At 63.3% G+C, this 46030-nt stretch carries 36 protein-coding genes; 8 read left to right on the top strand and 28 right to left on the bottom strand.

Annotation, left to right across the window (positions count from 1 at the left end; all coding sequences use genetic code 11):
• Positions 1-147 precede the first annotated feature (147 nt).
• The 6 genes from maiA to LG30_RS0110945 all read right to left on the bottom strand — a co-directional run bounded on the left by maiA (position 148) and on the right by LG30_RS0110945 (position 5856).
• Positions 148-786 carry a maleylacetoacetate isomerase gene (maiA, locus tag LG30_RS0110970; protein WP_033130750.1) on the bottom strand — a complete coding sequence of 213 codons (639 nt, stop codon included), beginning with the start codon at positions 784-786 and terminating at the stop codon, positions 148-150.
• Between the two features lie 216 nt (positions 787-1002).
• Positions 1003-2001, bottom strand: coding sequence for a fumarylacetoacetate hydrolase family protein (locus LG30_RS0110965; RefSeq protein WP_033130749.1), 999 nt, complete (start codon positions 1999-2001; stop codon positions 1003-1005).
• A gap of 9 nt (positions 2002-2010) precedes the next feature.
• Positions 2011-3171, bottom strand: coding sequence for a homogentisate 1,2-dioxygenase (locus LG30_RS0110960; RefSeq protein WP_033130748.1), 1161 nt, complete (start codon positions 3169-3171; stop codon positions 2011-2013).
• Entirely contained in the window at positions 3164-4297 is a 1134-nt protein-coding gene (gene hppD / locus LG30_RS0110955; RefSeq protein ID WP_152599204.1) for a 4-hydroxyphenylpyruvate dioxygenase, read from the bottom strand. Before hppD ends, LG30_RS0110960 begins: the two co-directional genes overlap by 8 nt.
• Positions 4298-4549: 252 nt before the next feature.
• Positions 4550-5215 carry an HAD family hydrolase gene (locus LG30_RS0110950; protein ID WP_033130746.1) on the bottom strand — a complete coding sequence of 222 codons (666 nt, stop codon included), beginning with the start codon at positions 5213-5215 and terminating at the stop codon, positions 4550-4552.
• Positions 5212-5856, bottom strand: a complete 645-nt coding sequence (locus LG30_RS0110945) for a TIGR01621 family pseudouridine synthase (protein ID WP_033130745.1) — start codon at positions 5854-5856, stop codon at positions 5212-5214. Before LG30_RS0110945 ends, LG30_RS0110950 begins: the two co-directional genes overlap by 4 nt.
• Positions 5857-5945: 89 nt before the next feature.
• On the opposite strand from LG30_RS0110945, the gene LG30_RS0110940 reads away from it, so the two are divergent.
• Positions 5946-7538, top strand: coding sequence for a GGDEF domain-containing protein (locus LG30_RS0110940; protein ID WP_033130744.1), 1593 nt, complete (start codon positions 5946-5948; stop codon positions 7536-7538).
• A 144-nt stretch (positions 7539-7682) separates the two neighbouring features.
• Here LG30_RS0110940 and LG30_RS0110935 read toward each other — a convergent pair whose 3' ends face one another.
• The 3 genes from LG30_RS0110935 to LG30_RS0110925 form a co-directional block, all read right to left on the bottom strand.
• Complete coding sequence (locus LG30_RS0110935; protein ID WP_033130743.1) at positions 7683-9236, bottom strand: methyl-accepting chemotaxis protein; 1554 nt, start codon at positions 9234-9236, stop codon at positions 7683-7685.
• Between the two features lie 120 nt (positions 9237-9356).
• Positions 9357-11015, bottom strand: a complete 1659-nt coding sequence (locus tag LG30_RS0110930) for a fatty acid--CoA ligase (RefSeq protein ID WP_033130742.1) — start codon at positions 11013-11015, stop codon at positions 9357-9359.
• A gap of 75 nt (positions 11016-11090) precedes the next feature.
• Entirely contained in the window at positions 11091-11657 is a 567-nt protein-coding gene (locus LG30_RS0110925) for an RBBP9/YdeN family alpha/beta hydrolase (RefSeq protein WP_033130741.1), read from the bottom strand.
• 374 nt (positions 11658-12031) lie between these two features.
• Between LG30_RS0110925 and LG30_RS0110920 the strand changes: the two genes are divergently transcribed.
• Complete coding sequence (locus tag LG30_RS0110920) at positions 12032-13084, top strand: AraC family transcriptional regulator (RefSeq protein WP_033130740.1); 1053 nt, start codon at positions 12032-12034, stop codon at positions 13082-13084.
• 233 nt (positions 13085-13317) lie between these two features.
• Here the strand turns inward: LG30_RS0110920 and LG30_RS0110915 are convergent, their stop codons facing one another.
• The 12 genes from LG30_RS0110915 to LG30_RS0110860 form a co-directional block, all read right to left on the bottom strand.
• Complete coding sequence (locus LG30_RS0110915) at positions 13318-15846, bottom strand: efflux RND transporter permease subunit (protein WP_033130739.1); 2529 nt, start codon at positions 15844-15846, stop codon at positions 13318-13320.
• 53 nt (positions 15847-15899) lie between these two features.
• A complete protein-coding gene (locus tag LG30_RS0110910; RefSeq protein ID WP_033130738.1) occupies positions 15900-16976 on the bottom strand; it encodes a WD40/YVTN/BNR-like repeat-containing protein in 1077 nt (358 codons plus the stop codon).
• A gap of 102 nt (positions 16977-17078) precedes the next feature.
• Positions 17079-18440, bottom strand: a complete 1362-nt coding sequence (locus LG30_RS0110905) for a DUF1329 domain-containing protein (protein WP_238566422.1) — start codon at positions 18438-18440, stop codon at positions 17079-17081.
• 26 nt (positions 18441-18466) lie between these two features.
• A complete protein-coding gene (locus LG30_RS0110900) occupies positions 18467-20389 on the bottom strand; it encodes a DUF1302 domain-containing protein (RefSeq protein WP_052100991.1) in 1923 nt (640 codons plus the stop codon).
• Positions 20390-20859: 470 nt separating this feature from the next.
• Positions 20860-21489 (bottom strand): CoA transferase subunit B, encoded by a 630-nt coding sequence (locus LG30_RS0110895; RefSeq protein ID WP_033130737.1) that lies wholly within the window; start codon positions 21487-21489, stop codon positions 20860-20862.
• A 101-nt stretch (positions 21490-21590) separates the two neighbouring features.
• Positions 21591-22286, bottom strand: a complete 696-nt coding sequence (locus LG30_RS0110890) for a CoA transferase subunit A (protein WP_033130736.1) — start codon at positions 22284-22286, stop codon at positions 21591-21593.
• A 355-nt stretch (positions 22287-22641) separates the two neighbouring features.
• Positions 22642-23661: a YeiH family protein gene (locus tag LG30_RS0110885; RefSeq protein ID WP_033130735.1), complete on the bottom strand. Its 1020-nt coding sequence runs from the start codon at positions 23659-23661 to the stop codon at positions 22642-22644.
• Positions 23643-24650 carry a DsbA family protein gene (locus LG30_RS21580; RefSeq protein ID WP_081966155.1) on the bottom strand — a complete coding sequence of 336 codons (1008 nt, stop codon included), beginning with the start codon at positions 24648-24650 and terminating at the stop codon, positions 23643-23645. Before LG30_RS21580 ends, LG30_RS0110885 begins: the two co-directional genes overlap by 19 nt.
• Positions 24651-24731: 81 nt before the next feature.
• A complete protein-coding gene (locus LG30_RS0110875; protein ID WP_033130734.1) occupies positions 24732-26063 on the bottom strand; it encodes an MFS transporter in 1332 nt (443 codons plus the stop codon).
• Between the two features lie 189 nt (positions 26064-26252).
• Positions 26253-27305, bottom strand: a complete 1053-nt coding sequence (locus LG30_RS0110870) for a beta-keto acid cleavage family enzyme (protein ID WP_033130733.1) — start codon at positions 27303-27305, stop codon at positions 26253-26255.
• Between the two features lie 88 nt (positions 27306-27393).
• Positions 27394-28242 (bottom strand): TauD/TfdA dioxygenase family protein, encoded by an 849-nt coding sequence (locus LG30_RS0110865; RefSeq protein WP_033130732.1) that lies wholly within the window; start codon positions 28240-28242, stop codon positions 27394-27396.
• Between the two features lie 79 nt (positions 28243-28321).
• Positions 28322-29302 carry a quinone oxidoreductase family protein gene (locus LG30_RS0110860; protein WP_033130731.1) on the bottom strand — a complete coding sequence of 327 codons (981 nt, stop codon included), beginning with the start codon at positions 29300-29302 and terminating at the stop codon, positions 28322-28324.
• Positions 29303-29668: 366 nt separating this feature from the next.
• Here LG30_RS0110860 and prpB point away from each other — a divergent pair, with 366 nt between their 5' ends.
• The 5 genes from prpB to prpF all read left to right on the top strand — a co-directional run bounded on the left by prpB (position 29669) and on the right by prpF (position 35810).
• Positions 29669-30553, top strand: coding sequence for a methylisocitrate lyase (prpB, locus tag LG30_RS0110855; RefSeq protein WP_033130730.1), 885 nt, complete (start codon positions 29669-29671; stop codon positions 30551-30553).
• Positions 30554-30617: 64 nt separating this feature from the next.
• Complete coding sequence (prpC, locus tag LG30_RS0110850) at positions 30618-31778, top strand: bifunctional 2-methylcitrate synthase/citrate synthase (RefSeq protein WP_033130729.1); 1161 nt, start codon at positions 30618-30620, stop codon at positions 31776-31778.
• Positions 31778-31936: a hypothetical protein gene (locus LG30_RS22390; RefSeq protein ID WP_161785828.1), complete on the top strand. Its 159-nt coding sequence runs from the start codon at positions 31778-31780 to the stop codon at positions 31934-31936. The genes prpC and LG30_RS22390 overlap by 1 nt, the downstream gene beginning before the upstream one ends.
• Positions 31936-34551 (top strand): Fe/S-dependent 2-methylisocitrate dehydratase AcnD, encoded by a 2616-nt coding sequence (gene acnD / locus LG30_RS0110845; RefSeq protein ID WP_033130728.1) that lies wholly within the window; start codon positions 31936-31938, stop codon positions 34549-34551. The genes LG30_RS22390 and acnD overlap by 1 nt, the downstream gene beginning before the upstream one ends.
• A 71-nt stretch (positions 34552-34622) precedes the next feature.
• Positions 34623-35810 (top strand): 2-methylaconitate cis-trans isomerase PrpF, encoded by a 1188-nt coding sequence (gene prpF / locus LG30_RS0110840; RefSeq protein WP_033130727.1) that lies wholly within the window; start codon positions 34623-34625, stop codon positions 35808-35810.
• Between the two features lie 90 nt (positions 35811-35900).
• Here the strand turns inward: prpF and LG30_RS0110835 are convergent, their stop codons facing one another.
• The 3 genes from LG30_RS0110835 to LG30_RS0110825 form a co-directional block, all read right to left on the bottom strand.
• Positions 35901-36155 carry a DUF6719 family protein gene (locus tag LG30_RS0110835; RefSeq protein ID WP_152599198.1) on the bottom strand — a complete coding sequence of 85 codons (255 nt, stop codon included), beginning with the start codon at positions 36153-36155 and terminating at the stop codon, positions 35901-35903.
• Positions 36156-36369: 214 nt separating this feature from the next.
• Positions 36370-37410, bottom strand: a complete 1041-nt coding sequence (locus tag LG30_RS0110830) for an alpha/beta hydrolase (protein ID WP_033130726.1) — start codon at positions 37408-37410, stop codon at positions 36370-36372.
• Between the two features lie 67 nt (positions 37411-37477).
• Positions 37478-39634 carry a TonB-dependent siderophore receptor gene (locus tag LG30_RS0110825; RefSeq protein WP_033130725.1) on the bottom strand — a complete coding sequence of 719 codons (2157 nt, stop codon included), beginning with the start codon at positions 39632-39634 and terminating at the stop codon, positions 37478-37480.
• Positions 39635-39761: 127 nt separating this feature from the next.
• Here LG30_RS0110825 and LG30_RS0110820 point away from each other — a divergent pair, with 127 nt between their 5' ends.
• Positions 39762-40685, top strand: coding sequence for a helix-turn-helix transcriptional regulator (locus LG30_RS0110820; RefSeq protein WP_033130724.1), 924 nt, complete (start codon positions 39762-39764; stop codon positions 40683-40685).
• Positions 40686-40741: 56 nt separating this feature from the next.
• Here LG30_RS0110820 and LG30_RS0110815 read toward each other — a convergent pair whose 3' ends face one another.
• The 4 genes from LG30_RS0110815 to LG30_RS0110800 all read right to left on the bottom strand — a co-directional run.
• Entirely contained in the window at positions 40742-40996 is a 255-nt protein-coding gene (locus LG30_RS0110815) for a DUF6719 family protein (protein ID WP_152599196.1), read from the bottom strand.
• Between the two features lie 372 nt (positions 40997-41368).
• The gene (locus LG30_RS0110810; protein ID WP_033130722.1) at positions 41369-44608 is read right to left on the bottom strand and encodes an Ig-like domain-containing protein; all 3240 of its coding nucleotides are present in this window, start codon (positions 44606-44608) and stop codon (positions 41369-41371) included.
• 442 nt (positions 44609-45050) lie between these two features.
• Positions 45051-45575, bottom strand: a complete 525-nt coding sequence (locus tag LG30_RS0110805; RefSeq protein ID WP_033130721.1) for a fimbrial protein — start codon at positions 45573-45575, stop codon at positions 45051-45053.
• Positions 45576-45581: 6 nt separating this feature from the next.
• Positions 45582-46030, bottom strand: a 449-nt coding sequence (locus LG30_RS0110800; RefSeq protein WP_033130720.1) for a fimbrial protein, incomplete at its 5' end; no start/stop codon positions are given.

The following is a 46030-nucleotide window of genomic DNA, read 5'->3' as shown; positions in this document are numbered from 1 at the left end:
GGATGATTAGACCACTACATTCGTTCTACACTGCATATTTAAAGTGTCATCCAAAAGTACACCCACTGGCTGACTAAAACTTGCCAATTTTTTAAAAATGCCCCGACCAGAACGGGGCATTTCTTTAGCAAAGCATAAGTGGGGAAATCACCCCTGCGCATCCGGCTGATTGGCGGGGGCGGCCTTGATAAAGGCCTGCAACTGCTCGCAGTTGGCGACGATGCGGGCGATGGTGGGGTAGTCGTCCAGGGTCATATTGAAACGGTGGGCGTTGTAGACCTGAGGCACCAGCATGCAGTCGGCCAGGGTCACCTCGTTGCCGACGCTGTAGACACCGGCGGTGGTCATCAGCAACTGCTCGAGGGCGGTGAAGGTCTCGTCAATCCAGTGGCGATACCAGATGTCCCGCGTCGTCTTGCCCTGCCCCAGCTCCTGCTCCAGGTAATTGAGCACCCGCAGGTTGTTCAGGGGATGGGTGTCGCAGGCAATCATGTTGACTATCTGGCGCACCCTGGCCCGATCGATGGGGGCCGAGGGCATCAGGGGATAGGCGGGATAGGTCTCGTCGAGGTATTCCATGATGGCCACGGACTGGCCAATCTGCACCTCGCCGTCGATGAGGAAAGGTACCAGCCCCTGAGGATTGAGCCGGCGATAGGCTTTCTCTTTCTGTTCGCCCTTGCCCAGATGCACCGGGTGCTGCTCATAACCGAGTCCCTTGAGTTGCAACACCAGACGCACCCGATAGCTTGCCGATGAACGCCAATATCCAAACAACTGCAGCATATTCTGTCCCTGTGATGGCAGGTGTCCGCCACCTGCCGTGTCGCCTGCCGGCCTTGTACCGGCCCAGGCTTCCTTAGAACCTGCTCACGATCTTACTGCGAGGCCGTGATCAAGGCTCATGTGCTGCTCGGAATCCTCATTTATATCTATAAACTCCGGTTCCTGCGCTGCTCTTTACCTTGCTGACGACCTCTCGTGACAGAACGTGACAGGTTCTTAGCTTGTCTGACTGGCCTCCATTTGCGTGACCCGCTGAAAAATGGTGCCAAACAGACTCATCCCGTTGCGATCCTGCATCGCGATGGACACTGTATCACCAAAGCGCAGGAAGGGTGTAGTGGCTTGACCTGACTCGATAATTTCCAGCATGCGCAGCTCGGCGAGGCAGGAAGAACCCCTGCTTCTGTCGTAGTTGGAAACGGTGCCGGAGCCGATGATGCAGCCCGCCCCGAGGGGGCGGGTTTTGGCGGCGTGGGCAACCAACTCGAAGAAGTTGAAGGTCATGTCGAGCCCCGCATCCGGGGCACCAAACAGGGCGCCGTTGAGGTGGGTCAGGAGCGGCAGGTGCACCTTGCCTTCGCGCCAATCCTGGCCGAGCTCGTCCGGGGTGATGGCCACCGGCGAGAAGCCGCTGGACGGCTTGGACTGGAAGAAGCCAAAGCCCTTGGCGAGCTCGCCGGGGATGAGGTTGCGCAGGCTGACGTCGTTCACCAGCATCAGCAGCTTGATGTGCTGAGCGGCGGCTTCCGGGTTGGTCCCCATGGGAACGTCGTCGGTGATGATGGCCACCTCGGATTCAAAATCGATGCCCCACTCCTCGGATCCCATGAGGATGGGGCCCCGGGGGGCGAGGAAGCTGTCGGAGCCCCCCTGATACATCAGGGGATCGTGCCAGAAGCTGTCCGGCAGCTCGGCGCCACGCGCCTTGCGCACCAGCTCCACGTGATTGACGTAGGCGCTGCCATCGGCCCACTGGTAGGCCCGGGGCAGCGGCGAGAGGCAGGCTGCCTCATCGAACGCAAAAGCATCGGCGCAGGCGCCGTCATTGAGTGCCTGATAGACAGCCGCAAGCTCTAGGGCCAGCTCGGCCCAGTCATCGAGGGCCGCCTGCAGGGTCGGGGCTATCTGGGTCACGCGCACCGCAAGGCTCAGATCGCGACTCACCACCACCAGGGCGCCGTCGCGCTTGCCGTTGTTCAAGGTTGCCAGTTTCATAGAGGATCCTTATTTGCCGCTTGGCGCTGTGGAGGGGCCGGGACGCAGCCAGCTGTTGACGTAGCGGGGGTTCTCCACCCCCTCGCACAGACCGCCCACACTCAGGGCATCGCGGGTGTCGAGCATCACCGCCACCTCGTCGGTGAAGGTCTTGGCGTGGGCGCGACCGGCCGCAAACGCCTTGGGATGGGGGCCATGGGTAAAACCTGCGGGGTGGAAGGTCACCATGCCCCGCTCTATGTTGTCCCGGCTGAAGAAGTCCCCGGCGTGGTAGAAGAGCACCTCGTCGAAGTCGTCGTTGCTGTGGTAGAAGGGCACCCGCAGGGCGCCGGGGTCGCTCTCGATGGGGCGCGGCACGAAGGTGCAGACCACGAAGCGGCTCGCCACGAAGGTGGAGTGGGCCGAAGGAGGCAGGTGATAGCGGTGGCTCATCAGCGGACGGATGTCGCGCCAGTTGAGGCGCACTACACACAAGTCCCCGTGCCAGCCCTGGGCATCGAGCGGGTTGAAGGGCCAGGTGACGACCGAGACCTGGTTGTGGCGTTTGATCTGCAGGGACCAGGGATTTTCATCCTGCTGGGCCAGGAAGGCCGGGTCTATGGCGGGCACGTCCAGCGCCGCCGGATCGAAGATGGCATGATTTCCCACCAGACCCTTGTCCGGCAGCTGATAGCTGTCGTCGGTCGCCTCGATCATTAGAATAAACATCGGCTCTGCTGGCTCTATGCGCCACATTGTGCCACGGGGGATCACCACATAGTCCCCCTCTTTCAGCGTGAGATGGCCGTAGTCGCAATAGAACTCGCCGCTCCCCTCGTGGATGAACAGCAGCTCGTCGCCGTCGGCGTTGCGCACCAGAAACGGCATGGCATCGGCCAAGCGCCAGACCCGGTAGCGGCAGTGGGCATTGTGCAGTATGTCCGGCATCACCCAGGGGGAGAGGGAGCTTATCTCTTCCTGCAGGCCGTTGAGATCGAAGGCTCTGGGCCGCAGCGGCCCCTCCCAACCCACCCAGTCGGTGGGAGGGTGCTTGTGGTGCATGTGAGTGGCGGGGCCGAAGAAGCCGGCACGCCCGAGCTCGCGCTCGTAGATGGCCTGCTCGGGCAGGTCGGCGTGGGCCTGACGGGAGTGGGTCCCCTCCCGGTGGGGGAAACTGATCCAGTTACGCATCGTTCAGTTCTCCGTTCTTCTCGCCATGCCCCTCTCCAGTCAGCACGCCACGGCGAATTTGGTCCAGCTCGATGGATTCGAACAGTGCCTGGAAGTTGCCCTCACCGAAGCCTTCGTTGCCCTTGCGCTGGATAATCTCGAAGAACACGGGGCCGATGACGGTGTCGGTGAAGATCTGCAGCAGGATGCCATCTTTGGTCGGCGAGCCATCGATCAGGATCCGCAGCGCCTTGAGCGCTTCCAGATCTTCCTGATGGCCCTCCACCCGGCGGTTCACCCCCTCGTAATAGGTATCCGGTGTTGGCATAAAGCCGGTGCCCCGCCCGCGCAGGGTGCGGATGGTCTGGTAGATGTCGCTGGACGCGAGGGCGATGTGCTGGATCCCCTCCCCCTTGTACTGGCGCAGGTACTCCTCGATCTGGGACTTGTCGTCGGAGGACTCGTTGATGGGGATGCGAATTTTGCCGCAGGGGGCCGTCATGGCGCGGGAATGCAGGCCGGTCAGCTTGCCCTCGATGTCGAAGTAGCGGATCTCCCGGAAGTTGCCGATCCGCTCGTAGAACTGGGACCAGAGATCCATGTTGCCGCGCTGCACGTTGTGGGTCAGGTGATCGATCTCGATCAACCCGGCATCCACCGCCCCCATGCGCGCCTGCCAGTCGGGGTAGAAGACGAAGTCCACCTCATAGATGGAGCCCTTGTCGCCATAACGGTCGACAAAGGAGAGGGTGCTCTCGCCGATGCCGTAGATGGCGGGGATGTTGAGCTCCATGGGCCCTATCTTGCCGACGAAGGGCTTGGCCCCCTTGGCGATGGCGTACTGCTGGGCACGGCCCGCATCGCTCACCCGAAACGCCATACCGCAGACGCTCGGCCCGTGCGCGCTGGCGAACTGCTCCGCCTGGGAGTGGGGCTCGGCGTTGACCACAAAGTTGATGTCCCCCTGACGATAGAGCCAGCACTGCTTGTGCTTGTGCTGCGCCACCTCGGCAAACCCCAGGGAGACGAACAGCGCCTTGAGGGCGGCAATGCCTTTGGCCGTCGGCGCCGTGTATTCGACGAACTCGAAGCCGTCCGTGCCAAGGGGGTTGATGGTGTGGGAAGAGGAAGAAGAGGGGGTCATGATGCGCTCCTTGCGGCTGGCCTGGGAATAAAATCGGGTAACACCGGATTGACGGAGCGGGCCAGGGCCAGGATGCTCGCCAATCCAGGTTGTTAACAACTTGTTTCATTAGAGGCGTGGGAACGGCAGAAGAGAAGAGGCGGGATCCAGATAGTCTTGCGGACTTGCCCTCTCAAAAATGTAAATGGATTGTGACATTGAGGTGGAGGCCTTGCGGGCAGCCTCCTCAGGATCCGGGAGGCTGTCAGCTTTGCCTTACAGTGACCAGCGTTTGGGCAGGATCCGGGGCAATTGCGCCTGTATTTTTTGCAGGCGCGCAGGGCTCGGGTTAATGAGCCAGGCCTGCTCACCCAGCGCCAACAGCGGCAGATCGTGCGGGCTGTCGCTCAGGCTCAGCACGGGGGCGAGGGCGCGGATCTCCGGCAGCAGCTTGTGTTGGCCGTGGCAATAAAAACGCGGCACCAGGCCACCGAGGCGATAGCCCATCCGCGAGCCTGTGATGCGATGGGGAAGCCGTGGCAGTTGTCGATGGAGCTGGGCTCGGACCAAAGCCCGGGGGCTGGCGGAGATGACCCAGCAGCGCGCCCTTTCGGCCATCAGCAGGGCGCGGGCCTCCCGAAACAGCCCGGGCCGGGTGCGGCAATAGGCGCGCACCAGTTTGCGCCAACCAAGGGGCGAGAGCCCGAGGGTGATGGCCCACCAGATGAGGGAGATGCCCAGGCGTCGCTGGCTTGGCAACAATCGGCTCGGCAACAGATAGACGAGGCCACCCAGGGCGATGACCGGCAGCAGCAACAGCGGCCAGAGGCGGCGGCGCAAGATGAACCTCAGCAGGCCGGCGTGGCTGTCGTCCGGTGCCAGAGTGTCGTCAAAGTCCGCCAGGATCCAGCCCTTGGGCGGCACTGCCTCCAGCCGGCTCATTCACCCAACCCGGCGATCACCCCGTGCAGCTCGGGCAGGAGGAACAACTGTCCCTCGTCGGGGGGGCAAACGAAATCGAACCCCTCCTCCCCCAGAGAGAACGAAAGACGCCAAGCGTGCAGGTAGCCGCGATCCGCCGCGGTGCCGCCGTAGCGCTCGTCCCCGAGGATGGGGGCGCCGATGCTCTTCAGCGCGACCCGGATCTGGTGGGTCTTGCCGGTCTGGGGTTTGATGCGATAGAGCCGCAGGCCCTCGCGCACCGGCGCCGAGTCGAACCAGCTGATGGCGGGATTGTCCAGGCTGCGGGCCAGCATCCAGCTGCCGCCGCGCCCCTTTTGCATATCCCCCTTGATCCAGCCCTGCTTCTTCTTGGGCTTGCTGTCGGAGAGCGCCAGGTACTGTTTGCTCACCCGCCGCTCGGCAAACCCCATGCTGAGCGCCCGGTTCGCCTCCGGCGTGCGGGCCAGCAGCAGCAGCCCCGAGGTCATCTTGTCGAGCCGATGGACGGGATAGAGCTCCAGTCCAGTCTCGGCGCGCACCAGATTCACCAGGCCGGGTTCACCCGCTTCATCGTGCATGCCAAGGCCCGGGCCCTTGTTGATCACCATGAAATCTTTATGCTGCGACAGTATCCGGTACATCTAGAACCCTTTAGAATGTCATTTATTAATAAAATGTGAATGGGCCTTCAGGCCATACCCCATGGACCCTCAGCACAAGAATCGCACGGATGAAGAGATACTTGTTTTGGCTGCTATTGCTTGGCGCCAGTTACGCTTCCCCTGTCCTGGCAAGTGACCGTCCCCATGAGCGTCCGGATCGGGTCGTCTTGCAGTTGCGCTGGCTGCATCAACCCCAGTTTGTGGGTTACCACATGGCCAAGGCGAAGGGATTCTATGCCGACGCCGGACTGGACGTCGAGATAAGACCCGGTGGCAAGGGGATAAGCCCGGTGCAGGAGGTGCTGGCCGGGCGCGCCGACTTTGGGGTCGGCAACACCGAGGTGCTGACCAGCTACGCCAGTGGCAAACCCCTGCTGGCGCTCGCCAGCGTCTATCAGCATTCGCCATCCATCTTCCTGGCCCGACGCGACAGCGGCATTCTCACCGTTGCGGACATGCGTGGCAAACGGATCATGATGTTTCCCGGCCACCAGGACGCCGAGCTGCTCGCCACCCTCTACTATCAGGGGCTGCACGAGCGTGAGCTCACCCCCGTTCCCACCTCGGTCAATATCGACGATCTGATCGCGGGCAAGATCGATATTTTCAACGCCTATCTGAGCAATGAGCCCTTTTATCTGGAAGAGCGCGGCGTCCCGATCTCCATCATCAATCCCCGCAACTACGGCGTCGATTTTTACAGTGACATCCTGTTCACCACCCAGGCCGAGGAGCAGGCCAACCCGGAGCGGGTTGAACGTTTTCGGGCCGCCAGCCTGAAGGGGTGGCGCTACGCCCTCTCCCACCCGGCCGAGGCCATCAGCCTGCTGCGCCGGGAGTATGGCGTCCAGCGCTCTCAGGCTCATCTGGAGTACGAGCTGCAGATGAGCAAGGAGATGATCCAGCCGCTCTATGTGGAGATCGGGTATATGAACCCGGATCGCTTCGCCCACATCATGCAGCAGCTGACGGAGATAGGCCTCATTTCAGGGCCCATACCGCTGGCGGATTTCCTCTATCAGGCCCCCTCGGAGCAGTGGACATTCTGGCGCCCCTGGTTCTTGTTGAGCCTGGGGGTGGGCACCCTCATCTTGCTGCTGGCCATCTATCTGTTCGTCAGCAACAAGCGGCTCAATCGGGAGGTCGCCCTGCGCAAGCAACGGGAAGAAGAGATACTGCAACTGGCCCGCCATGATCCCCTCACCGGCCTGCCCAATCGCCTCAGTCTGATGGAGCAGCTGGAGCGGCAGGTCCAGAGCCCCAATCCCGGCTGCCTGCTGTTTTGCGATCTCGATGACTTCAAACGCATCAATGACAACTTTGGCCACAGCCAGGGAGATGCCCTGCTCTGCCAGCTGGCCAGGCGGATCGACGATGCCATCGATCATCGCTGCTTCTTTGCCCGGCTGGCGGGGGACGAATTCATCCTGCTGCTGCCCGACTACAGCTGCCGTCAGGCGCAGGATGTGACCGAGGTGATCCGGCTTGCCATGCAGTCGCCGTTCGAGGTGGATGGCCAGCTCATGTACATCGGGATCAGCATAGGCGTAAGTCACTACCAGAGCGGCTGGAGCGCAGAGCAGTGGCTCATCCAGGCGGACAGGGCCATGTATGATGACAAAAGCGGCAGCTTCGCGGCGTTGGCGGAACAATCCGGCTGACCCCACAGCGCGAGCGCGGCACAGGCGCTGGCAGCGCCCGAGCCAGCTCAATACCGCCTCTGCCCATAAGCGCCAATCCACACTCCCAAAGAAACAACGAGGCCACCCTGGGGTGGCCTCGTTGCATGCGCGTCTTCATGGTGATTAACCGAAGGTCTGCCCCAGGGATTTGAGCTGCCGCGCCTTGGTGAGCAGGATGTCGCTCGACGCATCCATGTCCTGCATCTTGCTGCTGTTGGTGTGGGAGTGCAGGGAGATGGCGTTGACGTTCTGGCTGATGTCTTCGACCACCGCCTGCTGCTGCTCGGCCGCCGCCGAGATCTGGGTCGAGAGATCGACCACCTGCTCTATCTCCGCCAACACCTGATGCAGGCTCGCGGAACCCTGCCGGGTCAGGCTCACACAGGACTGGGTCTGATCCAGATTCTGCTGCATCATGCCCTTCCAGCCGTTCAGGGTGCGCTGGATCTGCCCTATGCTGCCCTGGATCTGCTCCGTCGCCTTGTGGGTGCGAGTGGAAAGGGTGCGCACCTCGTCGGCCACCACCGCGAAACCGCGCCCCTGCTCGCCGGCGCGCGCCGCCTCGATGGCCGCGTTGAGCGCCAGCAGGTTAGTCTGATCCGCGATCCCCTGGATCTCGCTCATCAATACCCCGATGCGATCCGACTCCTCCGCCAGCGCCACCGCCGCGCTGAAGGCCTGCTCGGCCTGGGTGGCCAGTTCGGTGACCCTGTGCTGGGTGTCCTCCAGCTGCTGGTTGGTGTGCTGGCAGTGCACCTTGGCCTGGGCTATCTGGTTGTCCGTCTCCTGGATGTTACGGGCTATCTCGTGGGCGGTCGCCGCCATCTCGGTGATGGCGGTCGCCACCTGCTGGGTCTGGATATCCTGCTCGGCGATGTCGGCACTCGCCTCGCTGGACGCCGTCTTGAGGTGCACGGCCAGCTCCTGCAGGGAGAGCGTCGCATCGTCGACCCGCCCGAGCACGGTCCGGATCCTGGCCTGCAGCAGCTTGATGTGGAAATCGGCGATGGCGCTGGGCTCGTCCCCCGAGTAGATGAGCCGGGTCAGGCTGTCATACTCGCGGGTCAGCTGCCCCAGATAGCGGGGGGTGGTGATGATCTCGTGCCGATAGATGAGGCCAAGCCACAACAGTGGCAGCAACATCAGCAAGGATTCCCAGCCCCCCATCCAATAGGCGCCCCCCACCAGCATCAGCACCAGCCCGACGATGGCCAGCCCATGGCGCATAGGACCGAGGGAGAAACCGGCCTTGCGCTCCCCTCGCTCCACCGCCTTCAACCTGGCGTAGGTGCGGGCGGCGATGGCCTTCATCTCGGGCTCGGCGCGGTTGCGCACCGACTGGTAGCCGTTGATCCGGCCCTGCTCGAAGATGGGGGTGACATAGGCATCTACCCAGTAGTAGCGGCCATCCTTGCAGCGATTCTTCACCATGCCGCGCCAGGGCTTGCCCTGTTTCAGCTTGCCCCAGAGATCGGCGAAGGCCGCCTTGGGCATATCGGAATGGCGCACCATGTTGTGGTGCTGGCCTATCATCTCGGCCCGGCTGTATCCCGCGACCCGGCAGAAGTGATCATTGGCATAGGTGATGACTCCCTGCAGATCCGTGGTGGAGACAAGTTGTTCATTTGCTGGAAAATCCACCTCTTCATCCACGAGATGAGTCTGGGTTTTATTCATGACGCACGCCTCTTGTGTGATAACTCAACTAGCGTAGTCAAGCCCATGGGGCCAAGCAACGCGGCCCCTCAGACAATGAGGATGCCTGAGGGGCCGCTGTGGGATTTTATGATGCTGCGCTCAGTTTTTGCTCGGCGTACTCAGCTCCTGCTCACGAATAAGCTTCTTGTTCACCTTGCCGACGCTGGTCTTGGGGATCTCCTGGACGATGCGGATCTGGCGCGGAATGGCCCAGCGGTTGATGCGGCCGCTGTCGACAAACCCTTGCAGATGCGTCTTGATGGCCTGACTGTCCAGGCTCTCCCCCTCCTTGCCAACCACCAGCGCCAGCGGGCGCTCTCCCCACTGCTCGTCAGGTACCCCCACCACGGCCACCGAATGCACCCCGCCGTGCGCGCTGATGAGATTCTCCAACGCCAGCGAGCTGATCCATTCGCCCCCGGTCTTGATCACATCCTTGATGCGGTCCTTGATCTCCACAGTGCCATTCGGCGTGATGGAGGCCATGTCCCCGGTGTGCAACCAGCCACCCTGCCAGAGTTCGGCCCCCTTGTCCGGCTCCTTCAGATAGCCCTGAGCCAGCCAGGGTGCGCGCACCACTATCTCCCCCATGGTCTCCCCATCGTGCACCACCTCGCGGCCCTGCTCGTCGATGATGCGCAGATCCACCAGCCCGATGGGCTTGCCGGTGCGGATCCGCAAGGGCAGTTGCTCGTCCATGGGCAGCGCCAGCTCGGCCTCGCCGAGGTGCACCACGCACAGCAGCGGGCAAGTCTCCGACATGCCGTAGCCCGCGTGCACCAGAATGCCCTTGTTGCTTGCCTGAGTGGCGAGGCCAAGTGGCAGCGCACTGCCCCCGAGCAGCATCTTCCAGCCGTCGAAGGAACCCTGTCTGGCCTCGTCGCAATCGAGGATCATCTGCAATATGGTCGGCACGCAGTGGGAGAAGGTCACCCCCTCTTCCCGATAGAGCCGCACCAGCTTGTTGGGCTCGTAGCGCCCCGGATAGACCTGCTTCACCCCCAGCATGGTCGCCACGTAGGGGACACCCCAGGCGTGCACGTGGAACATGGGGGTGATGGGCATGTAGACATCGTGTGATTGCAGCAGCGACTGCCCCGCATGGGCCGCCAGGGTGCCCAGTTCATTCAGGGTGTGCAGCACCAGCTGACGGTGGCTGAAGTAAACCCCCTTGGGATCCCCCGTGGTGCCCGTGGTGTAAAACAGGGTCGCCACCGAGTTTTCATCAAAGTCGGGAAAATCGAAGTGACCATCCGCCCCGGCCAGCAGCGTCTCATACTCCCCCAGCACCGGCAGGCGGGTCGCCGCCGCGTGCTCGTCGGTCAGCTGGACATAGCCTCGCACCGTGGGCAGCTGATCCGCGATGGACTCCAGCATCGGCACGAAATCGTCGTGCACCAGCACCAGGTGATCCTCGGCGTGGTGCATGGTGTAGGCAATCTGCTCCGGCGAGAAGCGCACGTTCACCGTGTGCAGCACGGCGCCGATCATAGGTACCGCGAAGAAGCATTCGAGGGAGCGGTGGCTGTCCCAGTCCAGCAGCGCCACGGTATCGCCGGGACCCACCCCCGCCGCCGTCAACAGGTTGGCCAGCCGGTGGATCCGCTGATTGAGGGTGCGATAGTCATAGCGCAACTTGTCTGCGTAGACGATCTCCTGATCGGGATAGTAACGCCCCCCCGACAACAGCAGGCTCTTGATCAGCAGCGGATAGGCATGGGCTCCCTGCGCTGGCGGTATGACCCTGGTCTTCACCATATGGACTCCTTTCGATTCATGCTCACAGAGCTGTGGACTGCCGGGGAAACTCCGTCCCCTTGAAGAAATAGATATTCAGCTATCGAGGCGCGCCAGCAGCGCCTGGGCCTGGGGCCAGGGACCGAAGCCACTGGCCGGGTTGAGATGACCCACGGCCCCCGCATCGACCAGCTCGCTCCCCCAGTCGAAGGCCATGGCCTGCACCGCCTCACGGCTTGCCAGGGGATCGTTGTGGCTCATCACCACCAGGCTCGGGAACGGCAGCCGGGTATGCGGCAGCGGATGCCAGCCACCAGCCTGCATGGCGTCTGCACTCGGGTACTGGGCTGGCCAGGTGGCGCCGAGATCCGGCGGCGTCACCAGCAGGGCGCCCTTGATCTGGCGCTGGCTCTGCGCGGCCCAGTGCACCGTCATCAACACGCCGGCGCTGTGGGCCACCAGGATCACCGGCCCCTCGATGGAGGCAAGCGCCTGCTCGATGGCCTCGACCCTGGCCCGACAATTGAGCTTGTCCGAGGTTAAAGGCGACACAATGACCACCTTGTCCAGCTCGGCGGCGAGCAGCGTCTGCCAGTGCTCCGCCACATGCTCACGCAAACCAGGCACTATCAGCACCGTGGCCTTGGGCTGCCATTGCTTCATCTCACTCCCCTCTCCAGATGACCCGACGACGACCGGGTGATATGGGCATCACAGTAAGATGCCCTGCGCCCGGCTGCTTTACCTTGGGTGCCATGGACTTGTCTTTTTGTGACAGAGGCGCAGCCGCCTTATGACGGAGGCGCAGCCGCTTTGTGATGGCGCCGTAGCCGCCGAATGACAAAAATGCAACCCTATGATGACAAAGAAGAAGCGGCGAACGGCTCGGCGAAAGGGCCTGAAACACAGGGTTATCCAGTGATACCGGTGAGCATCTTAGACTAATAGACCTATTAATAAGCCTTTTCATGATGTAAACAAGATGATAAAAAACAGTTAACAACCAGCAGATGAGCTGTCGCCATGGGAACCGCATTATGACCCTCCTTGCCAGAGCCGCCACCCTCACCAATTATCTCGACGTCGCCCGCCAACTGGGCCTGAACACCCCCAACCTGTTGTCCCAAGCCGGACTCAGCGCCTCCATTCTGGATGTCCCCAATCAGCGCATCCCGGTCGCCACCATCGTCAACCTGCTCGAACTCTCGGCCCGCACCGGTGGCTGCCAGAGCCTGGGGCTGCGCATGGCGGAGCATCGCCAGCTGTCGGATTTTGGCGAGGTCAGCCTGCTGCTCGGCTATCAGCCCAACCTGCGCGAAGCCTTGCAGGTGATGGTGCAATACATCCACCTGTTCAACAATGCGCTGGCCATCTTCATCGAAGAGGCGGGCAAGGCGGTCATCATCCGTGAGGAGATCATAACGGACGCGCCCATGCCGTCGCGCCAGGCCACTGAGCTCGCGGTCGGCGTCATGTTCCGCTTCTGCGCATCCCAGGTCGGGGTGGGGGCTAACTGGCATCCCATCAGCGTCAACTTCACCCATGATGCCCCGGCGGATCTCTCCATCCACAAGCGCCTGTTCGGCTGCAAGCTGGAGTTTGGCAGCGAGTTCAACGGCATCGTCTGCCACTCCGCCGACCTGGACATCCCCAACCCCCTGGCCAACCAGGCCATGGCCCGCCACGCGCGCCAGTATCTCGACACCCTGCTGGTGGAGACCCAGCAATCCTTGCTGACCGACGTGCGCAAGGCCATTTACCTGCTGCTGCCCATGGGGCGCGCTACCATAGAGCAGATCGCCCGCACCCTGGGAATGAACGTGCGCACCCTGCAGCGCCATCTCGAGGAAAGCGGTGCCACCTTCAGCGAGCTCATCAACGAGGTGCGCCGGGATCTGGTGATGCGCTACCTGCAAAACTCCGGTTACTCCCTCGGCCACATCGCCGACATGCTGGGCTACTCCATGCCAAGCTCCTTTACCCGCTGGTTCAACGCCCAGTTCGGCATGCCGCCCGCCACCTGGCGCACCCGCCACAAGATAGTGCCCCGAGTGGCCCAGAGCGCGCGCACCAGCCTGGCCTACGGCTAGACATCACATCTTGCGCCAGACGCAAAGAGGGAGGCTTAGGCCTCCCTCTTTGTATTTCCCTCTCCCATCCCCCGTGAGTCACTCGTCCTCGGCACCGGAGCTAAGGGGGCATCGCGACTCCTCCTATCTCCTATCCCCTTTCCTGCTCCCCCCGACCTTGCACTATCAACCCTAAAAGAAGAGGGAGGCACAGTGCCTCCCTCCTTGCATTCCCGTTAGCGAACCCTCAGTCATCAGCGGGCATCCGCCGACAGCGGTTTCGCCACCACGCTTTCCTGAGGTGCGCTGTGCTCCCCGTTGGTGTGCGGCGCCTCTGCCTTCGTCTTCGCCACAACCTGCTTGGGATCCCGGAGCAGGAAATAGGAGAGCGCAGGCACCCCGATCAGCGCCCCCAGCATGTTCCACAGGAACATGAAGGTGAGCAGTATCCCCATATCTGCCTGGAACTTGATCGGTGACCAGGCCCAGCCCACCACACCGGCGGCCAGGGTGATCCCCACCAACCCCACCACCCGGCCGGTAAAGGCCACGGCGTTGCGGTAGGACTCCACCAGCGAGAGGCCCTGGCGCTGGTAGTGCAGTTGCACGCTCAGCAGATAGAGCGCGTAGTCCACACCGATACCGACCCCGAGTGCGATCACCGGCAGGGTCGCCACCTTGACGCCTATTCCCATGAAGACCATCAACGCCTCGCACAACACAGAGGTGAGCATCAGGGGCACCAGGGCCACCACGGTCGCCCGCCAGCTGCGGAAGGTGATGAGGCAGAAGACGGTCACCGCCAGATAGACGTAGAGCAGCATGGTGCGGTTCGCCTCGTGCACCACCAGGTTGGTGGCGGCCTCGATGCCCGCCGAGCCTGCGGCCAGCAGGAACTGGCGATCCGCCGTGCTGTTGTCACGGGCAAACTGCTCGGCGATGGCGACCACGCCACTCAGGGTCTCGGCCTTGTGATCTTTCAAGTAGGCAATCACCGGCATCAGGGAGCAGTCAGTGTTGAACAGCTCGGGGCTGTTGACCGAGGCCTGTTGGGCGGCGTAGTTCAGCACGTTCTGGTTGCGCTGGATGCTGGCGAGCTTGGGGTTGCCCTCATAGGTGCCGGCGGTGATCTGGCGCACCGCATTGACCAGCGAGGTGGTGGCCTGCACCCCGGGATGCTGCTGCAGCTCCCAGCCAAGGCGATCCGCCAGGATCAGGGTCTTGTAGTCGAGACAGCCTTCCGGCGCCGTCTTGATCATCACCGCAAACAGGTCGCTCGAGAGCGCATAGTGGCTGGTGATGTAGCCGTTGTCCTTGTTGTAGCGGGAATCGGCGCGCAGCTCCGGCGCCCCGCTGTCCAGATCGCCGACCTTGAGGTTCAGGCTCATCAGGTAGCCGCCTATCCCCATGGCCAGCCCCAGCGCCACCACCAGGGTGGCCCACTTGCGCTCGGTGCAGCGATCGAGCAGATCCCAGAGTCTGCCAAAACCCTTGTGGGCGGCGGCGTTGTTCTCCATCCGCAGGGCCCGCTCGGCCGCCTTGCGACCGACCCCCACATAGGAGAGGGCTACCGGCATCAGCAAGAGGGAGGTGAAGATGAGCACGGCCACCCCGATGCTGGCGGTGATGGCGAGATCCTGGATGACGGGAATATCGATCAGCATCAGCACGGCGAAGCCCACCGCATCGGCGAGCAGCGCAGTGACGCCGGCCAGGAACAGGCGGCGGAAGGTGTAGCGGGCCGCGATCTGGCGATGGGTGCCGCGGGCGATATCCTGCATGATGCCGTTCATCTTCTGGGCCGCGTGGGAGACCCCGATGGCAAAGATCAGGAAGGGCACCAGCACAGAGTAGGGATCGATGGCGTAGCCGAGCCAGGCGACGATGCCGAGCTGCCAGATCACCGCGATCAGGGAGCATCCCACGACCAGCAAGGTGCTGCGCACGCAGCGGGTGTAGAGGAAGATGATGAGGAGGGAGGTCACCACCGCCAGGGCGAAGAACATGATCACCTGAATGAGGCCATCGATCAGATCCCCCACCAGCTTGGCAAAGCCGATGACCCGGATTTTGTACTTGCCGGTTCCCTCCTCTCCCACCTGGTGGGGATGGCCGTCAAACTCGATTGTGCTGCGCAGTTGCTCGATACGCTGGGAAAACTCGTGATAATTGAGGGGCTTGCCGGTGGCGGATGCCTTGTCCAGCAGGGGCACTATCAACATGGTGGACTTGAAGTCGCTCGCCACCAGGCTGCCGACGATGCCGGCTCGGTTGATGTTCTGGCGCAGCTGTTCGATGTCGGCAGGCTTGCCCTGATAGGCATCCGGCATCACGGGCCCGCCCTGGAAGCCCTCTTCGGTCACCTCGGTCCAGCGCACCGCCGGACTCCAGAGGGATTTCATCCAGGCCCGATCGACCCCTTCGGTGAGAAACAGCTCGTCATTGACCTGCTTGAGCACGCCGAGGTAGTCGGGGTCGAAGATGTCCCCTTGGGTGTTCTCCACCACCACCCGCACCGAGTTGCCGAGACCGCGCAAGGAGCTGCGGTTCTCCAGGAAGTTTTTGATGTAGGGCTGGCTCTGGGGGATCATCTTCTCGAAGCTGGGTGCCAGCGCCAGGCGAGTCGTCGCCATATAGCCAAACACCAGGGTCGCCAGCGTCATCAACAGCATAAACAGGGGTCTATGGTTGAACACCAGCCGCTCCAGCAGGTTGCCGGAGCGCCGATCGAACTGTGCCAACTCGTGGATCACCGGCATCGAATCTTGCTTCACATGGCCCATGTCTGGATCCTCATTCTCTTGTTATCGTTATCGGCCGTCATTCCATGACGGCTTTATTTGACGGTCAGGGTACGCACACCGCGACTGCCGACCAGCGCCAGAACCCCATCCGGGGTCAGCACGGCGCCCGCCACCGGTGAGGGCTCTGCCTCTGCCACCAGCTGCAGCGGATCGTTGCCACGCTGGCGCAACATATGTCCTGCCTGGGTAAAGAGGCGGAAATGACCCTCGGCATCCTGCACCGCCGCACTGATGCTGATGGGTACCTGGCTCAGGAGCCGGGTCCAGTTTTCGCCCCCGTCCGTGCTGCGATAGACGTGACCGCGCAGGCCATAGACCAGCAGTTCGCCGGGTTGGCCGATGAGGCCGAAATAACTGCCCTCGTAGGGCGTCGGCAGGGCAACGAAGCGTTGCGCCGCCTCATCCCACTTGCGCAGCAGACCCTGCTCGCCGGCGAGGTAGAGCCCCTCCCCCGTCGAGTTGATAGCATTGAGGTGGAGCCCATCCGGGTTGTCGGTACGATCCTGCATCGGCGTCCAGTGCTGGCCGCCATCCTCGGTGCGCAGAATGAGGTTGAAGACTCCGACTACGTAGCCCACCTTGTCGTCTTGGAACCAGACGTCGAGCAGCGGCTTGTCGGCCCCCTCCTCCACCAGCCGCTGGCCCTCTTCCACCAGCGCGGCCCACTGTTCGTTGTCCGGCTCGATCTCAGCCTTGGCGGCATAGAATGTGCGCACCAGCTCGCCAATCTGGCGGCCGTCCAGCTGCTTCTGCCAGCTGGCGCCACCGTCCTGGCTGTGCAGAACAACCCCATCCCCCCCCACGGCCCAGCCCTGCTCGGCCGTGGGGAAGGCGACGGCGGTGAGATCCGAGCTGACCGGCACCTTAGCCTGTTGCCAGTGCTGCCCCTCGTCGTCGGAATAGAGGATGTGACCCCGATGCCCCACCGCCACCAGCCGGCTGCCGGCACGGGCCAGATCCAGCAAGGGGCTGCGCTGGGCCAGCGCGCTCGGTTTGGCCGGCAAGTCCAGCACGTCCACATACTCGGTCGCCTGCCCCGCAGTCACCCCTGTGCTCTGCATCAGCAGGGCGCAGCAGATCAATGGCGCCAACGTCTTGAATGAACCCATACCACGTCCTTGTCTCACTGTGCGGCGGGACGCCAGAGGGCGGCCCGACGCCAACATCGAGGAGCCTGGTTCGCCAATGACGAACCAGGCTCCCGTGACGGCTTAGCGGATCCCGGCGCCAGCCAGGGACTCCGGTGACCACTTCGCCTTCGACAGGGAGGCGCCGTACTTGATACCGCCGTAAGGCCCCACCACGCCGTTGATGTTGTAGGTCCCCGCCACCAGGTCATAGATCATGAAGGGGGTGGCATCCGGGGTCTGCTTGTCGTAGCTCTGGCTCAGGAAGGCGAAGGAGCCGCGATAGAGCTGACCACGGGCGTCGTACTGATCGGAGGCCAGGGCCACCCAGCTGTCTTCGTCCAGATAGAAGCGGCGCTTGGCATAGATGTGGCGCTCGCCTGCCTTGAGGTTGCCCTCCACCACCCAGACCCGGTGTTTCTCCCAGCGCACGTGATCCGGCGACAGGAAGTTCGGGGTGGTCAGCGCCTTGGCATCCTGCTCATAGGTCAGCTTGTAAGTGTTGTAGGGCACGATCATTTCCTGCTTGCCCACCAGCTTCCAATCGAAGCGGTCCAGCGCGCCGTTGAAAACGAAGACGTCGTCATAGGTACCGGCGCCCGAGGTGCCCGGGTTCGGGGTGTCGTAGGCCAGGTTCGGCGCCAGCTTGACCCGGCGCTGCCCCGGCAGGTACTGCCAGGCCTTGCGCGGCTGCTCCAGGGGGTTGGCGGCATCGCGCAGCATGATGGCTTCACCGGCCCGGCGGGCGGGCCCGGTGTAGTACAACTTCATCTGGTAGTAGGTGTCCTTGGCCGAGATGGGCTTGGCCATGTCCTCGTAGATGGCGTAGTTGATGAACGCCTGCCCCGTGGTGGAGAGCGCCGCCACCCCGGCGGCATCGACGTTCCAGGAGTCGTATTTGGTGGCGATGTTCACCCCCTGGTAGCGCAGCAGGAAGTTCCACATCGCCTCGGCCCCTGTCTTGGGGATCGGGAAGGGAATGCCCGGCAGCACCTGATCCACCGCCATGCCCCCTTCAAGGGTCTTGGCGTTCAGGGCGTTCTGTTTGGTGTTGTCCAGCACCGCCTTGGGCAGCGCCACGCTGCGGTGAGTCGGGTAGACATCGACTCTGAAGTCCGGGAAACGGCTCAGCAGCTCGGCGGTGGTGGCGGTCAGCTCGCCCTTGTACTTGGCCGCGTTCTTGCCGTCGATCACCAGCAGCGGCTTGTCGCCCGCATAAGGATCCGGGCGCATGCTGTCACCGGCCTTGAAGCCGGCAGGCGCGGTGGTCAGGCCGCCGTTATAGGCGGGGATGGAGCCGTCGGCGTTGGCCGCGGCATCGGCGCCGACCTGGGTCAGGCTGGTGCCAAGTGCTTGTGCCTCGCTGCTGGAGACAGCCGCCTGGGCCTGACTGGTGAAAGCCAGGGCGAGGGACAGGGCCAGCATGGTCTGTTTATGTTTCATCATCTTGTTCTCCGACTCGGTCGCTTGACTCAATAAGTGGTCTTCAGGGTCAGGTAGACGGCGCCTCTGTCTTCCGTGGTGGCGCCGCCACCGGAGAAGGAGGAATAACCACCGGCATAACAGGTGTTGCGCTGGGTCGCATCCAGGGCGTTGGGGGTGGAGCCATCGGTGGCGCCATCGTTACAGTCGGCAGACTTGCCGAAGGAGTCCACGTACTTCAGATCGACGAAATACTGGTTGTAGATGGTGGCACCGAGGCCGACCGCGTAGTTGCCGGTGTCTTTGGCGCCGCCGCCCTGCACGGGGGATACCCCCGCCAGGCCGAGGTTGACCGACAGCGGCATGCTCATATCGACACCGGGGAATACCTGATACCAGATCGGGGTGAAGTTGACCGCCAGACCCCAGTTGTCCGTGGTCGACTTGTCGAGACCCTGATAGCTGTCCTCACCCTTGTAGAGCGCCTTGTTGTGATCGTTGAGGCTCAACAGATTGCTGTAATAGAACTCGGCCAGCAGGGCGGCGCCGTCAAACAGCGGAGAGTCGGCCATGGTCATCAGGCCGTTGATAGTCCAGTGCAGGGTCTCGCCGGTGGCGCTGTAGCCATCGGTGTCATCGGTGATCACCCCGGTGTTGGCGTTGCGCGGTGGCAAGGCACCGAAGCCACTGGCCAGGCTGTCAGATCCGGCGGCACTCAGCAGGGCCGGGATGCTGGAGAGCGGCATGTTGTGGCGATAGTTCAGATCGCTGCCAACGCTGACCCCGGCGATGTCCTTGGACAGGCTCAGCCCCAGGATGTCGATGTTCTCACCGTAGGCGAAGCTGTAGCTCGCCGTGTCCACCGAGTTGCGCAGCAGCGGCACCCCGGCCAGCCCTCTGCCACCGGTGTTCAGGCCACGAGCGTCCAGTACCGCCTGGGGCAGGATGTCGGCGGTGCGGCGATAGTAGGCACCCAGGGTGGCATCCAGCGACTCGGGGGACCACTTGGTCATGATGCCCCAGTCACCGTGCTTGCCCGGCTCAATGTCTTCGCCGCGGCGAATGTTGCTCAGGGTACCGCTCGGGCCGGCCAGGCCGGGGCCGCCGGTGTGGCCCAGCAGGAAGGCGCGGGCACCGAAGCCCACCAGATCGGAACCACCGTAGAAGGTGCCGGCCTCCGGCAGGCGGGCTGCGTCCCAGTCGAAGAAGTACTGCGCGGCAAAGGTCCACTCCGGATTCAGGGTGAAAGAAGCGGAGATCTGCTTGCGGGGCATGAACAGCTCTTTCGCCTCGGTGCCCGGGGACGCCGCGAGTTTGGCGAGATCCAGGCCAGACTGACCGTAGCTGATGGAGTGCACCGGGTTGAGCAGGGTCTCGCCCCAGAAGATGTTGTGCTGGCCAATCTTGACGCCGAGCAGCGACTCGTCACCGATCTCCATGTTGTGGAACACGAAGGCGTCGAGGATCTCGCCGGAGGGGCCGTTGTAGTAGCGATCGGCATAATCGCTCAGCCCCGGCTGGCCAAACATGGCGGGAGCGCCCGGGCGACCGGCCCAGCCGGCGATGCCAGAGCGGTCACCGTTGTTGTTGAGGAAGGGGTTGTCACTCGCGCCGACGTCGTCATAGGCATAGTCATACCAGCTCGCCGCACTGATGCGAAAACCGGTGTTGCCCTTGTTCACCACGTCCAGCTCGGTCAGCAGATCGAAGCGGGTGGTGACGGTGTCGCCAGAATCCTTGAAGTTGTAGTCACCGTCGTTGTTGTTCGGGGTGGCGAGCATGCGGGAGTCCGCGCTCTCGGTGCGTACGCCGTAGTTGAACTTGCCGGTGTTGTCGAAACGTACGGACCAGTCTTCACTGTCCGTGTCGATCTCCACCGCCTGAACGGTTGGCAGGAGAACGGCCGCGATGGCCGTCGCCAGCAGGCTGAGGCGCAGGGCACCGCAACCATGACTCGTGTGCTTGTAATCCATTACAGTCTCTCCGAGTATCGTCATCTGTTATTTGTTATTTGTTGTTCTGTGTTTAATCGCCGTTTCCGTTGGCTTTTTCTTCATGCAAGTGGAGATGACCTTCCTCATGGCGCACCACCTTGTTTGGCTCTCGAGGATGCAGCTCTGTTTTGCATCGGCCCCGGGGTGTCGCTCACTGTGATGAGACAGTCTTTCTCTCTTGTGTGCCGACTGTAAGGCCTAGCTTCAGGGCCGCGCTTGCCATTGAACGTCAGCCACTTTTCATTTGATGACAGGGGATGCAAGCGCTGACAAAGGCCCCTGAAAGCGGTGCCAGACAGCCCCTATTCAGGTCGTCAGCCGGTAAAGAAGGAGGAGATCTTGTCTCAAGGGAGGATCATCTGCTGCCACTACCAGGGAAAATTCGAGGGGACTGACGCAAAAACGGTGGGGAAGGCCCAGGCCCCCTTCCCCACCGAAAACTCACGGCACTAGCGTGCTATGGTGCAGCCGGTCGCGGCCTGCAACTGCTCGAACTCGATGCCGGGGGCCATCTCCACCAGCTTGAGACCGGTCGGCGTCACATCCAGCACGGCGAGATCGCTGATGATGCGATCCACCACCCCGACCCCGGTCAGCGGCAGCTTGCACCACTCCAGTATCTTGTGCTCACCGCCCTTGGCGCAGTGCTCCATCAGCACCACCACCCGCTTGACCCCGGCCACCAGATCCATGGCACCGCCCATGCCCTTGACCATCTTGCCCGGGATCATCCAGTTCGCGAGATCCCCGCGCTCGGAGACCTGCATGGCCCCGAGTAGCGCCAGGTTGATGTGCCCGCCGCGGATCATGCCGAAACTCTCGGCGCTGTCGAAGAAGCTGCTGCCAGGCAGGGTGGTGATGGTCTGCTTGCCGGCGTTGATGAGATCCGGGTCCAGCTCTTCCTCACTCGGGAAGGGGCCGATGCCGAGCAGGCCATTCTCGCTCTGCAGCCAGACCTCCATGCCGTTCGGGATGTAGTTCGCGACCAGGGTCGGCAGGCCGATCCCCAGATTGACGTAGAAGCCGTCTTGCAGCTCCAGGGCGGCGCGTTGCGCCATCTCTTCACGGGTCCAGGCCATGTGATAAGTCCTTTCTCACTGTGCGCAGGTCGCTGCGCTGTTCAAAATGGGGGGGAATCGAGTGCCCGTCGCGGCACCTCAATGCCGGTATGAGCGCTCGATCAGCTCCTCAGGGTGCGCACCTCGATGCGCTTCTCGGGATGGGGATTGAGCACCAGCCGCTGCACATAGATGCCGGGCAGGTGGATCTCGTCCGGGGCCAGCTCCCCCACCTCGACTATCTCCTCCACCTCGGCGACGCAGACGCGCCCCGCCTTGGCACAGAGCGGGTTGAAGTTGCGCGCCGTCTTGTTGAACATCAGGTTGCCCGCCTTGTCGGCCTTGGCACCCTTGATCAGCGCGATGTCGGCGGTCAAGGCGTGCTCCATCACGAACCACTCGCCGTCGAACTGGCGGGTCTCCTTGCCCTCGGCAATGAGCGTGCCGTAGCCGGTGCGAGTGAAGAAGGCGGGGATGCCGGCACCGCCGGCCCGCAGCTTCTCGGCGAGCGTCCCCTGGGGGGTGAACTCCAGCTCCAGTTCGCCCGCGAGATACTGGCGCTCGAACTCCTTGTTGCCCCCCACGTAGGAGGAGATCATCTTCCTGATCTGGCGGCTGTAGAGCAGCGGCCCCAGGCCGAACTCATCCACCCCGCAGTTGTTGCTGATGATGGTGAAGCCGCGCTTGCCGGTCTCCTGCAGCGCCTCGATAAGTTGCTCCGGGATGCCGCACAGGCCAAACCCGCCGGAGGCGATGGTGATGTCGTCCTGCACCAGATCGCCAAGAGCGGCCTGGGCGCTGGGATAGATCTTATTCATAAATACCTCTCTAGGGTCTACTGACGTTTCGGCGCAAGCCGCGTTGCCGCGTCAAAGGACGCCAGGCTAGGCGCGGGGTGCAGGTAATGGTTATTCCCTTGGCAAGCCCCGCAACAACGCATGGCGTCTTTTGCCGCACAACCCGCAGGGACGGGCCAGTTTTTCCGCGTAACGTTGTTACTCGGCGGCTCGTTTGGACTACCAAACTTCACGCCTCGCGCCTAGTTTCGCGAAAAAACTGACGCCGTCGCGGTCGTGACGGAACGTCAATAGACCCTCATCCATTGGCCACGGGGGCGCTGTCGTTGTTACTACGATTCTTCTTTATTTGGCGTGGTGCCGCGAACGTCCGTCATCATGGCTTGATGCCCCAATGCATCAGCGTCAGCACCAGGGCGATAAGGAACAGGGTCTCCCCCACCATCAGCAGGATGGGTTTGATGCCCACCGCCGCCAACTCCTTGAGCTGGGTCTTCATGCCGATGGCGGCGATGGCGATCACCAGACACCAGCGCGACAGATCGTTGACCCCGCTCTGGATGACGGGGGGCACCCAGCCTGTGCTGTTGATGCAGGCCAGCACCAGGAAACCCACCGCAAACAGGGGCAACAGGGGCGGACGCTTGCCGGAGGCGGGATCCGCCCCCTGCATCCGGGTGATCATGGCGGCGACGACGATCACCGGTAGCAGCATGGCGACCCGCATCAGCTTGACCACGGTCGCCACGTCCCCGGTCTCGGTGGACATGCTGTAGCCGGCGCCGACCACCTGGGCCACGTCGTGAATGGTGGCGCCGAGGAAGACCCCCGCCTCCACCGGCGTCAGCTCGAAATAGCGGGCGATCATGGGATAGGTGATCATCGCGATCGTCGAGAGCACCGAGACCCCGATCACGGTGAACAGGGTGGCGCGCTCTTTTTGCGGGTGATTGGGCAGGGCGGCGGCCAGCGCCAGGGCGGCGGAGGCCCCGCAGATCGCGGTGGCACCACCGGTCAGCATGCCGAACAAACGCTGGAAGCCCATCAGCTTGGCCGCGACCACGGAGAGGCTGATGGTCGCCACCACCAGAGTCACCACCAGGATCACAGGCATCCAGCCGAGCTCGGCGATCTGGCCGAGGGTGATGCGCATGCCGAGCAGGGCGACGCCGATGCGCAGCACGCTGCGTGCCGTGAACTCGATCCCCTTCTTGCAGGTCCCCTCGGCGCTGAGGAAGTTCAGCGCCATGCCGAGCAGCAGGGCAAACAGCAGCACGGGGGCGCCATAATGTTCGGCCAGGAAGGTGGCGGCGGCGGCCACCACCAGACTCACTGCCATACCGGGGGCGAGCTCGCGCACCCGCGAGAAACGGGCCGTCAGAGCGAGGGCGTGCATGGGAGGCTCTCCTGTGAGGCGATGACGATGAAGAGACTGTCCCCCTCCTGCTCGACCGGGTAGCGGCCGACCTTGAGCTGGTTCGATCCCAGCAGATAACCGGTGCGCAGGTTGAAGCGCAGGCCGTGGGAGCGGCACTGGACCACCTCCCCCTCCAGCTTGCCGCCACACAGGGAGGCGCCCTGATGGGGACAGCTGTCATCAATGGCATGAAAAGCGCCGTCGACGTTGAACAGCACCAGGCTCTTGCCCTGCTCTTCGATGAGGACGCGCTGGCCGGGGAGCGGTATCCGGCTGGCGGGCACCTCGATGCGGGTCTGCGCCGCCCCAAGCTGGGTGGCCACGGCCTGGCGCAGGCTGGCGAGCAGTCGCTCCACCGGCTGGGCGCCGGAGAGGGTCAGCGCGCCGTCGATCACGAAGCTGGGGACGCCCTGACCGGCGGGCCCCAGGGCGATCCCCTGGAAGGGGCTACCATCCCCGTGCAGGCCGCTCACCAGCGTCTCCAGCGCGAAACCGGCCTCTTCGGCGAGCCTCAGCAGGGTGCTGCCGTCACCCAGATCCCCTCCTTGCTGGAAGTGGCAGGCGAACAGCCGCTCCAGCAAGGCCTCTTGCTGAGCCGGCGAGCCTGACTGGCTGGCCTGCTGCCACAGGCGATGTGCATCGGCGGTGTTCGGCATCAGGGGGATAGTGGTGAAGTCCAGACTCAGGCCGACGCTGGCCGCGGCCTGCTGCACCTGGGCCTGGCGCAGGCGCACCGCCTGCTCGCCCCCGAGTCTGCGCAGATAGAAGGCGTGGAAATCCTCCCCCTGTGCCGGCAGGTAGGGCAGCAGTTGCACCCCGTGCCAGCGCAACTCCACCCGCAATTCAGGCCGCTCAGCCCGCAGCAGGGCCAGGGCCTGATCCAGCTGGCGTTTGCCAATCAGGCACCAGGGGCAGATGAAATCGAAATAAATCTCTATTTTCAGCGTCTTTTGCAGGGTACTGCTCATGCCCTTCTCTCCGTGTTATCAACTTCAGTCCGGCGAGTCGCCGCCGGACAGATAAAACTCACTGTGCTCCAGCGGGCGTCGTCAGGCCCTCGCCTCCGTGGGCGCCGGGTCGATGAGGGGGGCATCGGCGGCCTGAGGCTGCTGCTCCCCTTCCAGCCTGGCCACGTCCTTGTGGTAGTGGCGCTTGGCATAGAGGAAGACGATGGCCGCCGCGATGCTGATGAGCGGCACCAGCTGGAAGGCCTTGTCCAGGCCGATGTGATCGGACACCTTGCCGGTGATGAAGGGGCCAGGTGCGAGGCCGAGCAGGTTGTTGGCGAGCGTCAGGGTGGCGAAGGCGGTGCCGTGGATACTGGCGTGGGTCAGGTTCGCCACCATGGCGCCGGCGGGGCCCGAGGTGCCGGTGGCGATGAACATGCCGAGGCAGATCAGGAGCACCTGCGGCACCCCCACCGGCAGGGCGAACGCCAGGGAGAGCAAGGCGCAGCTGCCGAGACAGTAGCCGATGGCGAGGCTTATCTTGTGATCCGGCCGGGCCTTGCACAGCCTGTCGCTCAGCATGCCGCACAGGATCATGCCGGCGCCGCTGCACAGCACTATGATGGCCGCCGCGGCCCCTGCCTTGTCCGTCTCCATGCCGTAGTAACGGTTGAAGTAGCTCGGCATCCAGACGATGACGGTGCCACCGACAAACAGTTGCAGACCGCTGCCCACGTAGGCGGCGATCACCGAGCGGCTGGAGTAGAGGCTGCGCAACGGATTGCGGCCCCCGCAGCCCTTCGATGTGCGGTTGGCCTGGGCGATGCGGTCCTCCTTGACGATCAGGGGGTAGAGCGCCGCCAGCAGCAGACCGAACAGGGCCATGCCGGCGAAGGCCCAGCGCCAACCCATCAGGTGGGCCAGCACCCCCCCCGAGGCCATGCCGAGCACGGAGCCGAACAGGCCGCCGGAGATGAAGGCGCCGGAGAGGGTGGCCCTCATCTCCCGCGGGAAGACGGAGACCACCACAGCGATGCCGACGCTGCCGTAGGCCGCCTCCCCCACCCCTACCAGGAAGCGGGCGATGAACATCTGCTCGTAGTTCTGGGCCAGGGCGCAGCCCAGGGTCGCCAGGCTCCAGAGCGCGGCCATCAGGGCCAGGCTCTTCACCCGACCGAAGCGATCGGCGAGCAGGGACAGCGGGAAGGTCAAGAGCCCGACCATGAGCGCGACTATGCCGCTGAGCAGGCCAAGCTGGGTATCCGAGAGCACCCACTCCCCCTTGAGCATGGGGAAGACGGCATTGAGCACCTGGCGCGACATATAGTCGGAGATGAGCAGACCAAAGGTCAGTGCAAACACTATCCAGGCATAACGACGGGGCACGGCAACCTTGCCAGCCTCTGCGTCATCATCGATATGATACGTAGCCATACAATCCCTCGCGCTACCACAAGTTGGGTTGGGTTCTCGGTCGACGAACCGGTGGACAGGCCCCCGGCTCGACAATATTGATTCATCGCTCAATTGCCTGAGGGCTGCATAGTGCAAGGACAACCGGCGTTTGGCAAACAGAGTTATCGGGCCGCTGCGCCTGCCTTGGCGCGCAGCGGCCCAAGTGGGTTAGCCGCGTTGCGGCACCCCGGTTTGACCCGGCTTGCGGTTCGGCGCCATGCCGTTGGCCAGCAGCGTCTCTTCGATGCTGTCGTACTGCACGCCGATGCGGTAGATGGCGCGGGCCTCCTTGCCGTTGGCCACCTCACGACCCAGTTCATGGGCAACGCGCACGCACTGCTGGATCTGCTCGACCGAGCTCATGCGCTGACCGTGCTGACCTATGATGGTGTCCTCGATGCCGCAGCGCGGGTGCAGCCCCATGGCCATGGCCATCATATTGAAGGGCAACACGTTTTTGAGCAGCGACTCGGCGGTGACGCAGGCACCGTCCGGCGCGCGGTGGACGAAGTTCATGAAGTTGAACGGGTTCGGGCCGTCGAAGCCGCCGCCGATGCCGATCCAGGTCAGGTTCAGCGGGCCGCGGTAGATGCCCTTGCGCACTAGGCGCTCCAAGGTCTCCAGGGCGTGCATGCCGGTCAGCTGGAAGTGCGGCTGGATGCCGTTCGCCATCAGGCGCTTGAGGTGCTCGGCCACCCAGGCCGGGCCCGCCGGGACCGTCATCTCGCTGTAGGCGGCCTGATAGGCCGGGTTCGCCAGGGAGGTGCCTTCCAGGTATTCCGGGTAGAGCAGCTCCATGATGTTCATCTGGGTGGTGTTGATGGCGACCGTGACCTGATCCGGTTTCGGGGTCAGCTCGGCCAGCATGTGGCGGGTGTCGTCACTGAGCCACTTGGCCGCCTCGCCCTCCCCTTCCGGGGCGAAGGAGATGGAGCCGCCGACCTGGATGATCATGTCCGGCACCGCCTTGCGTACCCCGGCGATCAGCTCGTTGAACTTGGACAGGCGCTTGGAGCCGGTACCGTCCAGCTCACGCACGTGCAGGTGCAGCACGGTGGCGCCGGCTTCGTAGCAGTCGACCGCCTTCTGGATCTGCTCCTCCATGGTCACCGGGATATCTTCCGGGAAGTCTTCCGGTGCCCACTCGGGGCCATAAGGTGCCACTGTGATGACCACTTTTTCCTGGTTTTCCGGGTGCAGGGAATCGTCAAAGAATTGCATCTGTTCTTTCCTTGAATAGTCAGGCCTTGCATCAAGACCCTTGAGTGGTGTGTTCACCCGGACAATCCTGCCCGGGCAGAGTACGGTTTCAGAACGGGGTGTCGCCCATGATCCCGGCCCGCTCCATCTTGCGATGGCAAGGGGGGTAATCCATGGCGGCGTAGTGCTGGGTGCTGCGGTTGTCCCAGATGGCGATGCTGCCCGGCTGCCAGCGCCAGCGCACCTGATACTCCGGGATATAGGCCTGGCTTATCAGGTAGCGCAGCAGATCGCTGCCCCCCATGCTGTAGTCCTGGCCGACCCGCACGTGGGCCGGGGTGTGGAAATTGGTGAGGTGGGTGGCGAAGGCGTTGACGAACAGGATCTTCTCGTCCGTCTCGGGATGGGTGCGCACCACGGGGTGCTCCGCATCCGGGAACTGCGCCTTCAAGGCGAGCCGCTTCTCGATGGGCATGGCCGCCCCGAAGCTCGCCTCTATGCTGTGACGGGCCCGCAGCCCCGCGATCTTCTGCTTGATCTCTTCTGGCAACTGCTCGTAGGCCACCACCATGTTGGCCCAGAGGGTATCGCCCCCCACCGGCGGGGTCTCCACGCAGCGCAACACGCAGCCCATCGGGGGTTGAGCGCGCCAGGTGGCGTCGGTGTGCCAGGCGTTCTCGTAGCGATCGTTTTGCACCTCCGGCGACTTGTAGATGCGCACCAGCCCGGGATTCTCCGGGTCGCTCCCTGCCACCGGGTGATCCTCCAGCTCGCCGAAGCGGCGGGCGAAGGCCACGTGATCTCCCCGGCTGATGTCCTGATTGCGCAGGAACAGCACCCTGTGCTTGAGCAGCAGGGAGCGGATCTCCGCAAACAGGCCCCCGTCGTGGACGGCATCCGCCAGCTTGACGCCACTGAGTTCGGCGCCGATATGGCAGGTCAGTTGTTCTACACGCATGTCTCTCTCCCTAGATGACAAGTCGGTGCTGCCCGGCAGACCCAGGTTCTGCCCCGCGGGGCAGGCCTGGGCCCCTGGCCTAGATGACGAAGACGGAGGAACCCGTGGTCTTGCGCGCCTCGAGGTCGCGGTGTGCCTGAGCGGCATCCTGCAGCTCGTACTTCTGGTTGACTTCTATCTTGATCCGCCCGCTGGCGACGTGGTCGAACAGCTCGCCCGCCAGGGCCGTCTTCTCGGCCGGATCGGCGATGTAATCGGCCAGCGCCGGGCGGGTCAGGTAGAGGGATCCCTTCATGGCCAACAGCTGGGGATTGAAACCGTCGATGGGACCGGAGGCAGTGCCGACGCAGACCATGAGGCCACGGCGCTTGAGGGAATCGAGCGACGCGAGGAAGGTGCTCTTGCCGACGCTGTCGAACACCACGTCGACACCGGCGCCCTCGGTCAGGGTGCGCACCCGCTGGGCCACGTCTTCATGGCTGTAGTCGATGGTGAAGTCGCAACCGTGGGCCCTGGCCACTGCGGCCTTGGCCTCGCTGGAGACGGTGCCGATCACGGTCAGGCCGAGCAGCTTGGCCCACTGGGCGACGATGAGGCCAACGCCCCCTGCCGCGGCATGCAGCAAGATGCTGTCACCGGGTTTGAAGCCATGGATGCGGCGCATCAGGTAGGCGGACGTCAGACCACGCATGGTCATGGCGGCGGCAGTCTCGCAGGAGATGTTGTCCGGCAGCTTGATGAGCGGCGCGGCCGGGATCAGACGCTCTGTTGCATAGGCGCCGAGTGTGTTGATGAAGCCGGTGTAGGTGACGCGATCGCCGACCGCCACATTGGTGACGCCCTCGCCAATGGCCTCCACCACGCCGGCCCCTTCGACGCCCAGGCCGTTGGGCATGGGGATGGGGTAGGTGCCGTTACGGAAATAGGTGTCGGCATAGTTGAGACCGACTGCGGCATGGCGCAGACGGACCTGGCCCGGGCCGGGTTCACCGACGGTCACTTCTTCGTAGCGCAGGACCTCGGGGCCCCCTGTTTCATAAAAGCGTATGGCGTGGGCCATGGCTGTTCTCCAGATTCATTCATGGGTGAAAACATCGTCCAGAGTGAATCTAGGGGGTTACGTAAACGTCCGCTTTGCATCGGGCGACAGCCACTTTTCATCTCATGACACCCCCCGTCTAATTCGTTGCCCACCCGGGATGAAGAGGCCAGAATCCCCCTGACCTACCATGGCGACAGCCCCATTAACAGTGGCAACACGCTGGAATGACGGGGCCATCGAGGTGAATTGAGTGACGTATTGCCCCGCTCGGCGAGGAGCCGGCCAGCGCCGGGTCTTCTACCTAAGCAGCATTGACGTTAACGTAAACGTGGTGTGAGATGGTTCTATCCGCAGCAAGACATGAGCAGCATGAAAGGAGTCACAATGTCCAACCTATCCCCCTCGGCCGGGAAGCGTTTTCGCCTCGCCCTTGCCAACGAAAAACCCCTGCAGATCGTCGGCACCATCAACGCCTACATGGCGCTGATGGCCGAGCGTAGCGGCTTCAAGGCCCTCTATCTGTCCGGCGCCGGGGTGGCCAACGCTTCCTATGGCCTGCCGGATCTCGGCATGACCTCCATGAACGACGTGCTGATCGACGCCGAGCGCATCACGGCCGCCACCCAGGTTCCCCTGCTGGTGGACATCGATACCGGCTGGGGCGGCGCCTTCAACATCGCCCGCACCATCCGCGCCTTCGAGCGCGCCGGGGTCGCCGCCGTCCACATGGAAGATCAGGTCGCCCAGAAACGCTGCGGCCACAGACCGAACAAGGCCGTGGTCAGCATCACCGAGATGGTGGATCGCATCAAGGCGGCGGTGGATGCCCGTCAGGATCAGGACTTCGTCATCATGGCCCGTACCGACGCCCTGGCGGTGGAAGGGCTGGGCTCGGCCCTCGAGCGCGCCGCCGCCTACAAGGAAGCGGGTGCCGACATGATCTTCGCCGAGGCGGTCACCGAACTGGAGCAGTACGATCGCTTCAAGCAGGCGGCCGGGGTGCCCATCCTCGCCAACATGACCGAGTTCGGCAAGACGGAGCTGTTTGACAAGGAGGCCCTGGCGGCGCACGGCGTCGACATGGTGCTCTACCCCCTGAGCGCCACCCGCGCGGCCAACCAGGCAGCCCTCAACGTCTATCAGCAGCTGCGCCACGATGGCCACCAGCGCGCCGTGGTCGACACCATGCAGACCCGGGAGTCCCTCTACGACTTCCTCGGTTACCACCACTACGAGCAGACCCTGGATCGTCTGTTCACCAAGGAATAAGCCGGCGACCAGCCGCCTCATGCTGGCGGCTGGCGCTTCAACGGACTGAATGAGGAAACATGTGATGAGCGCCATTTCAGAAACCACTACCGGCTTCAAGCCGAAGAAATCCGTCGCCCTCTCCGGCACCGCCGCCGGCAACACCGCCCTGTGCACCGTCGGCCTCTCCGGCAACGATCTGCACTACCGTGGCTACGACATCCTGGATGTCGCCACCAGCTGTGAATTCGAAGAGATCGCCCACCTGCTGGTGCACGGCAAGCTGCCGAACGCCGCCGAGCTGGCGGGCTACAAGGCCAAGCTGAAGGCCCTGCGCGGCCTGCCGGCCGGGGTCAAGACAGCCCTGGAGCAGTTGCCCCCGTCCGCCCATCCCATGGATGTGATGCGCACCGCCGTCTCCGTGCTGGGTTGCCTCTCCCCCGAGAAGGACGATCACAATCACCCGGGCGCCCGCGACATCGCCGACAAGCTGATGGCTTGCCTCGGCTCGGTGCTGCTCTACTGGTATCACTTCAGCCACAACGGCAAGCGCATCCACGTCGAGACCGACGACGACTCCATCGGTGGCCACTTCTTGCACCTGCTGCACGGCGAGAAGCCGCGCGACTCCTGGGTGCGCGCCATGCACACCTCCCTCATCCTCTACGCCGAGCATGAGTTCAACGCCTCCACCTTCACCGGCCGCGTCATCGCCGGTACCGGCTCCGACATGTTCTCCTGCATCACCGGCGCCATCGGTGCCCTGCGCGGGCCCAAGCACGGCGGCGCCAACGAGGTGGCCTTCGAGATCCAGAAGCGCTATGACAATCCGGCCGAGGCCGAGGCCGACATCCGCGCCCGGGTCGAGAAGAAGGAAGTGGTCATCGGTTTCGGCCACCCGGTCTACACCGTCTCCGATCCCCGCAACAAGGTGATCAAGGAGGTGGCGCGCGAGCTCAGCGAGGAACAGCACAACACCAAGATGTTCGACATCGCCGCACGTCTCGAAGAGGTGATGTGGGACGCCAAGAAGATGTTCCCGAACCTCGACTGGTTCAGCGCCGTCAGCTACCACATGATGGGGGTGCCCACCGCCATGTTTACCCCGCTGTTCGTCATCGCCCGCACCTCCGGCTGGTCGGCCCACGTCATCGAGCAGCGCATCGACGGCAAGATCATCCGCCCGAGCGCCAACTACGTCGGCCCGGAAGATCTCAAGTTCGTGCCGCTCAAGGAGCGCACCTGATGAACAGCCTGAACACTCAATACCGCAAGCCCCTGCCCGGCACGGCGCTGGACTACTTCGACGCCCGTGCGGCGGTCGAAGCCATAGTCCCCGGTGCTTGGGACCGCCTTCCCTACACCTCCCGGGTGCACGCCGAGAAGAATCAGGAGCGCAAGTGATGAACAGCAACTATCGCAAGCCGCTGCCCGGCACGGCGCTGGACTACTTCGACGCCCGTGCGGCGGTCGAAGCAATCGTCCCTGGCGCCTGGGACAGGCTGCCCTACACCTCCCGGGTGCACGCCGAGAACCTGGTGCGCAAGTGCGATCCGGCCATCCTCACCGAGTGTCTGACCCAGATTGCGCAGGGCAAACGTGAGCGCGACTTCCCCTGGTATCCGGCCCGGGTGGTGTGCCACGACATCCTGGGCCAGACCGCTCTGGTGGATTTGGCGGGCCTGCGTGACGCCATCGCCGATCAGGGCGGCGATCCCGCCCAGGTCAACCCCGTGGTGCCGGTGCAGCTGATCGTCGATCATTCATTGGCAGTGGAGTGCGGCGGCTTCGATCCCCAGGCATTCGAGAAGAACCGCGCCATCGAGGATCGCCGCAACGAGGATCGCTTCCACTTCATCAACTGGACCAAGCTGGCGTTCAAGAACATCGAGGTGATCCAGCCCGGCAACGGCATCATGCACCAGATCAACCTGGAGAAGATGTCGCCGGTCATCCACAACGATCGCGGCGTGGCCTACCCGGATACCTGCGTCGGCACCGACAGTCACACCCCCCACGTGGATGCCCTCGGCGTCATCGCCATCGGCGTCGGCGGCCTCGAAGCCGAGAACGTGATGCTGGGGCGCGCCTCCTGGATGCGCCTGCCGGAGATCGTCGGCGTCGAGCTGACCGGCAAGCCGCAACCCGGCATCACCGCCACCGACGTGGTGCTGTCCCTCACCGAGTTCCTGCGTCAGCAAAAGGTGGTCGGCGCCTATCTGGAGTTCCGTGGTGAGGGCGCCGCCGCCCTGACGCTGGGCGATCGCGCCACCATCTCCAACATGGCGCCGGAATATGGCGCCACCGCGGCCATGTTCTTCATCGACCACCAGACCCTCGACTACCTGCGCCTGACCGGCCGTGACGGCGAACAGGTCAAGCTGGTGGAGACCTATGCCAAGGAGGCGGGCCTCTGGGCCGACGCCCTGGCGAGCGCCCAATACGAGCGCGTGCTCAGCTTCGATCTCTCCACCGTGGTGCGCACCCTGGCGGGCCCGTCCAACCCCCATCGCCGCCTGCCGGTGGCCGATCTGCGCGATCGAGGTATCGCCGTGGATCTGGACAAGGCCCGCGCCCAGGAGGCCGAGGGCATGCTGCCGGATGGGGCCGTGATCATCGCCGCCATCACCAGCTGCACCAACACCAGCAACCCGCGCAACGTGATTGCGGCAGGATTGCTGGCCCGCAACGCCAACCAGCTCGGCCTGGTGCGCAAGCCCTGGGTGAAATCCTCCCTGGCCCCCGGCTCCAAGACGGTCGCCCTCTACCTGAAAGAGGCGGGTCTGGACGAGGAGCTTTCCCAACTCGGCTTTGGCATAGTGGGCTTCGCCTGCACCACCTGCAACGGCATGTCCGGCGCCCTGGATCCCGCCATCTCGCAGGAGATCATCGCCCGCGACCTGTACGCCACCGCCGTGCTGTCAGGCAACCGCAACTTCGACGGCCGCATCCATCCCTATGCCAAGCAGGCCTTCCTCGCCTCGCCGCCGCTGGTGGTGGCCTACGCCATCGCCGGTACCATCCGCTTCGACATCGAGAAGGATGTGCTGGGGGTGGTGGACGGCAAGGAAGTTCGCCTCAAGGACATCTGGCCAACGGATGAGGAGATCGACGCCGTGGTCAAGGCCTCGGTCAAACCGGCGCAGTTCCGTCAGGTCTATATCCCCATGTTCACCATAGAGGAAGACCATGGTCCCAAGGTCGCGCCCCTGTATGACTGGCGCCCGCAGAGCACCTATATCCGCCGCCCACCCTACTGGGAGGGTGCATTAGCCGGTGAGCGGACCCTGAGTGGCATGCGGCCGCTGGCGGTGTTGCCGGACAACATCACCACCGACCACCTGTCGCCGTCCAACGCCATCATGCGCAGCAGCGCGGCCGGCGATTATCTGGCGAAGATGGGCCTGCCGGAGGAGGACTTCAACTCCTACGCCACCCACCGTGGCGATCACCTGACCGCCCAGCGCGCCACCTTCGCCAATCCCCAGCTGGTCAACGAGATGGCGGTAGTGAACGGCGTGGTGAAGAAGGGGTCCCTGGCCCGCGTCGAGCCGGAAGGCAAGGTGATGCGGATGTGGGAAGCCATCGAGACCTACATGGCGCGCAAACAGCCGCTGATCATCGTCGCCGGCGCCGACTACGGGCAAGGGTCTTCCCGTGACTGGGCGGCAAAGGGGGTACGGCTGGCGGGGGTGGAGGTGATAGCGGCGGAAGGCTTCGAGCGCATTCACCGCACCAACCTGATCGGCATGGGGGTGTTGCCCCTGGAGTTCAAGCCGGGCACCACTCGCCTGACCCTTGGCCTGGACGGCACCGAGACGTACGATGTGGTGGGCAAGCGCCAGCCTCGCGCAGATCTTACCCTGGTGGTTCGCCGTCGCAGCGGCGAGGTGATAGAGGTGCCCATGACCTGCCGCCTCGACACCGCCGAGGAGGTCTCGGTCTACGAGGCGGGTGGCGTGCTGCAACGCTTCGCCCAGGACTTCCTGGAGTCGACGACCCACAAGGCCGCCAGCTGAGCCTAACGTCAAGACGGCAGCCACCCAGGCTGCCGTCTTCTATCCCGAACAAGCACGATCAGGACAATCCTATGGTCCACACACCTCAAATCAGAATCCCGGCCACCTATCTGCGCGGCGGCACCAGCAAGGGCGTCTTCTTCCGTCTGCAGGACCTGCCAGAGCGCTGCCAGGTACCGGGCCCGGCCCGCGACAAGCTGTTTATGCGGGTCATCGGCAGCCCGGATCCCTACAGCGCCCATATCGACGGCATGGGGGGCGCCACCTCTTCCACCTCCAAGTGCGTGATCCTCTCCAAGAGCCAGCAGCCCGATCACGACGTGGATTACCTCTACGGCCAGATCGCCATCGACAAGGCGTTCGTGGACTGGAGCGGCAACTGCGGCAACCTCTCCACCGGTGCCGGCGCCTTCGCCATCCACGCCGGTCTGGTGGACCCGGCCCGCATCCCGGACAACGGCATCTGCGTGGTGCGGATCTGGCAGGCCAACATTGGCAAGAGCATCATCGCCCAGGTGCCGGTGAGCAACGGTCAGGTACAGGAGACCGGCGACTTCGAGCTGGACGGGGTCACCTTCCCCGCCGCCGAAATCGTGCTGGAGTTTCTCGACCCCTCAGACGACGGTGAAGACGGCGGTGCCCTCTTCCCCACCGGCAATCTGATAGACGAGCTGGAGGTCCCCGGCCTTGGCACCATCAAGGCCACCCTGATCAGCGCCGGCATCCCCACGGTGTTCGTCAACGCCGATGAGATTGGCTACAGCGGCACCGAGTTGCGCGAGCAGATCAACACAGACCCCGACGCCCTCGCCCGCTTCGAGGCGATCCGCGTCGCCGGCGCCCTGCGCATGGGGCTCATCAAGACGGCGGCAGAGGCGGCGACCCGCCAGCACACCCCCAAGGTGGCCTTCGTGGCCAAGCCGAAGGATTACCTCAGTGCCAGCGGCAAACAAGTCAAGGCAGGGGACGTCGATCTGCTGGTGCGGGCGCTCTCCATGGGCAAGCTGCACCACGCCATGATGGGCACCTGCGCGGTGGCCATCGGCACCGCCGCGGCCATCCCCGGCACCCTCGTCAACATTGCCGCCGGTGGCGGCGAGCGGGAGGCGGTGCGCTTCGGCCACCCGTCCGGTACCTTGCGGGTGGGGGCCCAGGCGCGGCAAGTGGACGGGGACTGGACGGTGACCAAGGCGGTGATGTCCCGCTCCGCCCGCATCCTGATGGAAGGCTGGGTACGGGTGCCGGGGGATGCCTTCTAGCCCGAGCATCCCCCTTTGAACCATAAAAAAGAGCCAAGGCAACTGCCTTGGCTCTTTTTTACAACATATTTCACTCCCCCAGCCCACTTATCATTGTGGTCTGGGCACACACTCCACCTGACGCGGGATATTCCGCTTGGCATCGCCGCCGATCAGCTGCTTCACCTGACTGGCCGGGCACTGACCATCGTCCACATAGACCTTCTTCCCGTACGCGAGGCCACCGGGCGGCGGATCCTGCGGCAGATACTCGACGGGGGCCGGGGTGACGATGGCACAACCGGACACCAGGCTCACCACTGGCAGCAGCGCCAGCAACATCGATCTCTTCCATGCAACAGCCATAGGCCACTCCTCTGTGTGATCGCATGCGCCGGGTTCCCACGGGCCGCATCGACCCAGGCAGTGTAGTCACCCCTGCCCCCGAGCCGATACCCGCCCCCGGCTGCGCTGTGACGGATCCAGACACAGAAAAGCCAAATGACAGGAACGGCGAGCCCCCTGGATCAAACTCTCATCTTTGCAACCGGCTGAGCGCGAGTTGCCGCCAGGGCTTGGCTTATTGTCCGTAATAGTGTTCGAGCAGGGCGTCGGCCTCTGCCGGGGAGAACTGCATCTGGGGCCAGCGTTTGGCCTTGTCCCTGATGTCCATCAGGTTCTCCCGCTCCGGCTTGAGCTCGCTGCCGAGCTGCCTGTTCAGGGCATCGTAGCGGGCGATGACCGCCTGCCGGGTGAAGACCCCGGGGGTCAAGTCCAGCCGGTAGCCCCGAAACAGCCACTGCAGCCCCTGATAGACCGCCAGGTGATAGACCGAATGGTGATCTTCCTCTTCAAAGTAGCGACTGGTGACGTGCAGGTTCTGGCCGGGCTGCGCCGCTACGCTTCGGGCAAATTGGCGCAGGTGATCCCGGTGAAACTCGGAGCGCCCGAACCCCGGCGTGTAGGGGTTGTTGGCCACCGCGATAAACAGTGATGAAGCGTGCTTGAGCGGATGGGTCAGGGCCCGCTCGATGCGCTGATAGTTGGCCGGATAGTCGAACCAGAGGCTGGCATCGACCGAGAGGTAGCCCTGAAACTGACCGGCGTCTCTTGCCACCGTGTCCAGGGCCAGCAAGCCCCCGAGAGAGTGGCCCACCAGCAGGGCCGGCGAGGCGGTGCGATACCGGCCCTCGATGAGCGGGCGCAGCTCCCGGGTCAGGTACTGCATGAAGGCAGGGCCGCCTCCAGTCTTGGCATAACCGGCTCCCGCGGGCTCCCCATTGGGCAGCACCATGGTATGGCTCGGGGTGTAATCCCGCATCCGGTCCCTGTTGTGCACCGCCACTATGATGAGGGACGGGATCGCCGGGTTCAGCCCGGCCCGCAGCGCCTGGGTGATGCCCGCGACCTCGATCAGGAATTTCTCCCCGTCGAGCAGATAGAGCACGGGGAAGTGCTGATCTGGCTTTTGTTCGTAGTCATCCGGCAGGTAGACGCTGTATTGCCGGGTTTCGTCGAGCAGGGCCGAGTGATGGTTGAAGCCCTCGGCGTAGTGGAGCATGCCGGCCTGGGCAGAAGCGAGATGGAGCATGGTGATCAGTACCGCGATGAGTCTTTTCATAAGGGGAGTCGATGAAGTTGGCTCGGATAAACGGCAACAGGGCCGCCAGGCCCTGCTGCCGTATGGGTTACAGCTTGTAGGTGAAACCTGCCATCAGGTTGGCCGGTTCGCCGTACATGTTGAAGGTGCTCGTCGAGCCGACCCGGTAGAAGTACTCCCGATCGAAGATGTTGTAGACATTCAGGGTCGCCTGCATCTTGTCGTTGATGTCGTAGCGCACCGCCGCATCAAACAGGGCATAGCCCCCCTGATGGGTCGTGATCCCATTCTGGTTGAACGAATAGTCGCTGACCGCCGTCATCCCCGCCCCCAGGTGCAGCCCCTGCACCCAGTTCGCCAGGTGGTAGTCGGTCCACAGAGACAGGGAGTGACGCGGGATCGCATCGAATTTCGGATTGTGACCCCCGGACTTCTCCTCGATGTCGGTGAAGGTATAGCCGGTCATCACCATCCAGTTCTGGCTCAGATAGCCGGTCGCCTCCAGCTCCACCCCCTGGGTGTCCACCTTGCCGGTCGCCCAGTAGGTGTTGGCAATGGCGATCCCCTGCTCGTCATAGGCCTGGGCCGCGATGTTATTGTCCTTCATCAGGAAAGCGGTCGCCCGGGTGTTGAGCTGGCCATCCAGCAGGGATGACTTGACCCCGGTTTCCCACTGGCTGCCCTCGCGCGGCTTCAGCATGTCACCATTTTCATCCTGACTGGTCTGCGGCTTGAACACCTTTGAATAACTGGCATAGAGGGTGTGTTCATCGGTCAGGTCATAGACGGCCCCGGCATAGGGAGTGAATTTCCCATTGAAATCACCCGACTGGCTGTTCTGCGCCCCCGAGCTGAGGGTCGTGCTGACGACCTCGGTGTCATACCAGGAGACACGGGCCCCGGTGATCACGGCCAGCGAATCCATCAAGCGCCAGGTCACCTTGCCATACAGACCCAGTTCTGACTTCTCTTCGTAGTCGTTTTTGGTGTACTGGTAGTGTGGCTTGGCGACCGTGGTCGGATCGAAATTGAACACATTGATCTTGCCGATATTGCGGTTGGTGTAGGTCTGGATATCGGATTCATAGCGCTTGTAGTCAGACCCCAGCACGAACTCGCTCTTGTGCCCAAGCAGGCCAAACATCTGGCTGTAGTTGGCATCCAGCGCGACGTTCTGCTGCTGGTTCGCCTGGGCATTGAACATCAGCCCGGTGTTCCCCGCGGCATCCACCGGACCGTTGGTATAGGTCTGCTCCAGGCGCATGTCGTGATCCATGTAACGGGCCGAGAGCTGGCCGACGCCACCGTTGGCAAAGGCATGCTGGAGGGAAGCGCCCACATCGGTGGTGTTCGCGTCGAAGAAGTCTTCGTCAGAACCGAGGTAGGTGCTGCGACTGATGTCGAGCATGCTGCCATCGCTGTACGCCGGCAGGCCATTGGTGGGCAGGATGTCCTTGGTTTGATGCAGGGCATAGACCGACAGCAGGGTGCGATCCGACAGCTCGAACTCCAGGGTGCCGTAGTAGGTCCCGTTATCGTTGTTGTTATAGTCAACCTGGTTCTTGATGTCGGCGTTGCTCACCACGAAGCGGCCGAGCACAGAGCCCTCCTCGTTGAGCGCCCCCCCCATATCCGCTTCCAGATAGTGCCGATCCCAACTGCCATAGCGCGCCGTGACCGAGCCCTTGAACTCGTCGGTCGGGCGCTTGAGCACCATGTTGATCACGCCACCCAGTTCGCTGGTGCTGTTAAACAAGCCGGAAGGGCCCCGCATGATCTCCACGCGGTCGACGGCGGCCAGCGACGGCAGGGTGCCGAATTTGCTCTGCATGGGCGATGGCAAGCCGTTGAGGCTCACCTCATCGTATTCGTAGCCGCGGGAGAAGATGGAGGAGCGGCCGCTGTCGTTGACCATGGTGCGCAGACCCGGCGTGTATTTGGCCAGATCGTCCACCGCCACGAAGTTGCGCTCTTTGATGTAGTCGTTGGTCAACACCGTGATCGACTGGGGAATGTCTTTCAGGGCTGCCGGGGTCTTGGTACCCACGGTGGCCGAGTCGACGCTGTAACCTCCGGTCTCCTCCGACGGCGCCATCCCGTACAGGGGATTGCCGTAAACCACCAGAGGTTCATTCGCAGCGATATCCTGTTCTTGCGCCCACACAGGGGCAACGACAGTGACAGCCAGGGCAGCAGAGACGGCCAGAGCCAGCGGGCTCGGCGCTTTATCCTTAAAGACAACCATAGAAAGAGTGACCCCCACAAGATGATAATGATTTTCATTTGATTTTTAGGGGGCTAATATAGCATCCAGGTTTCCGCAGTAGTTTTGCGGTTTGGTCATTTAACTCTTCGATCTGGTCAAAGTGCACATGACGGACACTGTGGTGAGGGATACGGCGGTCCGCAAACGCGGCCTGTTTACCGGCAGGGTGGAAAACCTGGTGATTCAGGACGGCATCCTCTTCCACAACAAGGACATAGTCCACAAGGCCGATTTCGCCACCCAGCGAGAGCTGCCGCCACAGCTGATCATCGCCATCCCGCTCGAGAGCAAGGCGCTGATGACCTATGGCGCCACACACCGGCTGAGAGGCTGTCGCTTTCACAAGTCAGACCCCATCGTCGCCACCGCCATTCTCTATACCGAACCCGACATGGTGCAGGGCGCCGCCAAGGCCCATGTGCGCAGCCGCAGCATCGTCTTGTCGCTCAGCCTGCCCTGGCTTGAGCGCCACCTGATCGGCAAGCACCGAGTCCTGTTCGAACGCATATTCAGCCATCATCTGAGTCGCTGCGACTGGTCGCTACCGCCGCATCTTGGCCAGATAGCGGAAGCCTTGAACCTCACCAGCAGCCAGAATGCCCCCGAGATGCTGATGAGGGAGGCGTTTGCGCTCACCGTCTGGGAGAGCCTGATGGTCAACATCCAGCAGATCGCCTTCGTCTGTGGCCAGCGGCACAACGAGCAACCGACTCGCCTGAAAATGTTGCTGATGGATGAGAAGGTGGACGAGATGGCCCTTGCGGACATTGCCGAGGCGCTGGGCATGAGCGTCTCCACCCTGCAGCGGGCGGCCAAGAAAGAGCTGGGCATCAGCCTGCAGCGTTACTTGCGCGAGCGAAAGTTGCAGGAGGCGAAGGTGAAGCTCGAAGAGCGCAGCATGTCACTGCAGGAAGCCGCCGAGCATGCGGGCTACAACCATGCGGCAAACTTCATTACGGCGTTTCGAAAACTGTTTGGCTTCTCGCCACGGCAGATCATCAGACAGGGCGCGGCAACCGCAGAGGCGTGATGAGCAGCGAGCCTGGCAGCGGCCCAATACCCTCCCCCAAATGGCCTGCCCGGCGGCTACTGTGGACGCGGCACGCACTCCACGTGGCGAGGTATATTCTTGCTCGCATCGCCGCCGATCAGCCGCTTCACCTGACCATCCGGGCATTGGCCATCGTCCACATAGGCAAGCTTCCCATAAGGGAGGGCGCCCGGCGGGGGATCCTGGCTCAGATAGGTGATGTGGGTCGGGGCGAAGTTGGCACAACCCGACACCAGGCCCACCAGCAACAGCCCCCCTGACAACCTTGCTCTCTTCCATCTGACAACCATCGGCCACTCCCTTTGTGTAAGCCTGCTACTGCGCCAATTCGCGCGTACTCCCCCCGTCCCGTCAACCCAGCCAGTGTAGTCACCGATCACCGCCGACCGATAGCCTCCCCCGGCGGCCTACCGACGGATCCAGACACAACAAAAAAGCCCAAGTGACTGGGTCACTTGGGCTTTGTACTCCATTACGTCATAAAGGCAGACAAGCAGGATGCTACCTGTCACATCCTGTCAGGATCTGCGGCTGACACCGTTATGGCACCGAGGCGGACAGCCCATATACCAGGCTGTCCGCATGCCGGCTGCCGCCAGACTCGCTATCCCTCCTCGCCATGCCCCCTGCGCTTGAGGGTGAGCGTTGGTCACCAGCAAAAATTACTCTGCTGCCCGCCGGCACGACACAAAATGGGGATAAGCGTCGGGAACCGAAGAATGGTTGCCATACAGAGTGTTGAACACGTAGTGATTGCTGCCACTGCTATAATCGCCCGTCCAGTGGACGGAGCTAGTCGGCCAACCGGCAGCTATCGACAAGTTACCGAACTCCGCAAAGAGTCCCTGATACTCAGCCAGGGTTGGCAGGCGAAAACCTTGCCCCAGGTAAGTGCAATAGTCGTTTCCGTTAGACCATTGCATCGTGACGTAGGTCTTTCCATTGTGTTTAACTGTTTGGTCATATGGGATCCCCGAGGCATCCGCCTCGCTTTGCAGCGGCGGACAAGTCCATTCGGCACCAAAACTGTCGACCAATATGCCTATAACACAGCCAGCACCATAAGCTGGCAGGGGGTAATACACGGTAAGCTGCGTAGTGGCACTGACCCCTGAACTATCCTGCATCGTCGCAGCAATGGTGGTGGCACCACCAGCAACCCCCGTGGCCAGGCCGCCGCCATTGATGGTGGCAATGGCGGTGTTGCCGCTGCTCCAGGCGACGCTGGCACTCGCATCAACAACGCTCCCATCGGACAGAGTGGCCATGGCGGTGAACTGCTTGGTTTCCCCTATCAGAAACGAGTCATCTGCCGGCGTCACGACCAGAGAGACCGTTGTCGGAGGCAGCTTCACACAGGTCACATACAGGTCGTTGTGGTCATCGTAAGTACCACCATCGTGGCCATTCTTCAGATCGATGGCGTGGTGGCTACCCGCATACTGCGCCATGGTGGCCGACCAGTAATACAGGTAAGTCGGCCAGCCCGCATGGGTTTCCAGGTCACCAAACTCGGTGTACAGACCCAGCAGCTCATCCCGTCCCGGCAGATAATAGCCATCCCCCAGGCCGGTACAGTAGGCACTCGCCTGCGGCCACTCCAGCAGGGCATAGACAATGCCGTTCTCGGTGCGCGTGGCGGCATAAGGGATGCCATCGGCATCGGCCTGGGACTGGGTCAGCGGACAGGTCCAGGTCTTGCCCGCCCCATCGGTCAGGGTATCCATGGAACAGCCACCTGCGACCACCTCCAGCTCGGCCGTGTCGCTCAGCCCGGAGCCATCTTGCGTCATCGCCGTGATGGTGCTGCTGCCAACGGCCACCCCGGTCGCCAGGCCGGTGTTGCTGCCGATGGAGGCGACGGCGAGATCGCCGCTGCTCCAGCTGACCGAGCTGGTCATATCCTGGCTGCTGCCATCGGACAGGGTCGCCGTGGCGTCGAACTGCTGGCTCTGTCCCACCGCGACCGAGGCGCTCTCCGGGGTCACGGTCAGCTCTGTCATGACGGCACCGGTCACGGTCAGGGCCGCGCTGCCGGACTGACCGCTGGCGCTATCGGTGGCCGTGATATTGGCCCCCCCCACGCTCACCCCGGTCGCCAGCCCGCCGATGACGGTAGCCACCCCGGTGGCATCGCTGCCCCAGCTGGCGGTGCCGGTGATGTCCTGGCTGCTGTTGTCGGACAGCTGGGCGGTGGCGGTCAGCTGCACACTGAGCCCGACCGGCACCGTGGCCGGATCCGGTGTGACCACCACCCCCATCACGGCGGCGTCGCCCACGCTCAGGGACGCACTGTCGCTCAGGAACAGACCGTTGATGCTGCCGGCGGCGCTGATATAGGTCGAACCCTGCGCCACCCCGGTCGCCACCCCGGTGCTGCCATCGACGGTGGCGATGCCGCTGTCGTCGCTGCTCCAGCTGATATTGTCGTTGCCGGTCACCTCCTGACTGGTGCCATCCGACATCCAGGCGCGTACCGTGAACGGCTTGCTCAGGCCAACAGGCACCGTCTCGATGCCCGGGCTCACTTCCAGACTGGTCACCTCGGCACCGGTCACGGTCAGGGACGCGCTGTTGCTGACGGACACGCCATTGACGACGGCGGTCACACTGATATCGGTGGAACCCACTCCCACCCCGGTGGCCAGGCCCTTATCCACGGTGGCGATGAGAGGATCGCTCACCCAGCTGGCGCTGTGGGTCATCGGCAGGCTGGTGCCGTCAGACATCAGCGCGGTGGCGTCGTATTGCTGGGCCAAGCCGATGGGCACAGTGCCCCTGGCCGGGGTCACCTGCAAGGCGGTCACGGTCGCGTCGGTCACGGTCAGTTGCGCGTGCCCGCTGAAGAGCTGGCCGTTGAGGGTGGTGCTGGCGTTGAGGGTAGCGGTACCGGCGCTGGCCCCCGTGGCCAGGCCGGTGGTACTGATGGTGGCCATGCCGGGCTCACTGCTGTGCCAGCTGGCATCCAGCACAGGCTGGCTGCTGCCATCGGACAGCATGGCGGTCGCGCTGTACTGTTGCGGCAAGCCAACCGGCGCCCTGAGCTTGGGCGGCGTCAGTTGCAGGCTGGTCACGGTGGCACTGCTCACCTTCAACTGCGCCGAACCAGCGAGATCCTGACCATTGAAGAGACCCGAGGCCATGATGGCCACGGTGCCGGCACCGAGGCCGCTGGCCTGCCCCCATTTATCCTGCTCATTGCTGACGGTGGCGATGGCGGTGTCGCCACTGCTCCAACTGACGGAGTCCGTGACTACCTGGCTGGTCCCATCGGACAGCATGGCGGTCGCAACGAAGGGCAACGCCAGGCCGACCGCCGTCGTGCTCGATGCTGGGGTCACCTGCAAGGCGGTGACGGTGGCATCGCTCACGGTGAGCTGCGCCGCACCGCTGATCGTCTTGCCCTGGAAGAGACCGCTCGCACTCAAGCCGGCCATGCCCGCCCCCATCCCGGTCGCCCGCCCCTGATCGACGGTGGCGGTGCCGGCGTCATTGCTGCTCCAGCTCAGGTCGCGGGTCACATCCAGGGTGGTGCCATCGGAGAATTGCAAGATGGCAGTGAACTGCTTGTTCAGGCCGGCGGCCACCCTGGCCGCCGCGGGCGTAATCTGCAGCCCGGTGGCCTGGGCATTGCTGATCTCCAGCTGCGCCTTCGCCTCGATGGGGGCACCATTGGCCCCCATCCCCGATGCCGTGATGGTGACACGGCCCGGTGCGACCCCGGTCGCCAGGCCAGTGCTGGTGATGGTTGCGATGGCGCTGTCACTGCTGCGCCACTGGACGTCGCCGAGCGCGGTCACATCCTGCACCTTGCCGTCGCTCATCACCGCCTGCGCCACATACTGCTGCGGCAGCGCCACCGGGATACGCCCCTGGGGCGGGGTGATCTGCAGCGAAACCATGCTCGGCGCACCGCTCCCGGAGTCCGTAGATGACGAGTCGTCATCCCCCCCACCGCATGCGGCCAGTAACAAGGCCGCCATGGACGCGTAGATCCACATGAATATTTGCTTCATCGTAAGTCCTAATAAGCTGTTCATCTTATGCTCCTGACCGTCCCTGCCCGCTCGTCTGCGCGACAGGGGCCGGCGGCAAACACCCATTCCGACGCAACAGATGCCAGCCAGGCGCATCGGGGGGTGCCAGATCGTCATGGCCAGTCCCGATCACCGGGACCGCGCCATCACAGGGGGTAACTGAAAACGAGAGAACCGGATCCACCGGAGCATCGCGCAAGGCGATCGCTGGGCATCAAAGCAGGCATGGGGTCAAACAGATGCCGCCAGAGGGCGCGGCCTGGCCAGGGGTCACCCTCTGGCCGGATAGTGGCAGCCACTGAGCGGCTTATGGGTATTCCACATTCAAGACGGCCTGGGCGGTGAAGGTGCCGGGCTCTGGCAAGACGCCGGTACCGATGGGTGCCGCATAGAAGAGCACAGTCCCCTGCCCACTCTGCAATGGCACCGACAATGTGCCGGCATTAGGCAGGATCCAGTAGGCGCTATCGGCCACGTCACTCTGGGTCGAGATCGCCACCCCCAGGCCAGGTTTGCCCGTCTCGATGAGTGCGGGGTTCTCTGCCGAGGGGACCGCGTTCATGCGCAGCGTCACCGGCGTGCCCATGTCCACGCAGGTGATGGGCATCGAAACCGTCTGGATCAATCCGGGTTGGGAGGGCGGTGCGCCCAGCCGGATGCTGTTGGTCGGGAAGGTCCCGAAGTCCACGATTTCTGCCGCATTGTTGTTGATGACACAGCCAGGCTGGATCAGGGTAGCGCGCACCTCAATAGTCACATCCGCCGCCCCGGCGAAGAAGAGGGCGCCGCACAGGGCAAGACCGACCCCCGCCGCTATTTTGCTTTTCATCATCCCGCCTCATTGATAGGAAAAAGTGACACCCACGAGGGCTGTCGCTGTGCCCGCCACCATCTGTTCAGTCCGGATATACCGAAAACCGAGGGGGAAATTGAACACGCCACCACTGGGACCACTCAGCCCCAACGGATACTGGTTGATCTCATGGTCACCGGCGTCATCGGGTCCCAGCCGATAAGGCGCCCCCGTTCCGGGATTGACCACCTGAACGCCAAGCCCCCGGGCCGTACTGGCGGCAGTCAGGTTCACGATATCGGTTCTATTGCTCGGGTCGGTCTGGTCCGAGAGGGTGACGTTAATCTCGACATTGGGATCGCACTGCAAATTGATCATGCTGGAAATGATGCCGGTGGTACTGCCCACCGCCGGAAAGTCGCCGGTACTCAGTTCACCAAAGTCGATGTAGGTATTCGCCGGAGAAGTCACATCGCACCCCCGGGCGGCTACAT

Origin of the sequence: Aeromonas aquatica, from assembly GCF_000764655.1 — a bacterium.
GTDB classification, from domain to species: Bacteria; Pseudomonadota; Gammaproteobacteria; order Enterobacterales; family Aeromonadaceae; genus Aeromonas; species Aeromonas aquatica.
Note: the sequence above shows the minus strand (reverse complement) of the source record. Positions and strands in the feature narration are given on the sequence as shown.

Bases quoted from the DNA above. Each gene is read 5' to 3' on its own strand.
- LG30_RS0110810 (WP_033130722.1), bottom strand. From the start codon at position 44,608: ATGGTTTCGCTGCAGATCACCCCGCCCCAGGGGCGTATCCCGGTGGCG.
- prpF (WP_033130727.1), top strand. From the start codon at position 34,623: ATGGTCCACACACCTCAAATCAGAATCCCGGCCACCTATCTGCGCGGC.
- LG30_RS22390 (WP_161785828.1), top strand. From the start codon at position 31,778: ATGAACAGCCTGAACACTCAATACCGCAAGCCCCTGCCCGGCACGGCG.
- prpC (WP_033130729.1), top strand. From the start codon at position 30,618: ATGAGCGCCATTTCAGAAACCACTACCGGCTTCAAGCCGAAGAAATCC.
- LG30_RS21580 (WP_081966155.1), bottom strand. From the start codon at position 24,650: ATGAGCAGTACCCTGCAAAAGACGCTGAAAATAGAGATTTATTTCGAT.
- prpB (WP_033130730.1), top strand. From the start codon at position 29,669: ATGTCCAACCTATCCCCCTCGGCCGGGAAGCGTTTTCGCCTCGCCCTT.
- LG30_RS0110960 (WP_033130748.1), bottom strand. From the start codon at position 3,171: ATGCGTAACTGGATCAGTTTCCCCCACCGGGAGGGGACCCACTCCCGT.
- LG30_RS0110915 (WP_033130739.1), bottom strand. From the start codon at position 15,846: ATGGGCCATGTGAAGCAAGATTCGATGCCGGTGATCCACGAGTTGGCA.
- LG30_RS0110820 (WP_033130724.1), top strand. From the start codon at position 39,762: ATGACGGACACTGTGGTGAGGGATACGGCGGTCCGCAAACGCGGCCTG.
- LG30_RS0110905 (WP_238566422.1), bottom strand. From the start codon at position 18,440: ATGATGAAACATAAACAGACCATGCTGGCCCTGTCCCTCGCCCTGGCT.
- acnD (WP_033130728.1), top strand. From the start codon at position 31,936: ATGAACAGCAACTATCGCAAGCCGCTGCCCGGCACGGCGCTGGACTAC.
- maiA (WP_033130750.1), bottom strand. From the start codon at position 786: ATGCTGCAGTTGTTTGGATATTGGCGTTCATCGGCAAGCTATCGGGTG.
- LG30_RS0110945 (WP_033130745.1), bottom strand. From the start codon at position 5,856: ATGTACCGGATACTGTCGCAGCATAAAGATTTCATGGTGATCAACAAG.
- LG30_RS0110925 (WP_033130741.1), bottom strand. From the start codon at position 11,657: ATGAAGCAATGGCAGCCCAAGGCCACGGTGCTGATAGTGCCTGGTTTG.
- LG30_RS0110950 (WP_033130746.1), bottom strand. From the start codon at position 5,215: ATGAGCCGGCTGGAGGCAGTGCCGCCCAAGGGCTGGATCCTGGCGGAC.
- LG30_RS0110890 (WP_033130736.1), bottom strand. From the start codon at position 22,286: ATGAATAAGATCTATCCCAGCGCCCAGGCCGCTCTTGGCGATCTGGTG.
- LG30_RS0110875 (WP_033130734.1), bottom strand. From the start codon at position 26,063: ATGGCTACGTATCATATCGATGATGACGCAGAGGCTGGCAAGGTTGCC.
- LG30_RS0110900 (WP_052100991.1), bottom strand. From the start codon at position 20,389: ATGGATTACAAGCACACGAGTCATGGTTGCGGTGCCCTGCGCCTCAGC.
- LG30_RS0110885 (WP_033130735.1), bottom strand. From the start codon at position 23,661: ATGCACGCCCTCGCTCTGACGGCCCGTTTCTCGCGGGTGCGCGAGCTC.
- LG30_RS0110935 (WP_033130743.1), bottom strand. From the start codon at position 9,236: ATGAATAAAACCCAGACTCATCTCGTGGATGAAGAGGTGGATTTTCCA.
- LG30_RS0110920 (WP_033130740.1), top strand. From the start codon at position 12,032: ATGACCCTCCTTGCCAGAGCCGCCACCCTCACCAATTATCTCGACGTC.
- LG30_RS0110930 (WP_033130742.1), bottom strand. From the start codon at position 11,015: ATGGTGAAGACCAGGGTCATACCGCCAGCGCAGGGAGCCCATGCCTAT.
- LG30_RS0110860 (WP_033130731.1), bottom strand. From the start codon at position 29,302: ATGGCCCACGCCATACGCTTTTATGAAACAGGGGGCCCCGAGGTCCTG.
- LG30_RS0110940 (WP_033130744.1), top strand. From the start codon at position 5,946: ATGAAGAGATACTTGTTTTGGCTGCTATTGCTTGGCGCCAGTTACGCT.
- LG30_RS0110910 (WP_033130738.1), bottom strand. From the start codon at position 16,976: ATGGGTTCATTCAAGACGTTGGCGCCATTGATCTGCTGCGCCCTGCTG.
- LG30_RS0110870 (WP_033130733.1), bottom strand. From the start codon at position 27,305: ATGCAATTCTTTGACGATTCCCTGCACCCGGAAAACCAGGAAAAAGTG.
- LG30_RS0110830 (WP_033130726.1), bottom strand. From the start codon at position 37,410: ATGAAAAGACTCATCGCGGTACTGATCACCATGCTCCATCTCGCTTCT.
- LG30_RS0110805 (WP_033130721.1), bottom strand. From the start codon at position 45,575: ATGATGAAAAGCAAAATAGCGGCGGGGGTCGGTCTTGCCCTGTGCGGC.
- LG30_RS0110895 (WP_033130737.1), bottom strand. From the start codon at position 21,489: ATGGCCTGGACCCGTGAAGAGATGGCGCAACGCGCCGCCCTGGAGCTG.
- LG30_RS0110825 (WP_033130725.1), bottom strand. From the start codon at position 39,634: ATGGTTGTCTTTAAGGATAAAGCGCCGAGCCCGCTGGCTCTGGCCGTC.
- LG30_RS0110835 (WP_152599198.1), bottom strand. From the start codon at position 36,155: ATGGCTGTTGCATGGAAGAGATCGATGTTGCTGGCGCTGCTGCCAGTG.
- LG30_RS0110815 (WP_152599196.1), bottom strand. From the start codon at position 40,996: ATGGTTGTCAGATGGAAGAGAGCAAGGTTGTCAGGGGGGCTGTTGCTG.
- LG30_RS0110865 (WP_033130732.1), bottom strand. From the start codon at position 28,242: ATGCGTGTAGAACAACTGACCTGCCATATCGGCGCCGAACTCAGTGGC.
- LG30_RS0110965 (WP_033130749.1), bottom strand. From the start codon at position 2,001: ATGAAACTGGCAACCTTGAACAACGGCAAGCGCGACGGCGCCCTGGTG.